General features: G+C 74.4%; 51 protein-coding genes (2 of these 51 only partly in view). 23 read left to right on the plus strand and 28 right to left on the minus strand.

The genetic code is table 11. The features are described 5' to 3' along the window. Window positions 1-131 carry the 3' end of a Na+/H+ antiporter gene (locus IF45_RS0106870; RefSeq protein WP_030306235.1) on the plus strand. The gene continues 1465 nt to the left of window position 1, outside the view, so the window shows 131 of its 1596 coding nt (coding positions 1466-1596); the start codon falls outside the window, past its left edge; its stop codon occupies window positions 129-131. 9 nt (window positions 132-140) lie between these two features. On the opposite strand, the gene IF45_RS0106875 is transcribed toward IF45_RS0106870, so the two are convergent. From IF45_RS0106875 to IF45_RS0106895, 5 genes are all read right to left on the minus strand, one after another. After that, on the minus strand, window positions 141-1121 hold the full coding sequence (locus IF45_RS0106875; protein WP_018893582.1) for a 1-aminocyclopropane-1-carboxylate deaminase/D-cysteine desulfhydrase: 981 nt from the start codon (window positions 1119-1121) through the stop codon (window positions 141-143). Between the two features lie 31 nt (window positions 1122-1152). Further along, entirely contained in the window at window positions 1153-1746 is a 594-nt protein-coding gene (locus tag IF45_RS0106880) for an N-acetylmuramoyl-L-alanine amidase (RefSeq protein ID WP_026282227.1), read from the minus strand. Between the two features lie 176 nt (window positions 1747-1922). Then, a complete protein-coding gene (locus tag IF45_RS0106885; RefSeq protein WP_003950786.1) occupies window positions 1923-2153 on the minus strand; it encodes a hypothetical protein in 231 nt (76 codons plus the stop codon). A 185-nt stretch (window positions 2154-2338) separates the two neighbouring features. After that, window positions 2339-3562, minus strand: coding sequence for a globin domain-containing protein (locus IF45_RS0106890; RefSeq protein WP_030306238.1), 1224 nt, complete (start codon window positions 3560-3562; stop codon window positions 2339-2341). Window positions 3563-3686: 124 nt separating this feature from the next. Further along, window positions 3687-4148, minus strand: a complete 462-nt coding sequence (locus tag IF45_RS0106895; protein ID WP_030306241.1) for an RrF2 family transcriptional regulator — start codon at window positions 4146-4148, stop codon at window positions 3687-3689. Between the two features lie 186 nt (window positions 4149-4334). On the opposite strand from IF45_RS0106895, the gene IF45_RS0106900 reads away from it, so the two are divergent. The 4 genes from IF45_RS0106900 to IF45_RS0106915 all read left to right on the plus strand — a co-directional run bounded on the left by IF45_RS0106900 (window position 4335) and on the right by IF45_RS0106915 (window position 8500). Continuing rightward, window positions 4335-5741 carry a family 2B encapsulin nanocompartment shell protein gene (locus IF45_RS0106900; protein ID WP_008414537.1) on the plus strand — a complete coding sequence of 469 codons (1407 nt, stop codon included), beginning with the start codon at window positions 4335-4337 and terminating at the stop codon, window positions 5739-5741. A gap of 10 nt (window positions 5742-5751) precedes the next feature. Then, window positions 5752-6156 carry a hypothetical protein gene (locus IF45_RS0106905; protein ID WP_030306243.1) on the plus strand — a complete coding sequence of 135 codons (405 nt, stop codon included), beginning with the start codon at window positions 5752-5754 and terminating at the stop codon, window positions 6154-6156. 491 nt (window positions 6157-6647) lie between these two features. Continuing rightward, window positions 6648-7691, plus strand: a complete 1044-nt coding sequence (locus tag IF45_RS0106910; protein ID WP_030306245.1) for a family 2 encapsulin nanocompartment cargo protein polyprenyl transferase — start codon at window positions 6648-6650, stop codon at window positions 7689-7691. A gap of 218 nt (window positions 7692-7909) precedes the next feature. After that, the gene (locus IF45_RS0106915; protein ID WP_370443943.1) at window positions 7910-8500 is read left to right on the plus strand and encodes a GNAT family N-acetyltransferase; all 591 of its coding nucleotides are present in this window, start codon (window positions 7910-7912) and stop codon (window positions 8498-8500) included. Between the two features lie 36 nt (window positions 8501-8536). On the opposite strand, the gene IF45_RS0106920 is transcribed toward IF45_RS0106915, so the two are convergent. Next, window positions 8537-8878 carry a DUF5713 family protein gene (locus tag IF45_RS0106920; protein WP_010642368.1) on the minus strand — a complete coding sequence of 114 codons (342 nt, stop codon included), beginning with the start codon at window positions 8876-8878 and terminating at the stop codon, window positions 8537-8539. Between the two features lie 211 nt (window positions 8879-9089). Between IF45_RS0106920 and IF45_RS0106925 the strand changes: the two genes are divergently transcribed. Both IF45_RS0106925 and IF45_RS0106930 read left to right on the plus strand, forming a co-directional pair. Continuing rightward, window positions 9090-10085 (plus strand): hypothetical protein, encoded by a 996-nt coding sequence (locus IF45_RS0106925; RefSeq protein WP_030306248.1) that lies wholly within the window; start codon window positions 9090-9092, stop codon window positions 10083-10085. A gap of 2 nt (window positions 10086-10087) precedes the next feature. Further along, window positions 10088-10453, plus strand: a complete 366-nt coding sequence (locus IF45_RS0106930) for a GntR family transcriptional regulator (RefSeq protein WP_030306250.1) — start codon at window positions 10088-10090, stop codon at window positions 10451-10453. A gap of 37 nt (window positions 10454-10490) precedes the next feature. Here IF45_RS0106930 and IF45_RS0106935 read toward each other — a convergent pair whose 3' ends face one another. From IF45_RS0106935 to sodN, 3 genes are all read right to left on the minus strand, one after another. After that, a complete protein-coding gene (locus tag IF45_RS0106935; protein WP_008415530.1) occupies window positions 10491-10829 on the minus strand; it encodes a hypothetical protein in 339 nt (112 codons plus the stop codon). A gap of 442 nt (window positions 10830-11271) precedes the next feature. After that, window positions 11272-11883 (minus strand): RNA polymerase sigma factor, encoded by a 612-nt coding sequence (locus tag IF45_RS0106940; protein WP_030306252.1) that lies wholly within the window; start codon window positions 11881-11883, stop codon window positions 11272-11274. A gap of 206 nt (window positions 11884-12089) precedes the next feature. Continuing rightward, the gene (gene sodN / locus IF45_RS0106945) at window positions 12090-12485 is read right to left on the minus strand and encodes a superoxide dismutase, Ni (RefSeq protein ID WP_003950798.1); all 396 of its coding nucleotides are present in this window, start codon (window positions 12483-12485) and stop codon (window positions 12090-12092) included. Window positions 12486-12668: 183 nt separating this feature from the next. On the opposite strand from sodN, the gene sodX reads away from it, so the two are divergent. After that, entirely contained in the window at window positions 12669-13133 is a 465-nt protein-coding gene (gene sodX / locus IF45_RS0106950; RefSeq protein WP_370443944.1) for a nickel-type superoxide dismutase maturation protease, read from the plus strand. Here the strand turns inward: sodX and IF45_RS0106955 are convergent. After that, window positions 13070-13666, minus strand: a complete 597-nt coding sequence (locus tag IF45_RS0106955; protein WP_003950800.1) for a CGNR zinc finger domain-containing protein — start codon at window positions 13664-13666, stop codon at window positions 13070-13072. The genes sodX and IF45_RS0106955 overlap by 64 nt on opposite strands. A 94-nt stretch (window positions 13667-13760) precedes the next feature. On the opposite strand from IF45_RS0106955, the gene IF45_RS0106960 reads away from it, so the two are divergent. After that, a complete protein-coding gene (locus IF45_RS0106960; RefSeq protein WP_003950801.1) occupies window positions 13761-14573 on the plus strand; it encodes a class I SAM-dependent methyltransferase in 813 nt (270 codons plus the stop codon). A 95-nt stretch (window positions 14574-14668) separates the two neighbouring features. Here the strand turns inward: IF45_RS0106960 and IF45_RS0106965 are convergent, their stop codons facing one another. Genes IF45_RS0106965 through IF45_RS0106975 form a run of 3 tightly spaced genes read right to left on the minus strand, consistent with a single transcriptional unit; the run spans window position 14669 to window position 17355 of the window. Next, a complete protein-coding gene (locus IF45_RS0106965) occupies window positions 14669-15430 on the minus strand; it encodes an amino acid ABC transporter ATP-binding protein (protein WP_003950802.1) in 762 nt (253 codons plus the stop codon). Next, the gene (locus IF45_RS0106970; RefSeq protein WP_030306253.1) at window positions 15427-16374 is read right to left on the minus strand and encodes an amino acid ABC transporter permease; all 948 of its coding nucleotides are present in this window, start codon (window positions 16372-16374) and stop codon (window positions 15427-15429) included. Before IF45_RS0106970 ends, IF45_RS0106965 begins: the two co-directional genes overlap by 4 nt. 30 nt (window positions 16375-16404) lie before the next feature. Further along, entirely contained in the window at window positions 16405-17355 is a 951-nt protein-coding gene (locus IF45_RS0106975; RefSeq protein WP_008415540.1) for an ABC transporter substrate-binding protein, read from the minus strand. A gap of 531 nt (window positions 17356-17886) precedes the next feature. On the opposite strand from IF45_RS0106975, the gene IF45_RS0106980 reads away from it, so the two are divergent. The 3 genes from IF45_RS0106980 (at window position 17887) to IF45_RS0106990 (ending at window position 21026) form a co-directional block, all read left to right on the plus strand. Next, a complete protein-coding gene (locus IF45_RS0106980) occupies window positions 17887-19110 on the plus strand; it encodes an NAD(P)-dependent malic enzyme (protein WP_003950805.1) in 1224 nt (407 codons plus the stop codon). A 306-nt stretch (window positions 19111-19416) separates the two neighbouring features. Then, entirely contained in the window at window positions 19417-20382 is a 966-nt protein-coding gene (locus tag IF45_RS0106985) for a zinc-binding dehydrogenase (RefSeq protein WP_003950806.1), read from the plus strand. Between the two features lie 20 nt (window positions 20383-20402). Then, entirely contained in the window at window positions 20403-21026 is a 624-nt protein-coding gene (locus IF45_RS0106990; protein ID WP_030306254.1) for a GNAT family N-acetyltransferase, read from the plus strand. Between the two features lie 404 nt (window positions 21027-21430). Here the strand turns inward: IF45_RS0106990 and IF45_RS33770 are convergent, their stop codons facing one another. The 3 genes from IF45_RS33770 to IF45_RS0107005 all read right to left on the minus strand — a co-directional run bounded on the left by IF45_RS33770 (window position 21431) and on the right by IF45_RS0107005 (window position 23681). Further along, window positions 21431-21583 (minus strand): DUF6221 family protein, encoded by a 153-nt coding sequence (locus IF45_RS33770; RefSeq protein ID WP_222106643.1) that lies wholly within the window; start codon window positions 21581-21583, stop codon window positions 21431-21433. 90 nt (window positions 21584-21673) lie between these two features. Beyond that, the gene (locus IF45_RS0107000) at window positions 21674-22729 is read right to left on the minus strand and encodes a PadR family transcriptional regulator (RefSeq protein ID WP_030306256.1); all 1056 of its coding nucleotides are present in this window, start codon (window positions 22727-22729) and stop codon (window positions 21674-21676) included. A 1-nt stretch (window position 22730) separates the two neighbouring features. Next, the gene (locus tag IF45_RS0107005; protein WP_030306261.1) at window positions 22731-23681 is read right to left on the minus strand and encodes a DUF4097 family beta strand repeat-containing protein; all 951 of its coding nucleotides are present in this window, start codon (window positions 23679-23681) and stop codon (window positions 22731-22733) included. Window positions 23682-23851: 170 nt separating this feature from the next. On the opposite strand from IF45_RS0107005, the gene IF45_RS0107010 reads away from it, so the two are divergent. Then, on the plus strand, window positions 23852-24706 hold the full coding sequence (locus tag IF45_RS0107010; RefSeq protein WP_015507114.1) for a hypothetical protein: 855 nt from the start codon (window positions 23852-23854) through the stop codon (window positions 24704-24706). Window positions 24707-24739: 33 nt separating this feature from the next. On the opposite strand, the gene IF45_RS0107015 is transcribed toward IF45_RS0107010, so the two are convergent. Further along, on the minus strand, window positions 24740-24922 hold the full coding sequence (locus IF45_RS0107015) for a DUF6104 family protein (RefSeq protein ID WP_003961784.1): 183 nt from the start codon (window positions 24920-24922) through the stop codon (window positions 24740-24742). Between the two features lie 282 nt (window positions 24923-25204). On the opposite strand from IF45_RS0107015, the gene IF45_RS0107020 reads away from it, so the two are divergent. The 8 genes from IF45_RS0107020 (at window position 25205) to fxsT (ending at window position 38780) form a co-directional block, all read left to right on the plus strand. Further along, a complete protein-coding gene (locus IF45_RS0107020) occupies window positions 25205-25726 on the plus strand; it encodes a CU044_2847 family protein (protein ID WP_030306267.1) in 522 nt (173 codons plus the stop codon). Beyond that, on the plus strand, window positions 25723-27987 hold the full coding sequence (locus tag IF45_RS34245) for a VMAP-C domain-containing protein (RefSeq protein WP_030306268.1): 2265 nt from the start codon (window positions 25723-25725) through the stop codon (window positions 27985-27987). The genes IF45_RS0107020 and IF45_RS34245 overlap by 4 nt, the downstream gene beginning before the upstream one ends. 120 nt (window positions 27988-28107) lie before the next feature. Continuing rightward, window positions 28108-29130, plus strand: a complete 1023-nt coding sequence (locus IF45_RS0107030) for an AAA family ATPase (RefSeq protein WP_030306270.1) — start codon at window positions 28108-28110, stop codon at window positions 29128-29130. 6 nt (window positions 29131-29136) lie between these two features. Further along, window positions 29137-32550 carry an SAV_2336 N-terminal domain-related protein gene (locus IF45_RS0107035; protein WP_030306272.1) on the plus strand — a complete coding sequence of 1138 codons (3414 nt, stop codon included), beginning with the start codon at window positions 29137-29139 and terminating at the stop codon, window positions 32548-32550. A gap of 39 nt (window positions 32551-32589) precedes the next feature. Beyond that, complete coding sequence (gene fxsA / locus IF45_RS0107040) at window positions 32590-32790, plus strand: FxSxx-COOH cyclophane-containing RiPP peptide (RefSeq protein WP_030306274.1); 201 nt, start codon at window positions 32590-32592, stop codon at window positions 32788-32790. Between the two features lie 223 nt (window positions 32791-33013). After that, the gene (locus IF45_RS0107045; RefSeq protein WP_051720674.1) at window positions 33014-34258 is read left to right on the plus strand and encodes an FxsB family cyclophane-forming radical SAM/SPASM peptide maturase; all 1245 of its coding nucleotides are present in this window, start codon (window positions 33014-33016) and stop codon (window positions 34256-34258) included. Further along, window positions 34255-35664: an aKG-HExxH-type peptide beta-hydroxylase gene (locus IF45_RS0107050; RefSeq protein ID WP_030306276.1), complete on the plus strand. Its 1410-nt coding sequence runs from the start codon at window positions 34255-34257 to the stop codon at window positions 35662-35664. The genes IF45_RS0107045 and IF45_RS0107050 overlap by 4 nt, the downstream gene beginning before the upstream one ends. Window positions 35665-35774: 110 nt before the next feature. Next, window positions 35775-38780 carry an FxSxx-COOH system tetratricopeptide repeat protein gene (gene fxsT, locus IF45_RS0107055; protein ID WP_030306277.1) on the plus strand — a complete coding sequence of 1002 codons (3006 nt, stop codon included), beginning with the start codon at window positions 35775-35777 and terminating at the stop codon, window positions 38778-38780. Between the two features lie 88 nt (window positions 38781-38868). Here the strand turns inward: fxsT and IF45_RS0107060 are convergent, their stop codons facing one another. From IF45_RS0107060 to IF45_RS0107105, 9 genes are all read right to left on the minus strand, one after another. Continuing rightward, window positions 38869-42648, minus strand: a complete 3780-nt coding sequence (locus IF45_RS0107060) for a multifunctional oxoglutarate decarboxylase/oxoglutarate dehydrogenase thiamine pyrophosphate-binding subunit/dihydrolipoyllysine-residue succinyltransferase subunit (RefSeq protein ID WP_003950819.1) — start codon at window positions 42646-42648, stop codon at window positions 38869-38871. Window positions 42649-42918: 270 nt separating this feature from the next. Next, window positions 42919-44004 (minus strand): HAMP domain-containing sensor histidine kinase, encoded by a 1086-nt coding sequence (locus tag IF45_RS0107065; RefSeq protein ID WP_030306278.1) that lies wholly within the window; start codon window positions 44002-44004, stop codon window positions 42919-42921. Then, complete coding sequence (locus IF45_RS0107070) at window positions 44001-44741, minus strand: response regulator transcription factor (RefSeq protein WP_003950821.1); 741 nt, start codon at window positions 44739-44741, stop codon at window positions 44001-44003. The genes IF45_RS0107065 and IF45_RS0107070 overlap by 4 nt, the downstream gene beginning before the upstream one ends. A 95-nt stretch (window positions 44742-44836) precedes the next feature. Then, on the minus strand, window positions 44837-45547 hold the full coding sequence (locus tag IF45_RS0107075; RefSeq protein WP_030306281.1) for a spermidine synthase family protein: 711 nt from the start codon (window positions 45545-45547) through the stop codon (window positions 44837-44839). A 110-nt stretch (window positions 45548-45657) separates the two neighbouring features. After that, entirely contained in the window at window positions 45658-46266 is a 609-nt protein-coding gene (locus tag IF45_RS0107085; protein ID WP_030306283.1) for a hypothetical protein, read from the minus strand. 111 nt (window positions 46267-46377) lie between these two features. Next, complete coding sequence (locus tag IF45_RS0107090; RefSeq protein ID WP_030306285.1) at window positions 46378-47754, minus strand: hypothetical protein; 1377 nt, start codon at window positions 47752-47754, stop codon at window positions 46378-46380. Then, window positions 47751-48533 (minus strand): ATP-binding cassette domain-containing protein, encoded by a 783-nt coding sequence (locus IF45_RS0107095; protein ID WP_003950824.1) that lies wholly within the window; start codon window positions 48531-48533, stop codon window positions 47751-47753. Before IF45_RS0107095 ends, IF45_RS0107090 begins: the two co-directional genes overlap by 4 nt. Further along, the gene (locus IF45_RS0107100; RefSeq protein WP_015507109.1) at window positions 48530-49420 is read right to left on the minus strand and encodes a zf-HC2 domain-containing protein; all 891 of its coding nucleotides are present in this window, start codon (window positions 49418-49420) and stop codon (window positions 48530-48532) included. The genes IF45_RS0107095 and IF45_RS0107100 overlap by 4 nt, the downstream gene beginning before the upstream one ends. Beyond that, window positions 49417-50064: an RNA polymerase sigma factor gene (locus IF45_RS0107105; protein WP_003950826.1), complete on the minus strand. Its 648-nt coding sequence runs from the start codon at window positions 50062-50064 to the stop codon at window positions 49417-49419. The genes IF45_RS0107100 and IF45_RS0107105 overlap by 4 nt, the downstream gene beginning before the upstream one ends. 135 nt (window positions 50065-50199) lie before the next feature. Here IF45_RS0107105 and argG point away from each other — a divergent pair, with 135 nt between their 5' ends. Then, window positions 50200-51645 carry an argininosuccinate synthase gene (gene argG / locus IF45_RS0107110; RefSeq protein WP_003950827.1) on the plus strand — a complete coding sequence of 482 codons (1446 nt, stop codon included), beginning with the start codon at window positions 50200-50202 and terminating at the stop codon, window positions 51643-51645. 60 nt (window positions 51646-51705) lie between these two features. Here the strand turns inward: argG and IF45_RS0107115 are convergent, their stop codons facing one another. Both IF45_RS0107115 and IF45_RS0107120 read right to left on the minus strand, forming a co-directional pair. Next, window positions 51706-52245, minus strand: a complete 540-nt coding sequence (locus tag IF45_RS0107115) for a TetR/AcrR family transcriptional regulator (RefSeq protein WP_003950828.1) — start codon at window positions 52243-52245, stop codon at window positions 51706-51708. Between the two features lie 30 nt (window positions 52246-52275). Next, window positions 52276-53781, minus strand: coding sequence for an MFS transporter (locus tag IF45_RS0107120; protein ID WP_030306289.1), 1506 nt, complete (start codon window positions 53779-53781; stop codon window positions 52276-52278). A 302-nt stretch (window positions 53782-54083) separates the two neighbouring features. Between IF45_RS0107120 and lon the strand changes: the two genes are divergently transcribed. Then, window positions 54084-55536 carry the 5' portion of an endopeptidase La gene (lon, locus tag IF45_RS0107125; protein WP_008416008.1) on the plus strand. Its footprint extends 959 nt past the window's final position, so the window shows 1453 of its 2412 coding nt (coding positions 1-1453); the start codon lies at window positions 54084-54086; its stop codon lies off the right edge, out of view.

Raw genomic sequence — 55536 nt, forward strand, 5'->3', positions numbered from 1 at the left:
CCATGATCGCCTCCGAACGGGAGGTCTTCGTCGCCCTGCGCGACCGTCGCCACATCGACGACGAGATGCTCCGCGACCTGCTGCGCCGCCTCGACCTGGAGGAGGCGGCGGCCTACCGGGAGGAAGGGTGACCTGACGCCCTACGCCTCGGGGAACGGGCGCCCGGTGACCACCGCCGCCAGCGCCGTGCCCCGGCGGAAACGGCCGTCCGCCGCCAGCGCGGCCAGGCCGTGCAGGAGTTTGGCGACGTAGACGCGTTCCACGCCGAGGCCGTGCCGCTGTTCGAAGGCGGTGGCGAACTCCTCCAGCTCCGGCGTGGTCCGCGCGTAGCCGCCGTGGTGGAAGCCGTCCTCGACGGTCCACCGGCCGCGCTCGCCGCCGAACGCCGCCCGCTGGTGCGCCGCCACGCCCGCGCCGAGGAAACCGCCCTTCAGCACGGCGACGCCCACCGCCTCCTGCTCCGGGGCGAGCCCCGCCGCGAGGCCGGCCAGAGTGCCCCCGGTGCCGCAGGCGACGGCGACCGCCGGGACACTCTCCCGCAGGACGGCCAGCTCCTCGCCGAGCACCGCGCAGGCCCGGACCGCCGCGGCGTCCGAACCGCCCTCGGGCACGACGCGCACCGGCCGCCCGGGACCGGCGGCCTCGGCCACCAGCGCGTCCCGGACGGCCGCGTCGCCCCTGAGCCGGTACCGGGACCGGCTGACGAAGGCCAGCCGCATGCCGTCGGCGCGGCACCGGGCGAGCGAGGGGTTGAGAGGGCGGCCGGCCAGCTCCTCGCCCCGGACGACGCCGACGGTCGGGAAGCCGAGGAGCCGCCCGGCCGCCGCCGTCGCCCGCAGGTGGTTGGACCAGGCCCCGCCGAAGGTCACCACCGTCCGGCCGTCGGCCTCCCGGAGAACCGGAGCCAGCTTGCGCCACTTGTTCCCCGGGATGTCCGGGTGGATGAGGTCGTCCCGCTTCAGCAGCAGCCGCACCCCGTACCGCTCGAAGGCCGGTTCGCGCAGCTCCTGCACCGGTGAGGGGAGGAGCGGACGCACCGGCTCGCGGCGCGCCCGGCCGTCCCGGGCACGGGGTACGGACGGCTCCGGGACGGGCGGTACGGGGTCGGGGTGGGCGCTCACCCCTCCATTGTCGGCCCGGCCGCCGCGCGCCTCACTTCAGGCGGCCCTTGATGCGCTCGCGCATCGACTTCATGGTGAAGCCACGGGGATCTATCTTGCCGGGCTGCCACTCCAGGTGGCCGATGACCGACTGCTGGTTCCAGCCGTGGACGCGGCAGATCGCGGCGGAGACCCGCTCGATCGCGTCGAGCTGGGCGCTGGTCCAGGGGTCCTTGCCGTCGCCCAGGTTCTCGCACTCGAAGCCGTAGAAGCGGGCGTTGCCGTCGGTGTTGGCCTCGTTGACCGGGGGGTAGCTGGCGCGCTCGGCGATGACCGCCGCGAGGACGTCGTCGTCGCCGAGCCCCGCGTGGTTGGCCCTGCCGTAGCCGACCAGGTGGACCCGGCCGTCCTTGGTGATCACGCCGTGGCAGAGCGGGCCGGGCAGCCCGGAATAACCGTTACGGCAGATGTCGACCGTGCGGGCACTGCCGGAGGTGACCGTGTGGTGGATCATCACGCCGTTCACGGGCCCCCAGGCGCCCTTGCTGTTGCGGTTGTGGCTGCGCCAGCTGCCCACCTCGACGACGGTGACCCCTTCGTCCTTGAGGGCCTTGAGGAATCTGTCCGCTGACATGGGTGGGGCCATGCCGCCTCCTTCGGGTGCGAAGCGGTGCCCGCCCGGTGCGGGGGCACCTCGTGTGGATCGCTTTGTACCCGCGATCCACCTCCGTCAAGACCGCGAAGTGCCCACAGGACGCGTGTACGACGTGATCCGGCCAACCGGTGGGCCCGCGAGCACGCGCGGACCCACCCGCCGGACCGTCAGCGCAGCCCCTGCTCCCCGTGGGTGGCGATGTGCTGCTCCAGGGCGCGCAGGGCGTCCTGGGTGGCACGCGGGTCGCCACCCCGCCGCTGCTCGGCGTAGTACGCGGAGCCCAGCTTCTTCAGCAGGTCGGCACCGGCCCGCTGCACCTGCACCTCGTCGATCTTCTGCTTGCCCTGGGCGAGGCCGCGCTGGGCCTGCTCCTTGGCGCGGTCGAGGAATCCAGCCATGGTCCGTGCTCCTTCTGTCCTGGGTGCCCCCGCTCGGGGCCCCGGTGTCCGCGAGGCGCGGGGCCGCCGCCCGGGCCCCGTGGACCGGTCGCGGCTTCCGTCGGGCTCAACGGGCCGCGCACACGGGTGGTTCCCGGTGGTTCGCCCGGCGTGTCCCGGGACGGCGCCCGGGCGGTGACGGGGGCTCAGGCGGCCGCGTCGGCCGAGGCGAGCCACAGATCGGGCCCGAACACCTCGTAGTGGATGTCGGCCGGGCCGACCCCCTGCTCCAGGAGCTGTTCGCGGACGGCGCGCATGAACGGCAGCGGGCCGCAGAGGTAGGCGCGGGTGCCGGGGGCCACCGGGACCGCCTTGAGGTCGACGCGGCCGGTGAGCGCGCCGGGGCCGGCCGTGGGCTCCTCGTACCAGAAGTGGGCCTCGGCGTCGGCGAGGCGGCCGGTCAGCTCGGTGTGGAGGGCGCGCAGCGGGTGCGTGGCCGGGGTGCGGTCGCCGTGCACGACGGTGACGTGGCCCTGGTAGGCGGTCTCGGCCAGTTCGCCGAGCATGGCGACGACCGGGGTGCAGCCGATTCCGGCCGAGGCGAGCAGGACCGGCGCCGGGCGGCCGTCGGCGCCGGGGGTGTGGTCGAGGACGAGGTCGCCGTAGGGCGCGGAGAGGTCCAGCAGGTCACCGGCGCGGGTGCGGGCGTGCAGGTGCCCGGAGACCTCGCCGTCCGGCCCCGGACCGCCGGGAACGCGCTTGACGGCGATGGTCCGCTCGTCCCCCTCGAAGGCGCCGGTCAGCGAGTACTGGCGGATCTGCCGTGCGCCGTCGGGCAGTTCGACCCGCACCGAGACGTACTGGCCCGCCCGGAAGGGGGCGGCGGGCCGGCCGTCGGCGGGGCGCAGCCGCAGGACGGCGACCTCCGGGGTGTCGTCGTGGCGGGTGACGACCTCCCAGGGGCGCCACGTTCCGGCCGCCAGGGCGTCCTGCTCGGCCGTGAGCCGTTCCTCCGTCGCGGCCAGGGCGTTGGCCATCAGCCAGTACACCTCCTCCCACGCCTCGGCGACCTGAGGGGTGACGGCCTCGCCGAGCACGTCCGCGATGGCGGCGAAGAGGTGCCGGTGGACCAGGGCGTACTGGTCGCGGGTGACGCCGAGGGAGGCGTGCTTGTGGGCGATCCGGGCGAGCATCGCGTCGGGGCGGCTGTCCGGGTGGTCGAGCAGATGGCCGGCGAAGGCGGCGATCGACCCGGCGAGCGCCTGCCGCTGGGTCCCGGCGGCCTGGTTGCCGCGGTTGAAGAGGTCCCGCAGCAGCTCCGGGCGGTCGGCGAAGAGCCGGTCGTAGAACTGCCCGGTGATCTCGCCGATCGCCGCGCCGACGGCGGGCAGGGTGGCGCGGACGGTGGCGGCCGATCGCTCGGTGAGCATGGGGACTCCTTGAGGGGTTGGGGCGAGGAGGTGGCGCCGTTTAATTGGTTTCTCAGATTCCAATTTTGCGGCGTGCGGAGGAGAGGGTGTGCGGACGGCCGGACGGCCGGTTGGCGGGTGGGCGTCAGAGCCCGTCAGGGGCCCGGCTGCGGGCGATGTCGAGCAGGACGGGGCCGGTCGGGGAGGCCGCGAGGCCGCCGACGGTCAGCGGGTCGAGGGCGGCGAAGAAGGCTTCCTGGGCCTGGCGGAGGGCGCCGCGCAGACGGCAGGCGGAGCGCAGCGGGCACGGCTCGGCGCCCTCGCACTCCACGACGTCGCCGGTGCCCTCCAGTTCGCGGACCAGGGCGCCGACGGAGGCGGAGCGGCCGGCCGCGGTCAGGGTGAGGCCGCCGCCGCGTCCCCGGCGGGCCTCGACGAGGCCGAGGTGCTGGAGCCGGGCGACCGCTTTGGCGGTGTGGGTGTACGGGACGCGCATACCCGCGGCGACCTCCCGGGTGGTGGGGAGGTCGTCGGTGGCCTTCGGGTCCTCGACGGCGAGCCGCATGAGGATGCGAAGTGCCAGGTCGGTGAAGCGCGTGAGCCGCATGGCCGCAGCCTAGAAAACTTGCACATGCGATGCAACTTAAGGCTCTCGTAGGGGGCTGTTCGAAAGAAACAGCAAGCTGCCCCGCCGGAGAGTCGATCATTCCCACTCGTTTGTGTAATGGCGTGACTCCACTGGGTGATGGAAGTCTGGGCGCCGAGTTCAGTGTTTGATCGGGAGGGCAATTTCATGTCGGTAGGCGAAGAGATCCGCGCGGAGCAGGCCACACCCCAGCAGAGTCTGGCCACATCCGCCGCGCGGAATCTGGCCACCACCACCAAGTCCGTGCCGCAGATGCAGGAGATCAGCTCGCGCTGGCTGCTGCGCACGCTGCCCTGGGTGGACGTGCAGGGCGGTACGTACCGGGTCAACCGCAGGCTCAGCTACTCGGTCGGTGACGGCCGGGTCACCTTCGTGAAGACCGGGGACCGCGTCCAGGTCATCCCCGCCGAGCTGGGCGAACTGCCCGCGCTGCGGGAGTTCCAGGAGCAGGACGTCCTCGGCGAACTGGCCTCGCGCTGCGAGCAGCGCGAGTTCGAGGCCGGTGAGACCCTCGCCTCCTTCGGCGGCCGCACCGACGCCGTCTTCCTCCTGGCCCACGGCCGCGTCGAGAAGATCGGCACCGGCCCCTACGGCGACGACTCCGTCCTCGGCGTCCTCGCCGACGGCGCGTACTTCGGCGAGCAGGCCCTCACCGACCCGGAGGCCATCTGGGAGTACACGGCGCGCGCCGCCACCCACTGCACCGTCCTGGTCCTCCCCGCCGACCAGGTCGCGCAGGTCGCCGAGCGCGCCGAGCCGCTCGCCGCCCACCTGCGGCAGCTCCGCTCCCTGCCGCAGCAGCGGACCAACAAGTACGGCGAGGCCCCCATCGACCTCTCCGCCGGCCACATCGGCGAGGCCGTCCTCCCCGGCACCTACGTCGACTACGAGGCATCGCCCCGCGAGTACGAGCTGAGCGTCGCCCAGACCGTCCTGCGCATCCACAGCCGCGTCGCCGACCTCTACAACCAGCCGATGAACCAGACGGAGCACCAGCTCCGCCTGACCGTCGAGGCGCTCAAGGAGCGCCAGGAGCACGAACTCATCAACAACCGCGAGTTCGGCCTGCTCAACAACTGCGAGTACGACCAGCGGATCCAGCCGCACGCCGGTGTGCCGGGCCCGGACGACATGGACGAACTCCTCAGCCGCCGCCGGGGGTCGAAGCTCTTCCTCGCCCACCCGCGCGCCATCGCCGCCTTCGGCCGGGAGTGCACCAGGCGCGGGATCTACCCGGAGTCGGTGGAGGTCGCCGGCAGCCGTGTCCCGGCCTGGCGCGGGGTCCCGATCTTCCCGAGCAACAAAATCCCGGTCACCGAGGCCCGCACCAGCTCCATCATCTGCATGCGTACGGGCGAGGAGGACCAGGGCGTCATCGGCCTGCGGCAGAGCGGCATCCCGGACGAGATCGAGCCCAGCCTCTCGGTCCGCTTCATGGGGATCAGCGAGCAGGCGATCATCTCCTACCTGGTGACGACCTACTACTCGGCGGCGGTCCTCGTCCCGGACGCCCTGGGGGTCCTGGAGAACGTCGAAATCGGCCGCTGGCACTGAGCGGTCGCCGATGAACCGCACCCACCACGGCCCGCCCGGCCGGCCGGCCGCCCAGGGCGGCGGGCCGGGGGCCACGGCCGAGCCCGCCGCCTCCGGCCAGGCCGGCGGCGGGCTCCGGGCCACCGTGCTGCGGGCCGGCCGGTGGGCGTTCACCGCACCGCTGCGCCTGCTCTGCACCACCCTCGCCCGTCTCCTGCCCGGCACCCGGCCGGGCGGGGGCGGGCCGCAGGACGGAGACGCGTTCCCCGGCGACCTCGCCACGCCCCGGGGGCCCGTTCCCGGGGCGTGGCGGCACCCCGCCCCGCCCCGGCGGAAGCACGCCCCGTCGCCCTACTGCGCCATGCCGCACGTGCCCCGGGTCGCCCGCTGCCCGCACCGCCCGTCACCGGCGCCCCGGCGGCTGGGGCGCAGGTGAGGCCTAGGGCAAGGCGGCCGTGCGGGCGACGTGGGGGAGTCGAGAAGGTCGCCGGGGGAAGACCGGAAGGGCGGGCGCGCCGGTCCGGGAGAGCGCAAGGTGAAAGCGGAACGAGGGGCGGACCGGCGGGCGCCTGACCGGAGTTCCGGTGGGGAGCCGGGGGACGAGGAGAGGCGAGGGGGTGTCCGGTGCCGGACGCAGGGGCCGGCCTGCGGTGTTCGGCGGGTCCCTCGCCGGGGAGTGGACGGCCTGTTGCCGGGACGCCGCAGCCCGATCGTCGTACGCGAGCGCGTTCATGGGAAGGAACGGAGCGTCGCCCGGATGAGCCGCCTCCGTGCTTCCGGACGGACGGGTGCCGTGTGCGCGGTGCGGGGAGCCGGGCGGTGAGGGGTGTGAGGCGGTCGCCCGTGGGCGGCCGGGGAGGGGACGGACAGCGGGACGGCAGGACAGCTGGACGGCGGGACCGGGGAAAAGGGGAGAAGGGAACACCGATGACGCACATCACGCAGAGCAGAACAGACAGCCAAGAGGCCGCGGAGATCCTGGACGAGGCGCGGGCGGTGGTCGGGCCCGAACTGCGCCGCGCGGTCGACACACTGCCGGCGCCGGTACGCCGCGTCGCCCGCTACCACTTCGGCTGGGAGGACGCCGCAGGGCTCCCCAGTGGCGCCAACGGCGGGAAGGCGGTGCGCCCGGCGCTGGTCCTCGCCGCCGTGCACGCCCTGGGCGGACGGCCCGAGCGCGCCCTGCGCAGCGCCGCCGCCGTCGAACTGACCCACAACTTCACCCTGCTCCACGACGACGTCATCGACCGCGACCGCACCCGGCGCCACCGGCCCACCGCCTGGACCGTCTTCGGCGACGCCGACGCGATCCTCGCCGGGGACGCGCTCCAGTCCCTCGCCCAGCAGTGGCTGGCCGAGGACCCGCACCCGCGGGCCGGGGCCGCCGTCGCCCGCCTCGCCCGCTGTGTGATCGAACTCTGCGCCGGCCAGCACACCGACTGCGCCCTGGAGGACCGCGCCCCCACCGAGGTCTCCCTGGACGAGTGCCTCACCATGGCGGAGTCCAAGACCGGCGCCCTGCTCGGCTGCGCCTGCGCGCTCGGCGCGCTCCACGCCGACGCCGAGCCGGACCAGGTCAACGCCCTCGACGCCTTCGGGCGCGAGGCCGGGCTCGCCTTCCAGCTCATCGACGACATCATCGGCATCTGGGGCGACCCCTCGCGCACGGGCAAGCCCGCGGGGGCGGACCTCACGGCGCGGAAGAAGTCGCTGCCGGTGGTCGCCGCCCTCACCTCCGGCACGGCGGCCGGGGCCGAGCTGGCGGAACGGTACGCCGGACCACCCGAGCCGGACGAACTGGCCCGTACCGTCGCGCTGGTGGAGGCGGCCGGCGGGCGGGACTGGGCGCAGGCCGAGGCGGCCGACCGGATGGGGCGCGCCGTGCAGCAGCTCTCCCTGGCCGTCCCCGATCCGGCGCGGGCCGGCGGTCTGCTCTCGCTGGCGGAGTTCGTCACGCGCCGCTCCTACTGACCCTCTCCCCACCCGGGACCGGCGGGAGCCCGATCCGCACCCGCCGGTTCCCTCGATGCCCTACCCTGCAACAGGCCCGCGGCGAAAGGGAGTTGACACCGTGCTCCTGGTGCGGGGCCGATGGGGAGTGACCGAGGTGCGCGCACCGGGCGGCAGTGGGCCGCACGGGCCGCGCCGGACCGCCCGCGCGGGCGGGGGAGAAGGGGGCGACTGTGGGAGTGGCGACGCGTACGGCGGGGGCCGCCGACCGGGACCAGGTGGCGGCCCTGCTCGACACCGCCTTCCACGACGACCCGGTGAGCGGCTGGGTCTTCCCCGAGGAGGAGCACCGTCGCGCTGTCCACGGCCTCTTCATGGGGTGCTTCCTCGACGCGGCGCTCGCCGGGGGGCGCGTCGACCTCCTGGAGGACGGCTCAGCCGCCGCCCTGTGGCTCTCCGTCCCGGCGGGGGAGCCGGAGGAGGAGGACGACATGCCCGCCCTGATGCGGCGCACCGCCGACCCCGACAACGAGCGCGCCGAACTCGTCGGCCGCCTCACCGGCGCGATCCACCCCACCGAGCGCGCCCACGCCTACCTGCTGCTGATCGCCGTCGCCCCGGACCGGCAGGGCGAGGGACTGGGCACCGCCCTGCTCATGCCCGTCCTGGAGCAGTGCGACCGGGACGGCCTCCCCGCCTACCTGGAGGCCAGCAGCGCCCGCAGCCGCGAGCTGTACCTCCGCCTCGGTTTCGCCGACCGGGGCGAGCCGCTGCGGCTCCCCGACGGTCCGCTGATGTGGCCCATGTGGCGGGAGCCCGCGACGGGGTGACGGACCGGGTCCCGGCCCGCCCCTTACGCCCGTACCTCACCAGTACCGCGCGCCCACCAGCCGCTCCGGGTCGGCGCCCGCGAAGCCGTACGCCGAGGCGATGACCCAGAACTCCTCGGCGATCTCCTCGCGGGCCACGGTCTCGATCTCGCTGCCCGCCGCCTCGAACGCGGCCTCCAGGGCGTTGAACTCCTCGGTGGCGGCGTCGGTGAGGACGTACAGGGCCGCGAGGTCCGCCGGCCGCTCGGCCTCGATCCGCTCGCACAGGGCGGTCAGGATGGCCACCCCCTGGTCCAGGACCTGGTCCGGGAAGTACGGGTCCTCGTAGAGCCCGCGCAGGAACTTCCGCTCCGCCACCCGCTGTTCAGCGACCGCCATGCCGCCCACCTCACCTCTCCGCTGCCAGTGCCACGACCTGTCCGACCCTGCACCACGGCACTGACAACCGGGCGCCGACGGGGCTGCCCTCCCTTGCCTCGCGCCGATTGTTCTAGTTGAATGCTAACAAGTGCACATGGCTGGGCCGTCCTGCCCCGGGACGGGACGTGTGCGCCCCAGGCCGTGCCCGTATCCAGCGGAGGAGTAGCCCATGACCGCCACCGGCCCCCCGTACCGTGTCCCGCGCCGACTGGTCGCCCTCGTCGCCCTGCCGTTCGTCGTCACGACGGCGGTCGTGGCGGCCGTCCAGGCGGGGATGCGTGACCGGCTCCCGGCTGAACTGGCCGTGCACTTCGGTCCCGGCGGTGCGGCGGACCGCTTCGAGACTCCCGGCCGGTTCCTGGTCACCATGGCCGCGATGCTGCTGCTCGGCGGCGCGGCCTGGACCGTGATGGCCGCCCGGAGCGGCCGGGGCGGCGGAAGCGGTACGGGCGTCGTGGCCGCGGTGGGCTGGGGCCTCGCGGCCTTCCTCGGCGCGATCGCCGTCCTGGTGCTCCACCTCAACGCCGGTACCGCCCGCGCCGACGGCCTCAGCCTGCCCCTGTGGCACCTGGGCGTCGCCTTCGCCGTGGGCCTCGCCGGCGGCCTCCTCGGGTACGCCCTGGTCAGGAAGACGGTCCCGGACTGGCCCCCGAGCCAGGACGTGACGGCCCCCGAGTGGCTGGACCTGCCCCGCCAGGGGCGTGCCGGATGGGCGCGGCGTACCCAGTCGGTGCCCATGCTGCTGGGCGGCTTCGTGATGATGGCCGGCGCTCTCGCTCCGCTGGTGGTCTCCACCATGCCGTGGTGGGCCGCGATCGTCCTGCTGCTGGGCGGCCTGCTGCTGGTCCTGATGGCCCAGGCCGACGTCGTCGTCGACCGGCGCGGCCTGACGGTACGTCTCTCCGGCCTGCCCTGGCCCCGGCTGAGCGTCCCCCTCGACCGGGTGGCCACGGCGCGCGCCCGGCCGGTCAACCCGCTGGGGGAGTTCGGCGGGTGGGGGTACCGGGTGATGCCGAAGCGGTCCGGGCTCATCTACCGTTCGGGGGAGGCGCTCGTGGTGCGCAGGACTGGGGACGGGCGGGAGTTCGCCGTCACCGTGGACGACGCGGGCACGGCCGCCGCCCTCCTCAACACGCTGGCCGAACGCCGCCCGGAGACCCGCTGACCATGTTGCTCCACATCGACCCCGGCTCCCCGGTGCCGCTCGGCGACCAGGTCGCGGCCGCCGCCCGCGCCGCCATCGCCTCGGGCGGCTTCGCCCCCGGCGACCGGCTCCCCGCCGCCCGCACCCTCGCCGACTCCCTGGGCGTCAACGTCCACACCGTGCTCCGCGGCTACCAGCGACTGCGCGACGAGGGATTGATCGAACTCCGGCGCGGCCGGGGCGCGGTGGTCGCCCGCACCGACACGGTCAGCAGCCGCGCCGCCCTCCTCCCGCACGCCCGCGCCCTGGTCGCCGAGGCCCGCTCGCACGGACTCGACGAGCAGGAGATCCTGGCCCTGGTCCGGGAGGCGCTGGCGGAACCGGTCTGACCCGGCCGAGGGGGCGTGCTCAGGCCCGCCGGGGTGGTCAACGGGATTCGGAGAGTGCCGCCGCGAGGGACCAGGCGGCGGCGGACACGCCGAGCAGCTCGGGGCCGCCGGGCTCGCCGAGGGCCAGCAGGGCCGACCCGGCGAGGAGCGAGACCAGGCCGCACAGCACGAACGCGGCGCCGAGGGCGGGCCGACCCCTGCGTACCAGGCCGGTGAGGCCGCGGAAGCGGGCGGCCACACGCAGACGGCGCACATGGCGCCGCTCCGCCTTGGCGGCCCCGTAGGCGGCCCGTCGGTCGACGACGTTGCGTTCGGTGGCGTCGAGCAGCCGGTCGAGCCGGGCGAGCGTCCGGGCGGGGTGGGGACGGAGGGTCATCATGGGCTCCCGCAGGAATGGTCGTGGTGGTGGCCTTCACCGGGTACGACGAGGACCGGGCCCCGCGGTGGGAACGTCCACCACGGGGCCCGGCCCCTGAGGTCAGTACCTGTCAGGGCGTCCCCCGATCGCCCTGACAGCCACTCCTAGGCACCTCGTGCCCGCAGATTCTCCCTGGGGGCGGACCGCAGTCCCGCGGTCACCTCCGCGGGGGCGGTGCTTCGGGCGGCGAAGACGGAGAAGTCCGGCTTCGGTGTCCTCCATCGGTCGATGCGGAAGAGCAACGCATTGATCAAGGCTGTGATCGATGCGGTCAGGCGTCGGGAAGGCTGTGGCACGTAAGGGTCCTTTCCGGGTGTGAGGTGGCGGGGATGATTAGCCCCTCCCTTGGGCGTGCGATCCGACGGCCGGAGCCGACGCGATCGCACACCCTGGGCAGCGGCTACCTCAGGTGCCCGAGGGAGGACTGACGCCTCGCCACCTTCCCCCGCGCCCGCCGCACAGCCTTGCGGACAGAGCTGGGTGAGGTGTTCATGAGTTCCGCGGCCCGCTCCGAGGTGAAGTCGAGCACCGAGGTGAGGAAGACCGCCTGGTGCTCCATCGACGTCAGCAGGGCCTTGAGTTCGTCACGGATGTCGGCGTAGTACACGCCGGAGGCGTCCAGCTCGGCGTTCTCCCGCTCCTCCAGTACGGCGGTGTCGTCGCCGACGAGGACCTCGGAGCGCCGCCGGATGAGCCGGAGCTCGTCGATGGCGCTGTTGACGCACGTCTGGCGCATGTAGGCGCGGAGATTGTCCACGGGCTCCGCGCCCTCGCGCAGCCGCTTGGTCACCTTGGCGAAGGCGTTCTGCCAGACGTCCTCGACCAGCTGGGAACGGTTGTGCTGCCCGAGCCGGCGCGCGATCGCCGGGAAGTGGATCGCCGACGTCCGCGCGAGCTCTTCCAGCTGCTCGTCGACGGTGAGGGGCGGCTTCCTGCCGATGCGCAACAACTCCGGGAGCCGCCGCTGCTTCTGCGCCGGGATCACCTGCGGCGGTACGGATTCGGATGTCAAGGGGGCTTACCTCGGTTCCGGTCGGGGGCTGGAGCCCTTTCACCCGAAGGACGCTCGCGGGGGCGCCTTCTGGGAACCACGAGGCAGACATTTCTTCCGGCCGGCCCACGAAGAACCGCACCCGCCCCCCGGACGCCCTCTCGGCGTCCCGTGGAGCGGGTGCGGTCGGTCCTGCCGGGCCCGGCCTGTGGGGCCGGGGTGGCGGGTCACGCCTTCTTGGTCTCCCAGAAGATGCGGTCGATCTCGGCGATGAGGTCCAGGGCCTTCTGGCCGGTGGCCGGGTCCGAGGAGCCCTTGGCGGCCGAGAGGGCCTTCAGGGTGTCGTTGACCAGCTGGTGGAGCTGGGGGTAGCTCTCGAAGTGCGGGGGCTTGAAGTAGTCGCTCCACAGCACCGAGACGTGGTGCTTGGCCAGCTCGGCGCGCTGCTCCTTGATGACGATGGCGCGCGTCTGGAACTGCGGGTCGTCGTTGGCCTGCATCTTGTCCTGGACGGCCTTGACGGACTCCGCCTCGATGCGGGCCTGGGCCGGGTCGTACACGCCGCAGGGCAGGTCGCAGTGGGCGCTGACCTTGACCTTGGGGGCAAACAGGCGGGAAAGCATGAGGTGCGGTCCTTCCTCGTGATCGTCTTCTCGCAGGTGACACTACTCCGTGTGAGGCGCGTTTTCTCGGTCGCCCCCGGGGGCCTAGGGCGAAAGGAGGGGGCGGGACCGGGACCGGGGACGTGGCCTTGGGTGTGCGGACGGGCAGGCGAGTGAGGCGAACGGAAGGGCGAGCAGGTGGCGATCAGACGAGGTGCGGCGGGGGCTGACGACCCGGCGCACGAGCGGCGCGGCACGGGGCGGTTCGGCGTGGTCGAGGTGGACGGGCCGTCCATGGTGCCGACGCTGGAGCACGGTGACTGGCTCCTGGTCCGGTACGGCGCCCGCGTCCGCCCGGGTGACGTGGTCGTCCTGCGCCACCCCTTCCAGCAGGACCTCCTGGTGGTCAAGCGCGCCGTGGAGCGCCGGGAGGGCGGCTGGTGGGTGCTGGGGGACAACGCCTTCGCGGGCGGCGACAGCACGGTCTACGGCGTGGTGCCGCCCGCCATGGTGCTGGCCCGGGTCACCGCCCGGCTGCGGCCGCGCCAGGCGGCGGGCCCCGGGCGCGAGCCGGTGCGCGGGGTGCGGGCGACGCTCGGCTGGGCCTACTCGGCGGTGCGCCCGGTCCGTTCGGACGTGTCGCTCTCGCGGCGCTTGCGGGCCCGGTAGGCGGCGACGTTGGCGCGGGTCGCGCACCGGTCCGAGCAGTAGCGGCGGGAGCGGTTGGTGGAGGTGTCGAGGTAGGCGTTGCGGCAGGGGGACGCCTCGCAGAGGCCGAGGCGGTCGGCGCCGAACTCGGTGAGGTGGAAGGCGAGCCCCATCGCGGCGATGGCCGCGTACCCGCTGGTGGCGTTGGACGGATGGTCGGCGAGGTGCATGTGCCAGTCGGGGCGGCCCTCGGCGTCGAGTTCGCCGTGCCCGGAGATCTGCGGGCTCACCGGGAACTCCAGGAGCAGGGCGTTGAGCAGGTGGACCGCCTGCTGCTGGTCGTCCTCGGCCGCCGCCTCGAAGACCGCGCGGAGCCGGCCGCGTACCGAGCGGAAACGGGTGACATCCGCCTCGGTGGCCCGGCGGGCAGCCTGGGTACTCGTTCCGAAGAGGGCGCGGACCGCGTCCACGGAGGTGAGCGTGTCGGTGCCCCGTGCCGGTTCCTCGCTGTTGACCAGACGCAGGGCGTAATCCGAGTAAGAGGCGAGTTCCACTTGTAGTCCTTACGGGCTCGGTCTAGGGTCGGTCGGACAGGCGGGTGTAATGGCTAGCTCCGCCTTTAGGGTATTACGCTACGGAGGAGTTCGGATGACGGACGCAGAGACCGCGCCGGCCGGTACCACCGACGCGGGTGCGGTGCAGACCGGCGCCACCCCGGGGGCCGACTGGGCCGCCTGGCAGATCAGCTGGGACCAGCAGCAGGAGTGGTACCTCCCCGACCGTGAGGAACGCTTCCGCGTCATGCTCGACATGGTCGAGGCGGTGGCCGGCTCCGAACCGCGCGTGCTCGACCTCGCCTGCGGTACGGGAAGTATCACGGACCGGCTCCTCAAGAGGTTCCCGAAGGCGCAGAGTACCGGCGTCGATCTGGACCCGGCGCTGCTCACCATCGCCGAGGGCACCTTCGCCGGGGACGACCGGGTCACCTTCGTCACCGCCGACCTCAAGGACCCCGACTGGCCGGCGCTGCTCCCGCACGACAGCTACGACGCGGTCCTCACCGCCACCGCCCTGCACTGGCTGCACAGCGAACCGCTCGCCGCGCTCTACGGCCAGATCGCCGGGATCGTCCGCGACGGCGGCGTCTTCCTCAACGCCGACCACATGCCCGACCCCGCCACCCCGCGGATCAACGCCGCCGACCGCGAGCAGCGCCACCGCAGGATGGACGAGGCCAAGGCCGAGGGCGCCGTCGACTGGGCCTCCTGGTGGCAGCTGGCCGCCGCCGACCCGGTCCTGGCCGGGCCGACCGCCCGCCGCTTCGAGATCTACGGGGAGCACGCCGACGGCGACACGCCCCCCGCCGAGTGGCACGCCCGCACCCTGCGCGAGGCCGGTTTCACCGAGGCCCGCACGGTCTGGCAGTCGCCCTCGGACGCCATGGTGCTCGGGCTGAAGTAACCGCGAAGGCGGCCGGGAACGCCGCGGGGGCGGTACGGAACACCAGGTTCCGTACCGCCCCCGTGCGTGTGCCGGGCCCGGCGGCCTCGCGGGACTCAGAGCACCTTCGACAGGAACGACTGGGTCCGCTCGTGCCGCGGGCTGGTCAGGACCTCGCGCGGGTCGCCGGCCTCCACGACCACGCCGCCGTCCATGAAGACCAGCGAGTCGCCGACCTCCCGGGCGAAGCCCATCTCGTGGGTGACGACGATCATCGTCATGCCCTCCTCGGCGAGCTGGCGCATGACGTCCAGCACCTCGCCGACCAGCTCCGGGTCGAGCGCGGAGGTCGGCTCGTCGAAGAGCATCAGCTTCGGGTCCATCGCCAGCGCGCGGGCGATCGCCACGCGCTGCTGCTGGCCGCCGGAGAGCTGCGAGGGGTAGTTGCCCGCCTTGTCGGAGAGGCCCACCCGCTCCAGGAGCTGGCCGGCCCGCTCGCGGGCCGCCGCCTTCGAGACGCCCCGGACCTGGACGGGCGCCTCCATCACGTTCTCCAGCGCCGTCTTGTGCGGGAAGAGGTTGAAGCGCTGGAAGACCATGCCGATGTCCCGGCGCTTCAGGGCGACCTCGGCGTCCTTCAGCTCGTAGAGCTTGTCGCCCTTCTGCCGGTAGCCGACCAGGTCGCCGTCGACGTAGAGCCGGCCGGCGTTGATCTTCTCCAGGTGGTTGATGCAGCGCAGGAAGGTCGACTTGCCGGAGCCCGAGGGGCCGATGAGGCAGAACACCTCGCCGGTGGCGACCTCCAGGTCGATGCCCTTGAGCACCTCGACCTGGCCGAAGGACTTGTGGACGCCCTCGGCCTTCACCATGGCGGTCATCGGGTCACCTCCGAGCGGCTGGAGAGCGAGGTCAGGTGCGCGCGCACCTTCTGCCAGGGGGTCTGCGGCAGCTGCCGCAGCGAACCGCGGGCGTAGTACCGCTCGATGTAGTACTGGCCGACGCTGAGGATCGAGGTGAGGATCAGGTACCAGGTGGCGGCCAGGAACAGGGCCTCCACGGTGGCACCGGAGGTCATGCCGATGTCCTGCGCGTGCTTGAACAACTCGTAGTACTGGACGGCCGCCACCAGGGAGGTCGTCTTCAGCATGTTGATGACCTCGTTGCCGGTGGGCGGCACGATGACGCGCATCGCCTGCGGCAGCACGATGCGGCGCAGGGTCTTGCCCTGGCTCATGCCGAGCGCGTGGGCCGCCTCGGTCTGGCCCTCGTCGACCGAGAGCAGACCGGCCCGGCAGATCTCCGCCATGTACGCGGCCTCGTTGAGGCCGAGGCCGAGCAGCGCCGTCAGGAACGGCGTCATGAAGTCCGACCACTCGTCCTTGTAGAACGGGCCGAGGTTCATGTACTCGAAGACGAAGCCGAGGTTGAACCAGACGAAGAGCTGGACCAGGACCGGGGTGCCCCGGAAGAACCAGATGTAGAACCAGGCGATCGAGGAGACCACCGGGTTCTTCGACAGCCGCATCACCGCCAGCAGCACACCGCCGACCACGCCGATGACCATCGACAGGACGGTGAGGATCAGCGTCTCGCGGACGCCGCTGAGGATGCGGTCGTTGAAGAAGTAGTCCGGGATGAAGCCCCAGTTGATGTCGCCCTGGGAGAACGCGTACACGACCGAGCCGAGCGCCGCGAGCGCGATCAGCGCCGAGACGTAGCGGCCGTAGTGGCGCACCGGGACGGCCTTGATGGGTGCCGCCCGCGTGGGGGCCGGACCCGGAGGGGTGGCCTCCGGGTCCTTCTTGGTGATGTCAGCAGACACAGGTGTTGCCTTTCAGCGACGCCGGAGGGGTCACTTGCCGCCGTTGACGACCGCCTCGGTGACCGCGCCGTCCTCGACGCCCCACTTCTTGATGATCTTGTCGTACTCGCCGCTCTCGATGATCGCGTCCAGCGCGGCCTTGATCGCGTCGCGCAGTTCCGGGTTGGACTTGGAGATCGCGATGCCGTACGGCGCCGCCTCGACCTGCTCCCCGACCAGCTCGAAGTGGTCGCCGCCGCCCGAGGTCTTCACCGCGTACGCGGCCACCGGGAAGTCGGAGGAACCGGCGTCGGCACCGCCCGAGCGCAGCCGCGTCTGGGCCTGCTGGTCGTTGTCGAAGGTCTCCATCTTGATCTCGCCCTTCTCGCACTTCTTCGACTCGGCCTTGGCCAGGTCGTGCGAGACGGTGCCGCGCTGGACGACGATCTTCTTGCCACAGAGGTCCTGCCAGGTCTTGATCCCCTGGTCCTTGCCCTTGTTGGTGTAGATGGAGACGCCGGCGGTGAAGTAGTCGACGAAGTCGACGCCCTCGCCGACCTTCTTGCCGGTCTCGGAGTCCAGGCCCTCCTGGCGCGCCTTGGTGTCGGTCATCGCCGACATCGCCACGTCGTACCGCTTGGAGCGCAGGCCGCCCAGGAGCGTGTCGAAGGTGCCGTTCTCGAACTTCAGCTCCACCCCGAGCTGCTCCCCGAGCGCGGCGGCGAGGTCCACGTCCAGACCGACGGTCTTGCCGTCCTTGTCCTTGAACTCCACCGGCGGGTACGCGATGTCCGAGCCGACCTTGACGACACCGCTGTCCTGGTACTTCTTCGGCAGCTTGTCGGCGAGCGGGGCAGCCGTCTCCTTCTCCCCGCCCTTGTCGGCGCCCGCGGTCTGGTCGCCGCAGCCGGTGAGGAGGAGGGCGCCCGCGGCCGTGATCGCGCCGGCCGTGGCGAGACGGGAGCGAAGGGGCCGGGGGCGACGCGTGATGCTGGCGGTCATGAGGGTTTCCTCCGACAGGTGAGCGGATGGCGAGGGTGCCGGACGGGTCGTTGGCACACACCTTCGGGTGTCGCGACCTCGTGCGATGGGTGGCATCTTGCCATTCGGACCGCGGAGAACGAGGCGCCGCCCATGTCAAAATCGGATAACGGGTCCTTCGCGGGTCCCAACGACCCTGCGCGGAAAGGGCATCGGCCATGCCGCCGGAGTCCGTTACTTAAGTCACGCACATACCGCACATCTCGCCATGTGGGACAGAGAAGCGGCACCGGGGGAGGTTCCCGGGAAGTCGGACATGTGAGCGGGCCGTGTGGCCAATTCGGCTCGGCACGGGCACGCGCGATCAGGTAGAAAAGACGGTTACACCCCTCATCCGGGGCTCAGGACGCGTGTGCGGCGCGTCCGCGCGTGCGACCTCCCCCGTGTGGAGGCGGGCCCATCCGCCCGGACACGGAACGCACGCGGTGCCCGCCCACCCCCCATCCCGGGGGTGGCCAACCCTCGAACGCTCATGACTTAAGGGGTCACCAAGTGGCAGCGGAGATCGTCAATCCTCGCAGCGACAGCGCGCCGGAACCGGACGGGGAGAACTCTCCCCTCGACTCGTTCGACCCGGCCTTCGCGCTCCATCGCGGCGGCAAGATGGCCGTCCAGGCGACCGTCCCGATCCGGGACCGGGACGACCTGTCCCTCGCCTACACGCCCGGCGTCGCCAAGGTGTGCAGCGCCATCGCCGAGCAGCCCGAGCTCGTCCACGACTACACCTGGAAGTCCCAGGTCGTCGCCGTCGTCACCGACGGCACCGCGGTCCTGGGCCTCGGTGACATCGGGCCCGAGGCCTCCCTCCCGGTGATGGAGGGCAAGGCCATCCTCTTCAAGCAGTTCGGCGGGGTCGACGCGGTCCCGATCGCGCTGGCCACCACCGACGCCGACGAGATCGTCGACACCGTGGTCCGGCTCGCCCCGTCCTTCGGCGGCGTCAACCTGGAGGACATCTCGGCGCCCCGCTGCTTCGAGATCGAGCGCAAGCTCCAGGAGCGCCTCGACATCCCCGTCTTCCACGACGACCAGCACGGCACGGCCATCGTCACCCTCGCCGCCCTGCGCAACGCCGCCAAGCTGACCGGCCGCGAGCTGGGCGACCTGCGGGCCGTCATCTCCGGCGCCGGGGCCGCGGGCGTGGCCATCGCCAAGTTCCTCCTGGAGGCCGGGATCGGTGACGTCACCGTCACCGACCGCAAGGGCATCGTCAGCCGCGACCGCGACGACCTCACCGAGGTCAAGCGTGAACTGGCCGAGATCACCAACCGCGCGGGCCTCGCCGGCTCCCTCGACCACGCCCTCGACGGCGCCGACGTTTTTATCGGCGTCTCCGGCGGTACGGTCCCCGAGCCGGCCGTCGCCTCGATGGCACCGGGCGCCTTCGTCTTCGCGATGGCCAACCCGAACCCCGAGGTCCACCCCGACATCGCCCACAAGTACGCGGCGGTCGTCGCCACCGGGCGCAGCGACTTCCCCAACCAGATCAACAACGTCCTCGCCTTCCCGGGGATCTTCGCCGGCGCCCTCCAGGTGCGGGCCTCCCGGATCACCGAGTCGATGAAGATCGCCGCCGCCGAGGCGCTGGCCGGGGTCGTCGGTGACGAACTCTCCGCCGACTACGTCATCCCGTCCCCCTTCGACGAGCGCGTGGCCCCCGCCGTCACCGCCGCCGTCGCCGAAGCGGCCCGCGCCGCCGGAGTCGCCCGCCGCTGACCCGGCCCTCCCCGGGCCGTTCCGACGTCGAGCACCACGCCGGAAGCCGGGGACGCGTCTCAATCGCCGGCCGGGCTCACTCACCTTGAGCCCGGCCGGTTTCCTTGAGCCCGGCCGGCTCCCTTGAGCCCGGCCGGCGATTGAGGCCATCGGTGACAGCAACCACCGCCCCCGGAGCCCGGGGGACCAGGAACGGCCGAGCCCGACAGCACGCACCCCAAGATCCCGGCGCCTCCGGCGCCGATGAGCGGCGGGTCACACCCCGTGGTGGTTCCGTCGCAGGGCCCCCCGCCCTAGGGTCAGGGCATGTTCGCCGCCTACGCCGCACGCATCGACCGCGACCACCCCCTCGACGGCCTCGAATTGGGCGACCGCCCCACCCCCACGGCCCGCCCGGGCTGGACGACGGTCCAGGTCAAGGCGGCCTCGCTCAACCACCACGACCTCTGGTCCCTGCGTGGAGTGGGCCTCGCCGAGGACAAGCTGCCGATGATCCTCGGCTGCGACGCGGCCGGCATCGACGAGGAGGGCAACGAGGTCGTTCTCCACTCGGTCATCGGCCAGAGCGGCCACGGCGTCGGCCCCCGCGAACAGCGCTCGATCCTCACCGAGAAGTACCAGGGCACCTTCGCCGAGCAGGTCACCGTCCCCACCTGGAACGTCCTGCCCAAGCCGAAGGAACTCTCCTTCGCCGAGGCCGCCTGCCTCCCCACCGCCTGGCTGACCGCCTACCGGATGCTCTTCACCAACGCCGGTGTACGCCCCGGCGACTCCGTCCTCGTCCAGGGCGCGGGCGGCGGCGTGGCCACCGCCGCGATCGTCCTCGGCCGCGCGGCGGGGCTGCGCGTGTACGCCGTCAGCCGCGACGAGGCGAAGCGGAAGCGGGCCGTCGAACTGGGCGCGGTCGAGGCCGTCGAGCCGGGCGCCCGGCTGCCGCACAAGGTCGACGCGGTCATCGAGACGGTCGGCGCCGCCACCTGGTCCCACTCGGTCAAGTCCCTGCGGCCCGGCGGCTCGCTGGTCATCAGCGGCGCCACCAGCGGCGACCGGCCCTCCCACGCCGAGCTGACCCGCATCTTCTTCCTGGAACTGAAGGTGGTCGGCTCCACCATGGGTTCCAAGGACGAGCTGGAGGACCTGCTCAGCTTCTGCGCCACCACCGGCGTCCGCCCGGTGATCGACCAGGTGCTGCCGCTGGACCGGGCCCGCGACGCCTTCACCCGGCTCGCCGCCGGCGACCAGTTCGGCAAAATCGTCCTCAGCACGGAGTGAGCCGGGGGAAGGCGACGGGGATGACGACCACGGGGCGGGCGACCACGGGGCAGGCGACGACGGAGGCGGACGGAACGGCACCGCTTCCTCCGCCCGAGGCACCCGGCCTGCTCCTCCGCTACTGGGAGTCCTCCGACGCCCCCGCCGTGCTGGGTGCCTTCGCCACCCCCGAGATGGCCCGGCAGAGCGGCCGCCCCGTCACCACCCTCGCCGAGGCCGCTACCTGGATCACCGACCGCCGGGCAGCCCGGGAGGCGGGCCGCGAGCACTCCTTCGCGGTACTGGCGCCCGGCACCGGCGACCAGGCCTCCGGGGGCCGCCTGCTCGGCAGCGTCACCCTCGGCGCCGTCGACCCCGTCCACCAGACGGGCTGGATCTCCTACTGGACCCTGGCCTCCGCCCGCGGCCGAGGCGTCGCCACCACCGCCCTGCGCGCCCTCGCCGGCTGGTCCTTCGCCGAACTGTCCCTCTTCCGCCTCGAACTGGGCCACCGCACCAACAACCCCGCCTCCTGCGCTGTCGCCCACCGCGCCGGCTTCGCCGTGGAGGGCCTGGAACGCGCCCGCCTCCGCTACGGCGACCAGCGGTACGACGTGGAGCGACACGCACGGCTGGCCACGGACGAGGTGGGTGCGGCGGGCTGAGCGGCGGGCGTCGCCTCCCCCTCCCTAAGCGGCGGCAAGCAGGGCCGTGAGGTGGTGGTCGGCGGTCATGAGCGCAGAGTCGGGGGCCTTGCCGGGGGTGTGCCGCCCGTAGGTTGGGGCGATGGACGAAGCTGTGGCGAGCGGTCAGGTGTGGAGGGACGAGGTCCGTGCGCGGCCTACAGCCGTGCAGGACCGGGACGCCCTGGCGCGGCTTGTCGAGGAGGACGCGGATTCCTTCGAGGTCGCGTTGTACGAGCGTGCGGCGGACCCTCAAGTGCTGTCGGTCGATCGCGCCCAGAGGTCGCGGGCCGGGCAGTACGCCAGGCGCGTGCGGCGACTCCGGGAGCGCCGACGGCGCGAGGGAGGCTGAGCGTGCGCCTTGCGGGTGTGGCGGTCCCGCCTGTCTACGGACGCCACTCCTCGCGGTGGGCCGGGTGCCCGGCGTACGACTGGGCGAGGACTCGGAGCGCGTGGGCCAGGCCCGCCGGGCGGGGGCCCGAGGGAGCCATGGTCCGGACCGAGAAGGGCGCCCCGTTCGCGATGCTCGTCCGCCGCATGCCCGGAGCCCCGGGACGACCCCCTTGCGTCAGGGGTGTCCCGGGTGAGGCTTCCCGTGGCTGCCGCGCAGCCGAGGAGCCCCGCTCCTGTCAGCTCTGCCCGCTGTCCTGTCCGCCGCCTCCGCTCTGTTCCCGCTGTCCGTCCGTCCCCCGCAGCGTCGCCGCGATGTGGGCCGCGGCGGTGGAGAGGTGGCGGCGGGTCTCGCGGAGTTGGTGTTCGGTGACGCCGTGGTCGCGGGCGGTGTCGCGGATGTCGTCGCGGAAGCGGTCCAGGAGGCGGTCGAGGTCGCGGGACGGGTGGCCGGAGGAGGGTTCGGTGGACCACTCCGGGATGTAGGTGAAGAGGTCGCTCTCCGGACCCGGGTTCTCGAAGACGGGCTCCTCGGCGGGGGACGCCGGGCGCTCCTGCTTCTCGGTGCCCCAGCCGAAGCGGGCGAACTCCTTGCCCAGTTCGGAGAGGCCCTCGCGGACGCCGGAGGGCCAGTCGCCCCGGGCGAAGTGGTCCTGGACCTGGTCCTGGACGCGCTTGGCCATGCGGCGCACCTCCTCCTGGGCCTGGCTGGCCTGCTCGCGGGCCCGGTCCTGGGCCTCGCGGGCCTGGGTGCGGGCGCGCTCCGCCTCCTCGCGGGCGCGGCGGCTCTCGTCCTTGGCGCGGCGGGCCTGCTCCTTCCACTCCTGCTTGGCGCGGCGCAGCTCCTCCTTGGCCAGGCGCCAGGACTCGCGCTCCGTGTCGTCGGGGGCGGAGGCGGCGGCGCTGTCGCGGGTCTGCGAGGCGGCCGCGCGCAGTTCGCGCCGCAGGTCGCCGGCGGCGCCCCGGACGTCGTCGCGGATCTCCGCCGCCAGCTCGGCGACCGAGTCGCGGATCTCGATCTCCAGGTCGGCCAGCTCGCCCTGGCGGTCGGCCAGTTCGGCGCGGCCCGCGTCGGTGATGGCGTAGACCTTGCGGCCGCCCTCGGTGGTGTGGCGGACCAGGCCCTCGGCCTCCAGTTTGGCCAGGCGCGGGTAGACCGTGCCGGCCGAGGGGGCGTAGAGGCCCTGGAAGCGCTCTTCGAGGAGGCGGATCACCTCGTAGCCGTGGCGGGGGGCCTCGTCGAGGAGATTGAGGAGGTAGAGGCGGAGGCGGCCATGGGCGAAGACGGGGGGCATGTCAGAGCACCTTCTTGTCGTTCGGTGCGGCGTCGGAGGCGGGGCGCCGCAGCAGGGCGATCGAGCCGGAGACGGTGCTCGCCTTCAGGCGCCCGCTGCCCTCGCCCAGTTTGCCGGTGATCTTCTTCATGCCGAACTGGCCGGAGACCCGCAGGTCCTCGAAGGCGTGGGAGAGGGAGCCGCTGGTGGTGTTGGCCTCGACGCGGGCGTCCGCCGGGTGCGGGAGGCGGACGGCGATCTCGCCGGAGACGCTGGACAGCTCGATGTCGGCGGGGGAGTCGGCCTGGTCGATGTCGACGATCATGTCGCCGTTGACCGAGTCGGCGTGGAGGCTGGGGCTCGTGCCGTCCACCACCGTGAGGTCGCCGGAGACGGAGGCGACGGTGAGGGGGCCGGTCACCGACTGGGCCTCGACACGGCCGGTGACGGTGTCCGCCCGCACCGCGCCGGAGAGGCCGACCAGGGTGGTCTCGCCCGAGACGGCCTTGACGTTGGCCGGGCCCGCGAGGCTGGAGACGACGGTGTCCGCGCCGACCGCGCGGACCTCCAGCCGGGCGGAGTCCGGCACCGCGACGGAGACGACGGCGCGATGGTCCAGGGTGCGCGGGTCGGGGAGCTTGCCGCGCTCGATCAGGCGGCGCAGGCCCTGCCAGCTGAACTCCTCGTACTCGACCGTGAGGGTGGAGCCCTCGCGCCGCACCGTGAGCGGGCGGCCGGACAGCTCGGAGATGTCCAGGTGGGTGGTGGGGTCGGGGGAACCCACGACGTTCACCGCGCCGTTGACCACGCGGACGCGGAGGGTCGTCACGGGGCCGTCGAAGGACATCCGGCGCGGGGCGTCCACGGACCAGGTGCCGTCGTCCGTCCCGCCGTCCGCGCCCTGATGGGATTCCGCTTCCGCCCCGGGCACGGGGGGTGCGGCGTGTGGGGACTCGGATTCGGACTCGGACATGGTGCTGACCTCCTCGGCCTGGCGCACGGCAACGCGTCATATCGCATCACCTGGGACACACGATATATCGCGGTCGGCGGAAGTCAAGGGCTCGGGAGGGGGAGGGGTGGCCGAGGAGGGGAAAGTGGCCGAAAAGGCACGATGGTTCGTTCTGTCCTAGCGTGTGCACCATGCCGACGGACGCCGCGCGGAACCTCGAACAGCCCCTGCGGGGCACCGGCGGGCTGCTGCTCTGCCGGGCCGCCCCCGACGCCGTGGCCCCGGCGGCCGTCCTGCTCAGGCGCCCCATGCTGCTCGCCCCCGCCGGTGGCGGGTGGAGCGTGCTGGTGCCCGCGGACCTGTCCTGGCAGGGCGAGGAGGAACCGGTCGACCTCGTGCTCGACGGCTGGGCGGCGGCGCTCGCCGTGGGGGCACCCTGGCCGGTTCTCGCTCTCTGGTGGGACGCGGGCCGCGCCGGCTTCAGCCTCGCCTCCGGCGTCCGGCGGCCCGTCGGGTACGTGTGGCTGGCGGACGGCACCCCGGCGGGGGAGGACGAGGCGATGCGTACCTTCGCCGGGCGGCTCGGGCTCGACCCGGTCTTCGCCGTTGAGGCGCTGGACGCGCTGACCCGGCCGGACTCCGAGGCGGACGGGGCCGCGCGGCTGCGGGGCGTCCTCGCGGTGCTGGCGCACGCCGGGCTCGCGCTGCCGGCCGGGCTGGTGCCGGTCCGCCCGGCCGACGCGCTGGCCGAGGCGGCGGGGATGGCACCCGGCGTGCGGCGGACGGACCGGGCCGGCTGGCGGGAGGTCGTCCGGCCCGAGCTGGTCGAGGCGAGCGTCGTCGGGCCGCTGATGCGGGGGCGCCGGGCCCGGCTGCTGGCGGCGGCGCACCTGGTGGCGGGCAGCGCCCTCGGGCTCTGGGGGCTCGGGCGGCGCAGCGGCGGCTGGGCGGCGGCGGGCGGGCTGCTGGTGGCCCAGGGGATCGCGGGGCTCGCCTACGACCGGTTCAGGAGCGACCGGGCGCGTCTCCCGGTGCCGCCGGACTGAGGGAGCCCGGGCCCGCGACGGGGCCCGGTGCCGTTACTCGTCCTCGTCCTCGTCGTCGAGGCGGGCCAGCCAGGTGGCGAGGCGCTCGACCGGGACCTCGAAGTCGGGGTTGAGGTCGACGAAGGTGCGCAGCTGCTCGGCGAGCCACTCGAAGGTGACCTCCTCCTCGCCGCGCCGCTTCTCCAGCTCCTCGATGCCGCGGTCGGTGAAGTACATGGGGTGCTCCGTCACAGGTCGCAAGGGGTACGGGCGGCCGCCGCGGGCCGCCGACCCATGATAGGCGGGCCCCCGCGCGGGCCGCCGGGCCCTCGCCACCCCCGGCCGCCGGGGTCTACCCTGCACCCCCCACGGGCAGGTACAGGGGAGACGTGGGAGACGGGGGGACCCCAGCATGACCGCGGAAGCAACGGCAACCCCGCGCACGGCGCGCACCGCTCGCCCGTGCGCGCCCCGGCGCGAGGCCCGGGTACGCGCTCCCGGCCCCGGGCGGTGCGCCCGGTGACCGCCGAGGAGGCGGACCGGCCCCGGGTCGCGTACGTCGAACTGCCCGACGGCACGCCCGTCTGGGCCCGGATCTCGCAGGCCGACGAGCTGGAACTGCCGGACGGGGCGCCGCTCTACACCGACGCCGGGTTCGCCGGGCGGGCCGGGGAGCGGGTCCAGGCGCAGGTGGCCGGGCTCGGCGGGCTGATCACCGGGGTGGCCAGGTCGGTCGCCCAGGGGCTGCGGGCGGTCCGGCCCGACGAGGTCAGCGTCGAGTTCGGGATCGAACTGACCGGCAAGGCGGGCAAGGTCGTCGGACTGCTCGCCGACGGCGAGGCCAAGGCGGCCCTCACCGTGACGCTGACCTGGCAGAACGGCGGACCGCCGGAGCTCGACGAGGCGCCGGCCGAGGAGGACGGCGCCGGGCCCGGCGCCCCGGAGGCCGACGGGCCGCCGGGCCGGGACCGAGGGGGCGCACCCTCCCGCGCACCGGGGCGGCCAGGGCACGGGGGGAGCGGCGCCGGAGCCGTCCCGTGACGGGGGAGGGCGCCACCGGCGCGAGGGGCGCGGCGGCGGGGGACGAACCGCCCCTGGAACACCTCATCGCGGCGGCCACCGTACGCATCCATGGACGGCGGCCCGGGTATGACCCCAGCGGGCCGGACGAGGGCGTCCGGACCTTTCTCGGGAGCGGCTTCTTCGTCGCGCCGAACTGGGTGCTGACCTGTGCCCATGTGGCGCTGGCGGAGGGAGGGGGCCTTGTGGACGTCGTCCATGAGCCGGAGCCAGGCGGTCCGCCCGCTGTGGTGCCCGGCGAGGTCGCCGTCGCGCTGCCCGAGACCCCGCCCCGGCCGGGCGAGGGATGGGCCGCGCCCGACCTCGCGCTGATCCGCCTCCAGAAGCCGGCCGACCACGCCTGCGTCCACCTCGCCGAGCAGCCGCTGACCGACCACGGCCGCCAGGCCGGCGGCCGCTCCGGGCTGCTCCTCGGCTTCGCCGGCTGGTTCCGCTCCGGACACCGCCTCAGCAGGTACGACGGGACCGTCACCGTCCTCGGCCGGATCGGCTGGGGCGCCGACGAGGAGCTGCGGCTCGGCGACGACGACCTGCCCGACGGCGTCTCCGGCGGCCCGGTCTTCGACCCGCACCGCGGCGAGGTGGTCGCCCTGGTCAAGTCCCGCCGCACCCGCGAACAGGGCGGCACCGCCGTCCGCACCGGGCAGCTCCGCCACCTCCCCGTCGCCACCGCCCCCCCGCCCGCCGCCGCGCCCGCCCCCGCCGGCTCCGGCGCGCACTCCCGGGCGTACGCCCCCGAGGACCACGGCCCCGGCCACCCGGCGGGAGCGGCCTGGCCGCCGCCGGACCCGGCGCCCGACCCCGGCGACCTCTACCAGGAGGTTCTGCGCGGTCACGACCGCTTCCACCGCGACCGGCTGCGCCACGCCGACCGGGACGGTGCGCCGCCCGCCTGGGCCGACACCCAGGCCGTCCTGGACGGCGCCCGCACCGTCCCCTTCGGCCCCCGCGAGCGGACCCTGCTCCTCGGCGCCCTCGGCGAACTCCCGCCGCCGCCCTCCACCGCCGGGCTCACCGCGCTGCTCCGCTCCGTCCCCGGCTGCGCCTCCGCCGCGCGCACCGTCCCGCCGCCCCGCGCCTGGCGCGACGGACTCGGCGGGCTCTACGAGAGCCACGCCACCGACGAGGGCCGTCGCCTAGCCGTCCTCCGCTACGTGGTCGCGGTGCTGCACACCCCGCGCTCCCACCACGACCCCGGCACCGCCGAGGCCGAGGCCGCCCTGCGCACCTGGCTGCACCGGACCACCGCCGCCCTCGACCGGCCGGTGCGCGGCGAGATCACCGCCGAACTGCGCCGCCACGCCGCCGCCCCCGCGCCCCCGCCGCCCCAGGACCCCGCCCGGGGCACCCGCCACAGCGTCCTGCTCGAACTGACCCGCCGCCCCTGGGAACAGGACAGCTTCGACTGGCGGATCGGCCTGCTCCCCGCGCCCGGCCCGCCCCGCCCCGCCGGAGCCCCGGCCGAGGGCCCGCCCGACCCGCCGGAGCCCGAGCCGCTCCACGACGACCACACCGGAACCCCGCTCGCCGAGCTGCCCGCGCGCCTCGCCGGACCCCTCGCCCGCGCCTTCACCCTCGCCGACGAGCCCGGCACGCCCGCCCTGCTCCAGGTCGCCCTGGAGCGGGACGTGCTCGGCCTGCCCGTCGACACCTGGCCGGCCGGCCCGGGCGGGCCGCCGCTCGGCCGGCTCCGCCCGGTCGTCGTCCGGCCCGCCGAACCACCCGGCGGCGCCGGCGGGCCCGACCCCGTCGCCGACCGGTACCACCGCTGGCGCTGGACCCACGACGACGCCCCGCTCGCCCCCGGCATCCGCGGCAGGGTCCTGGACTGCGAGGCGGGTACGCGGGTACCCGTACCGTCGACGGACCAGCTGCGTTCGCTCGCCCACGCGTCGGTGCCGGTGCTCTGCCACTACCGGGGGTACGGGCACGCCGGCTCCGCCGAGGCGCTCGCCCGGCTCGTCGACGGCGGCTTCGGCGTCGCGCTGTGGCGCCGGGGCACGGGCGGACCGGAGCGGATGTGCGCCGAGTTCCACCGGCGCGCCGAGGCCGAACTGGCCCGCGCCCGTACCGCCCAGCGGCTCCCCGGCCTGGTCCACGCCCTGCGCGCCGCCCTCGCCGAGGGGCGCACCGACAGCTTCTGGGCCGACGGTGTGGCCCTGCTGTACGACGATCCGCACCAGCCGCTGCCCGGCTCCGACGACCTGTTCGCCCCACTCTGAACAACCACCTGACGACCCGCCGTGCGGCTCGCTACCGTGAGCCGCGAACCGGCGCCGACCGGCCGGCCCCCGGGCCCGGCCGCCCGAGACCTGTGCGACCCAGCGACCACGAGGATTGCTATGAGCGCGACCGACGAGTCCGGCGAGTGGCTCATCTACCGAGGCGCCGGCGAACCCCACGACGGCATCCTCCGGCTGCCCGACCCGCCGCCCTGGCGGGACTTCCGCCGCCGCGAGGGAGCGGGCACCACCGAGACGCGCCGCCTGGGCGCCTACCGCGACCAGGCCGTCTCGCTGCGCCCCGAGGCCGAGGAGCTGGAGGTCATCAATGCCGCGCTCTACCTGCGCCGGCCCCTCCTCGTCACCGGCGGCCCCGGCGTCGGCAAGAGCAGCCTCGCGCACTCGGTCGCCGACGAACTGGGCCTCGGCGACGTGCTGCGCTGGCCCGTCGTCAGCCGCTCCACCCTCCAGGACGGCCTGTACCACTACGACGCGATAGCCCGCCTCCAGGACGTCCAGATCGCCGCCCACAGCGGCACCGCCACCGAACCCGGAGCCCCAGGCTCCGTCGAGTCCATCGGCGACTACCTGCGGCTCGGCCCGCTCGGCACCGCCCTGCTCCCCGGCGAACTGCCCCGCGTCCTGCTCATCGACGAACTCGACAAGAGCGACATCGACCTCCCCAACGACCTCCTGAACGTGCTGGAGGAGGGCGAGTTCACCATCCCCGAACTCCAGCGGATCGCCGACCGGCTGCCCGACCGGACCGCCCACGTCCTCACCCACGACGGGCGCCGCGTCCCCGTGAAGGACGGGCGCGTCCAGTGCACCGCCTTCCCCTTCACCGTGCTGACCAGCAACGAGGAACGCGACTTCCCCGCCCCGCTGATGCGCCGCTGCATCCACCTGGAGCTGGGCCGCCCCGACCACGCCCGGCTCGCCAGCTTCGTCCGCGCCCACCTGGGCCACGACCGCGAACGCGGCGGCGGCGACCTGATCGTCCGGTTCCTGGAGCGCTCCCGCAGCGAACTCCTCGCCGCCGACCAGCTCCTCAACGCCATCCACCTCACCCAGACCGCCCCCGACCTGGACCGGGAGCGCCTCGCCGACCTGCTCATCCAGCGACTCGACCGGCCGAGGTGAGCGAGGATGACCGGAGCCACGGCCCGCCACGGCCCGGACGGCCACCCTGACCGGCCCCCCGTCCCGCCCCAGCGGCGAACGCCCCGCGACCCGTTGCCCGAGCTGGTGGCCCGGCTGCGCGACGCAGGGCTCGACGTCGACGCCGAACACCTCCTCGACGCCCTCTGGCTCGCCGCCCGCACCGGCGCCCCCGCCCCCGCCCCGGCCGACCCCCCGGCCGCCGGGACGGAGCGGGAGACCCCGCCCGAGGCCGCCGCCCAGGACCGGCCGGGCCCCGCCACACCGAGCACCGGACCGGCCGTGGAGCCGCTTCCCGGCCGCCCGGTGGCACCGCCCGGGCCTGCGAGCGAGCCCGGCGCCGAGCCCCGCGTACCCCTGCACACCCGGCCGTTCGCCGTCGCCGACGACGGCCCGGCCACCGGCGCGCTGCCGGTCGGGGTGCCCGCCGCCGCGGTGCTCGCCTCCCCGCTCGGACTTCAGCGTGCGCTCCGCCCGCTCCAGGCGTACCGGACCGGCGCCGCCTCCCGGCGGCAGGTGCTGGACGAGGGCGCCACCGCCGAACTCACCGCCCGTGCCGGGGGGTTGGTGCTGCCCGTCTTCCGGCCCGTCAACCGCCGTGAGGCCCTGCTCCAGCTGGTCCTCGACGCCTCCGGCTCGATGCGGGTCTGGCAGCGGCTCTTCGACGAGTTGCGGGAGGTCTTCGGCGGCCTCGGCGCCTTCCGCGACCTGCACGTCCGCTACCTCCACCCCACCGACGACGGCCGGGCCGCCGTCAGCCGCAGCCCGCGCCGCGACGGCGCGCCCCTGCACTCCACCGACCGCCTCGTCGACGCCACCGGACGCCGCGTCACCCTCCTGGTCAGCGACTGCGCCGGGCCCCTCTGGCACAGCGGCGCCGCCCACCGCACCCTGCACCGGCTCGCCGGACAGGGCCCCGTCGCCGTCCTCCAGCCCCTGCCGCAACGCCTGTGGCCCCGCACCCGGCTCCAGGTCACCTTCGGCGACCTGCGGCGCGGACAGGGCGTCAGCGGGGCCGGACTGCTCAAGGTCGTCTCCGAGGGGCCGCCGCCCCCGCCCGGCGCCCGCCCCGTCCCGGTCCTGCCGCCCACCGCCGCCGCCCTCGGCTCCTGGGCCCGGCTGCTCTCCGGCACCGGACCCGCCCGCACCCCCGGCGCGGTCGGCTGGGTCAGCGCCGCCCAGGAACCGGCCCGGCCGGTCCGGGCCCGCCGTACCCTCACCCCGCTCCAGCTGGTCAGCCGGTTCCGCTCCACCGCCTCACCGGCCGCCGGACGGCTCGCCGTCTGCCTCGCCGCCGCCCCGCTCAACCTCCCCGTCATGCAACTGGTCCAGCGCACGATGCTGCCCGACTCCGGCCCCGCCGAACTCGCCGAGGTCCTCCTCAGCGGCCTCCTGGTCCGCACCGACGAACCGGGCACCGGCGACGGCGAGCAGGAGCAGTGGTACGACTTCGCGCCCGGCGTCCGGCAGGCACTGCTCGGCCCGCTCGGCCGCGACGAGGCGATGCTCGTCCTCAAACACTGCTCCGAGTACATCGAGCAGCGCTTCGGCAAGGGCGGCCCCAACTTCCCCGCCCTCGCCTACGCCCAGCTCGGCCGCTCCACCGCCACCGGCCCGCTCCCCGCCACCGGCCGCTCCGCCCGGCCCGGCCGCGCCCCCGGCACCGAGGCCGGCGAGGCGGGGGAGGAGCACGCCCCCACCGTCCCGCAGCCCTTCGCCGAGGTCGCCGCCGACGTGCTGGAGCGCTTCATGACCGTCCCCCTGCACCACACCGACCCCGCGCCCGCCCCCGACGGCGCCGACCACCCCGTCCTCGCGGCCGCGGCCACCCTCACCCGGCGGTACGAGGAGGAGGGCATGGTCCAGTACCTGATGGACGCCGTCCAGCTCCTGCGCGGCGCCGCCGAGAACAGCCAGGGACCGGCCCGGTCCGCCCTCTGGGCCCGGTACGCCCGCGAGGTGCTGCGGCTCTGGCGCGTCCAGGGCGGCCGGGACCTGCTCACCGCCGCCCGCGAGGCCGCCGAACGCGCCACCGCCGACGACGCCGGCGGCCGCACCGGCCACCGCGACATCCTCGCCGCCACCCTGCACGCCACCGCCGAGGACCGGCGCCGCCGCGGCGACCGCCACGAGGCCCTCGACCTGCTGCGCCGCGCCGACCGGGAGTACGCCGTCGCCTGCGCCGCCCCCGGCCTCGGCCCCGACCAGGCGCTCCGCCTCACCCTGGCGCGGGTCCGCGCCCTGGAGACCCAGTGGCGGCTGGGCGGCGACAGCTCCCTGCTCCAGGCCGCCGTCGGCATGCTGGAGGCCTTCACCGACATCTGGCCCGACCAGCACCGCCGCCCCGCCGTCCTCGCCCTCGCCCACGGCCGCACCCTGCTCCGCCTGTCCGGCACCGGGACCCCCGGCGACCAGGCCCGCGCCCACGCCCGGCAGGCGGCCCGCGCCCTGCGCACCGTCGTCGAGGGCGAGGCGGCCGACACCGACGCCGGGGCGCTGGAGCCCGCCGAGCGCGAGGCGGCCCTCCTCGACCTCGCCGACGCCCTGCTGCGCGCCGGACCCGAGTACCACCAGGAGGCCGCCGACCGCGTCGAAGCGGCCCTCGGCGCCACCCCGCCCCCCTCCGCCCGCCGCCGCTCGGCCCTGCTCACCCGGGCCGGCCGCGTCCACACCGCCCGGTACGAGGAGAGCGGCGACCCGGCCGAACTGGTCCGCGCCGCAGCCCGGTTCGAGCAGGCCGCCCCCGGAATCCCGCGTGACGCCCCCGCCCACGCCGCCCTGCTCGCCGAATGGGGCGAGGCGCGTCTGCGGCGCGCCCTGCTCGGCGACGGGACCCGCGAGGAGCGGCTGGAGCGGGTGGTGGCGGCGGTCCGGGTGCTGCGCGGCTGCCGTGCCGAGACCCCGCGCGGCGACCGGGCCTTCGCCCACCGGCTGGTGCTGCTGGGACGCGGCCTGATGGCCCGCCACCGGCTCACCGGCGACCGGGTCGACCTGCGCGAGGGCGAACACCTGCTGGGCCTCGCCGCCCAGGAGGCCGCCGGGCCGCTGGAGAGCGCCCGCTGCCTGCTGGAGTTGGGCCAGGCCCGGTTCGAGGCGGCCCAGACCCTCGGCCGCCCGGCCCGCCTGGACGAGGCCGCCGACGCCTTCCGGGCCGCCGCCGACGCCGCCCGGCGCGCCCGCGAGGCGGCCGATTCCGAACGGGCCGCCGCGGAATCCGCGACGCTGGGCGCTCAGGCGGAGCACTGGCGGGGTATGACCTATGAGGCCGCGGGGCGCCCGCGTGCGGCGCGCGAGGCGTACGGGGCCGCCCACCGGGCCTGGGGCCTGCTCCCGCCCGGTACGCGCCCCACCGTCGAGCCGACACCCCGGCAGACGGCGCAACGCCTGGCCGAACTCGCCTGAGCGGCGGAACCGGCCGCCTCCGGGAAAGGAAGGACCGCCATGTCCGACTCCGTCCACCAGGCCCCGCCCGCCCGTCCGCCCGCGCCGGAGGCGGCCGCCGTCCTGCCCGACCTCCTCGACCTCGACCTGGAGTCCCTGCGGACCCTGGACCACCCCGTCCTGACCGCCCTCCTCGACGACCTCCGGGGCCGCGGCTCCGCCCCGCGCGAGATGCTCTGGAACTTCAACAGCTCGTTCTGAGCGCTCAGTTCCGGCCTTGCCCCGGCCCCGGCAACTCCGGGGAGTACGGCTCCACAGCCGCCTCTTTCGGCCACCTTTCCCCGTGCGGGCCGGGCCAACAGGCCAGCGGGGGCGCGGCCGGTTTCGTCGCCGTGGGGGACCGGGCACCATCCGGGTCGGGCCGGCCGGGGGCGCGGGGAACGGCCCGTGCCCGGGACGGGCGGCGGACGACACGGGGGTGCCGATGCCACGATCAGCGTGCCCGTCGAGCCCGCCCACGGACGCCGGACCCCCGTACCCCTTCCGCCAGTTCATCGTGAAGGTGCACGGGCGGTGCAACCTGGCCTGCCGCTACTGCTACCTCTACGAGGGCCCCGACACCGGCTGGCGCGACCGCCCGGCCGCCGCCTCCGACGCGGTGCTCGCGCTGACCGCCGACCGGATCGCCGAACACGCCGCCGCCCACCGGCTGCCCGCCGTCTCCCTCGTCCTGCACGGCGGGGAACCCCTGCTGGCCGGCACCGACCGCCTCGCCGCCTTCGCCGCCCTGGTCCGCCGCCGCGTCCCCGCCCCCACCCGGGTGCGCGTCACCCTCCAGACCAACGCCACCCTGCTCACCGCCGCCCGCGTCCGCGACCTGGCCCGGGCCCGCATCGCCGTCGGCGTCAGCCTCGACGGGGGCCGGGCCCGCCACAACACCGCCCGCGTCGACCACGCCGGGCGCCCCTCCTGGCCCGCCGCCCTTCGCGGCACCCGCCTCCTCGCCGAGCACGCCCCCGAGGCGTACGCGGGCATCCTGCTCGTCGTCGACCCGGAACAGGACCCCGCCGAGGTGTACACCTCGCTGCTGCGGCTGCGGCCCCCCGCCGTCGACCTGCTGCTGCCGCACGGCAACTGGAGCGCCCCGCCCCCCGGACTCCGCCCGCCGCCGGGCCCGCCCGCCCGCGCCCGGGCCGGCGCCCCCGCTCCCTACGGCGACTGGCTCGCCGCCGTCTTCGACCTCTGGTGGGAGGCCGGGCGCCGGCAGACCCGGGTGCGGCTCTTCGAGGAGGCGGTCGCCGCCCTGCTCGGCCTGCCGACCGGTACCGAGTCGCTCGGCCTCGACCCGTTCACCGCCGTGGTCGTCGAGACCGACGGCTCCCTCGAACAGGTCGACTCGCTCAAGTCGGCCTACCCCGGCGCCGCCGCCACCGGCCTCACCCTCGCGGAGCACCCCTTCGACGACGCCCTCACCCACCCCGGGATCGCCGCCCGCCAGTCGGGCCCCGCCGCCCTCGCCGCCGACTGCCGGGCCTGCCCCCTCCTGCACGCCTGCGGCGGCGGCCACTACGCCCACCGCCACCGCGCCGGGGCGGGCTTCGGCCACCCCAGCGTCTACTGCGCCGACCAGCAGCGGTTCCTCCACCACGTGGCCGCAGCCCTGGCCCGCGCCACCGGCACCGGACCGGCCCGTGACCCCACCACGGCCGGGGAAGGAGGAACGCGGTGACCCAGCCGATCCCCCACCACGTCCTGTACGAACTGGGGTGCACCGAAGGCTCCCCGGCCACCCTCCGGCTCCTCGCCCGCGACCAGGACCGGCGCCGGCTCCTGCTGCTGCGCGCCGTCCTGGACGCCGCCGACGCGGCCGGCGCCGACCGCTGCCCGCCCGCCGCCCGGCGCGGCCTCGCCGAGAGCTGGGCCCTGCTGGAGGCCGCCGAACGCGCCACACCCGACCGGGGTGCCACCGTCCGCTCCCTGCTGCTCGCCCCCCTCGTCGGCCCCTGGGCCGAACGCGCCCTGGCCCTGCTCACCGGCGCCGGCCCGTCCGACCCCGCCGCCGCCGCACACGCCCTGGCCCACCTCGCCCCGCTCGCCGCCGCCGCGGCCGTCCTCGCCGGGGTGCCGTTCCGGCTGAGGCTCACCGCCACCGGCGGCACCCTCGCCCTGCCCACCCTCGGCGCCCTGCGCACCGGGCCCGGCACCGTCCCGGTCGACGCCCACCACAGCGGCGGCCGCCTCGTCCTGCGCGCCGACGGTCCCCGGGCCGTCACCGTCCGCCCGCAGCGCGGCCACGGTGCCTGGGCGGCGTCCCCCGCCTGGCGCGCCGCCCACGCCCTGCCGCCGCTCGTGCCCGGCGGCCACCCCGTGCCCCTGGACGACCTCGACCCGTACCGCGTCCCGCACCACCCGGACCAGCCCGGGTTCACCGGCATCACCGACCTCGACGACCTGGCCCGCAAACGCTGGGGCGCGTCCTGGTCCGGCACCGCCGCCGCGCTCGGCCACGGCGGGCCGCACCGGATCGGCGAGGCCGTCACCCTGCTGCGCTGCCTGGTGCCGCTGGCGCCGCCGGGCGGGGAGACGGCGGGGGAGCCGCCGCCGGGCAGTTGCAGCGGGACGCGGCGGGAGGCGTTCGGCGCCGTGCTGAGCAGCGAACCGCCCGACGCGGCCGGCTTCGCCGAGACCCTCGTCCACGAGACGCAGCACATCAAGCTCGCCGCCCTCGCCGCCCTCACCCCGCTCCACCACGCCGGCCCGGCCCCGCGCCACTTCGCGCCCTGGCGGCCCGACCCGCGCCCCTTCGACGGGCTCTGGCACGGCGTCTACAGCCACCTTGCCCTCGCCGACTGGTGGCTCCGCCACGCCCGCGCCCTGCCCCCGGGCCCCGGGCGCGAACGGGCCTGGGCCGAACACGCCCGCCGCCGCGAGCAGGTCGGCGCCGCCCTGCCGGTCCTCGTCGGCTCCGACGCGCTCACCCCCGCCGGGCGCACCGTCGCCGAGGGCATGGTGACGGCGTACACCCGGCTCACCCACGCCGAGGTGCCCGCCGACCACCTGGCCCGCGCCGTCGCCTACGTCGCCACCACCCGGGCGCTCTGGCTCCAGCGCCAGGGCGGAACGCACCCTTCCTGATCTTCTTCCGTGAATCACCCGTGTGGGGCCGTGAACACTGCTCCAATTGTGGGAAGTTGAACGGAGGATGTCCGGCCCGTCGACCCACCCAGAGGAGCAGGAGAGGCCCCATGAGTCAGTTCCTCACGCCGGAGGCGGCGTCTCCCGGGGGCGGTGTCCCGCAGCCCGTGACCATCAGCTTCGCCGGATTCGACCGCGCCTGGGCCGCCTGGATCGGCGGCCTGCTGGAGCGCCGCGGCCACGGCGTCGTCCTCCAGCGCTGGGACCCCTCCGTCCGCGAGCCGCTCGCCGACTCGCTCCGCGACCTCACCCTCGCCCCGGGCCCCGTCCTGATCGTCCTCTCCCGCTGGTACGTCCAGCTCGGCCCCCGCACCCACGAGGAGTGGAACGCCGCGCTGCGCGAGGTCGCCGCCACCCACCCCGGCCGCTTCGCCGCCGTCTCGGTCACCACCGGCTCCCTGCCCACCGCCACCTCCGCCCTCGCCGCCGTCAACCTCACCGGCATCGGCGCCGACGAGGCCGAACGCCGGGTCCTGGCCCGCCTCGGCCTGCCCGACACCCCGGTACAGGCACCGAGCCCCGAGGGCGCCCCCCGCTTCCCCCTCGACACCTCCGAGGTCTGGGGCGGCGTACCGCGCCGCAACACCCGCTTCACCGGACGCGAGCGCATCCTCACCGACGCCCACCAGATCCTCCAGGACGCCGCCCGCGGCACCGGCGTCGTCACCCTCCACGGCATGCCCGGCGTCGGCAAGACCCAGCTCGCCGCCGAGTACGTCTACCGCTTCGGCTCCGAGTACGACGTCGTCTGGTGGGTCGACGCCGAGAGCCGCGCCTCCTTCCGGCTGCGCGTCGCCGAACTCGCCACCGCGCTGCGGCTGGACACCGGCCCCGAGTACGGCGAACGGCTCCGCGCCGTCCGCGACGCCCTGCGCCGGGGCCGCCCGTACGGCCGCTGGCTCCTCGTCCTCGACGGCGCCGACGAGCCGCACCAGATCTCCGACCTCGTCCCCACCGGCCCCGGCCACGTCCTCATCACCTCCCGGAACCCCGAATGGGGCGAGCACAACAGCCGGATGCTGGAGATCGGCGTCTACGACCGCGCCGAGTCGGTGGCCTTCGTCCGGCGCCGCGCGCCCCGGCTCGGCGGCCCCGACGCCCAGCAGCTCGCCGAGGCCCTCGGCGACCTGCCGCTCCTCCTCGACCAGACGGCCGGCTGGCTCAAGGACTCCGACCTCTCCGTCGAGGAGTACATCGCCCTCCTCGAAGGCGGCATCGACCAGGACATCGTCAAGGTCTCCCAGGACTTCCCGCTCGCCTTCCAGACCGCCTGGTCGATACTGCTCAACAAGCTCCGCGAGACCGTCCCGGAGTCCGTCGCCCTGCTCGGCCTGTGCACCTTCTTCGCCCCCGGCACCATCCCGGTCCGCATCCTGCGCGACCTCGACCACCAGGCGGCCCCCGAACCGGTCGCCGGGCTGCTCCGCGACCCCCTGCTGTGGAACCGCGCCGTCAACCAGCTCCGCCAGTACTCCGTGGTCAGCCTCGACTCCCACGAGTTCTCCGGCGACGACGCCGCCCTGCCCGGTGAGGCGTTCTACCTCCACCGCATGGTCCACCAGATCGTCCACCGCGACCTGCCCGAGGCCGACCGCGCCCCCTTCGCCCAGGTCGTCCGCGCCGCCCTGGCCGCCGCCGACCCCGGCCGCCCCACCGACACCCGCCTGTGGCCCCGGTACGCCGAGATCGTCCCCCACCTCGAACACGCCCAGGCCCTGGAGTCGACCGACCCGGCCGTGCAGAACCTCGTCCTCAACTGTCTGCGCTACCTCTACCTCTCCGGCGAGTACAAGACCGGCGTCGCCCTCGGCGAGCGCACCCTGGAGATCTGGCGGCGCCTCGTCGGCGACGAGCACCCCCGCATCTGGGACCTCGTCCACCACTACGCCAACCTCCTGCGCGCCGGCGGCGACTTCGCCGGCACCGAGGCGATCGAGCGCGCCGCCACCGAACGGCTCCGCGCCCTGGACGGCCCCCGCGACCTCGCCTATCTGCGCTCCTCCAGCGGCCTCGCCGCCGACCTGCGGGGCCTGGGCCGCTACGAGGAGGCGTACCAGCTCTCCACCGAGATCATGGACGCCTACGGCGAACTCCTCGGCGACCAGGACTCCCGCACCCTCAGCGCCCGCAACAACGTCGCCGTCTCGCTCCGCCTGCTCGGCCACTACCAACGGGCGCTCGTCCTCGACAAGGACACGATGGAGCGCCGCCGCGAACTCCTGCGCCCCCGCCACAACTGGACGCTCTCCTCCGAGCACTCCTACGCCCTGGACCTGCGCCTGGTCGGCCGCTACAAGGACGCCGAGTCCCTCCAGGCCAGGAACGTCCGCGAACAGCGCCTCGTGATGGGCCGCGACAACCCGGTCACCCTCGACGCCGAGCACAACCTCGCCCTGTGCCACTACCGCCTCGGCGACCGCGAGGCGGCCGGACTGCGCCTCGCCGACCTCCTCGACCGCTGCGAGCGCACCGTCGGCGAGAACCACCCGCTCACCCTGCGCCTGACCGTCTCCCAGAGCTGCCACGCCCGCGAGCACGGCGACGTCGACCAGGCCCGCGAACTGAGCGAGTCCGTCCTGCACCGCTACACCACCCTGCTCGGCCCCGGCCACCCCTTCGTCGCCGGCGTCCGCGCCAACCACGCCCTGGTCCTGCGGAACGTCGGCGAGCGCCGCGACTACGCCCGCTACGCCGAGCAGGCCTACACCGACATGGCCCGTGCCGTCGGCGAACTCCACCCCTGGACGCTGGGCTGCGCCCTCAACGTCTCCGCCGTCCGCAATGTCGTCGGCGACCCCGAGGCCGCCGCCGAACTCTCCCGCGCCACCGTCGACCGGGCCACCGAGGCGCTGGGCCGCACCCACCCGCTGACCCTCTCCGCCCGTATCGCGAACGCCGCCGACCTGCGCGGACTGCGCCGCCGCAAGGACGCCGAGAAGATCGAGGACGAGGCGCTCCAGGACTTCGCCGCCGTCCTCGGCGCCCAGCACGTCCACACCATCTCGGCCCGCTCCCGCAACCGCCCGTACTGGGACTTCGAGCCGTACTCCACCTGAGCCCGGCCCGGCGCCCCGTCCCCGGGAAAGCCCTGAGGCCCGCCCCCGCGTGTGCGGGAGCGGGCCTCAGGCCGGTACAGGGCCGGGATCAGGCGTCGAAGACCTCGGCGACCAGCTGGGCCTGCTCGGCCTGGTGGCGCTTGGCCGAACCGACCGCCGGGGACGAGGAGTGCGGACGCGAGATGCGCCGCAGCCGCTCGGCCGCCGGGAGGTCCGCGCCGACACCCAGGTCCAGGTGGTCGATCAGGTTGAGCGCGATGAACGGCCAGAAGCCCTGGTTCGCCGGCTCCTCCTGGGCCCACAGGAACTTCTCGGCGTTCGGGTACTTGGCGATCTCCGCCTGGAGCTCGGCACCCGGCAGCGGGTACAGGCGCTCGACGCGGATGATCGCGGTGTCCGTGACGCCGCGCTTCTGCCGCTCTGCCTCCAGGTCGTAGTAGACCTTGCCGGCGCAGAGGACGACCTTGCGGACCTGCGAGGCGTCCACCGAGTCGTCGCCGATGACCGGGCGGAAGCCGCCCGTCGTGAACTCCTCCGCCTTCGACGCGGCGGCCTTCAGGCGCAGCATCGACTTCGGCGTGAAGACCACCAGCGGCTTGTGGTGCGGGTTGTGCACCTGCCACCGCAGGAGGTGGAAGTAGTTCGACGGGAGGGTCGGCATGGCGACCGTCATGTTGTTCTGCGCGCAGAGCTGGAGGAACCGCTCCGGGCGGGCCGAGGAGTGGTCCGGGCCCTGGCCCTCGTAGCCGTGCGGCAGCAGCAGCGTCACACCGGAGTGCTGGCTCCACTTCTGCTCGGCCGAGGAGATGAACTCGTCGACGACGGTCTGCGCGCCGTTGACGAAGTCACCGAACTGGGCCTCCCACAGCACCAGCGACTCCGGACGGGCCAGCGAGTAGCCGTACTCGAAGCCCATCGCCGCGTACTCGGAGAGCAGCGAGTCGTAGATGTTGTAGCGGGCCTGGTTGTCCGAGAGGTACAGCAGCGGCGTGTAGTCGTCGCCGGTCTCCCGGTCGATGAGGACCGCGTGGCGCTGGCCGAAGGTGCCGCGGCGCGAGTCCTGGCCGGAGAGGCGCACCGGGGTGCCCTCCATCAGCAGCGAGCCGATGGCCAGGGTCTCGCCCATGCCCCAGTCGATCGTGCCGTCCTCGACCATCGCCGCGCGGCGCTGGAGCTGCGGCAGCAGACGGGGGTGGACGGTGACCCGCTCGGGGATGTTGACCTGCGACTCGGCGATCCGCTTGACGACCTCCGGGGAGACCGCGGTGTTGACCGTGACCGGGAACTCCGCCTCGGGGCCCTCCGGCTCGTGCTCCACCGGGTGCGAGGTGGCCTCGCGGACCTCGGTGAAGACCTTCTCCAGCTGGCCCTGGAAGTCCTGGAGCGCCTGCTCCGCCTCTTCGAGGGTGATGTCGCCCCGGCCGATCAGCGACTCGGTGTAGAGCTTGCGCACCGAGCGCTTCTTGTCGATCAGGTCGTACATCAGCGGCTGGGTGAAGGCCGGGTTGTCCGACTCGTTGTGGCCGCGGCGGCGGTAGCAGATCAGGTCGATGACGACGTCCTTGTTGAACGCCTGGCGGAACTCGAAGGCGAGCCGTCCGACGCGGACGACGGCCTCCGGGTCGTCACCGTTCACGTGGAAGATCGGCGCCTCGATCATGCGCGCCACGTCGGTGGCGTACATCGAGGAGCGCGAGGACTCCGGCGCGGCGGTGAAGCCGACCTGGTTGTTGATGACGATGTGGACCGTGCCGCCGGTGCGGTAGCCGCGCAGCTGCGACATGTTGAGCGTCTCGGCCACCACGCCCTGGCCCGCGAAGGCCGCGTCACCGTGGAGGGCGACGGGCAGGACGGTGAAGTCCGTGCCGCCCTTGTTGATGATGTCCTGCTTGGCGCGGACCACGCCCTCCATGACCGGGTCGACCGCCTCCAGGTGGGAGGGGTTGGCGGTGAGCGAGACCTTGATCTGCTCGCCGTCCAGGCCGGTGAAGGTGCCCTCGGCGCCCAGGTGGTACTTGACGTCGCCGGAGCCGTGCATCGACTTCGGGTCGAGGTTGCCCTCGAACTCCCGGAAGATCTGCGCGTACGACTTGCCGACGATGTTGGCGAGGACGTTGAGGCGGCCGCGGTGGGCCATGCCGACGACGACCTCGTCCAGCCGCGCCTCGGCCGCCGAGTCCAGGACCGCGTCGAGCAGCGGGATGACGGACTCGCCGCCCTCCAGCGAGAACCGCTTCTGGCCGACGTACTTGGTCTGCAGGAAGGTCTCGAACGCCTCGGCGCTGTTGAGCCGCCGCAGGATGCGCAGCTGCTCCTCGCGCTCGGGCTTGCCCGGACCGCGCTCCACCCGGTCCTGGATCCACTTGCGCTGCTTCGGGTCCTGGATGTGCATGAACTCGATGCCGGTGGTGCGGCAGTACGAGTCGCGCAGGACGCCGAGGATGTCGCGGAGCTTCATCATCGACTTGCCGGCGAAGCCGCCGACGGCGAAGGTGCGCTCCAGGTCCCACAGCGTGAGCCCGTGCTCGTTGATGTCGAGGTCGGGGTGCTTGCGCTGGTGGTACTCGAGCGGGTCGGTGTCGGCCATGACGTGGCCGCGGACCCGGTAGGAGTGGATCAGCTCGAAGACGCGGGCGGCCTTGGTGACGTCGTCGTCGTGCGAGGCGTCGATGTCCTTGAGCCAGCGGACCGGCTCGTAGGGGATGCGCAGCGCCTTGAAGATGTCGTCGTAGAACTCGTTCTCGCCGAGCAGCAGGTTGGCGACGATCCGCAGGAACTCGCCGGAGGCGGCGCCCTGGATGACCCGGTGGTCGTAGGTCGACGTCAGGGTCATGACCTTCGAGATGCCGAGCTTGTTCAGGGTGTCCTGCGAGGTGCCCTGGAACTCCGCCGGGTACTCCATCGCGCCCACGCCGAGGATCACCGACTGGCCGGGCATCAGACGCGGCACCGAGTGGACGGTGCCGATGCCGCCGGGGTTGGTCAGCGAGACGGTGACGCCCGAGAAGTCGTCCATCGTCAGCTTGTTGTCCCGGGCCCGGCGGACGATGTCCTCGTACGCCTGCCAGAACTCGAAGAAGTTGAGGGTCTCGGCCTTCTTGATGGCCGCGACGACGAGCTGGCGGTCGCCGTTGGGCTTGACCAGGTCGATGGCGAGCCCGAGGTTGATGTGCTCGGGCTTGACCAGCGTCGGCTTGCCGTCCTTCTGCGCGAAGGAGTTGTTCATCGACGGCATGGCCTTGATGGCCTGCACCATGGCGTAGCCGATCAGGTGCGTGAAGGAGATCTTCCCGCCCCGGGCGCGCTTCAGGTGGTTGTTGATGACGATGCGGTTGTCGAAGAGGAGCTTGACCGGCACCGCGCGCACGGACGTGGCCGTGGGCAGCTCCAGCGAGGCGCTCATGTTCTTCGCGACCGCGGCCGAGGGGCCACGCAGCGTGACGAACTCCGGGCCTTCCGCGGGCGCGGCAGGCTCGGCGGCCTTCGCGGCGGGCTTGGCCGGAGCGGCCTTGGCGGGGGCCGTCTTCGCGGGGGCGGCCTTGGCGGCCGGCGCCTGCTCGGCGGGCTTGGCCGGCGCGGCAGCCGGCTTCGCCTCGGGGGCCTTGGCCGCCGGAGCGGGCTTGGCCGGCGCGACCGGGGTCGCGGCCGAGGGGGCTGCGGTCTCCACGGGAGCCGTGCCACCCCCGCCGGGCTTGTAGTCGGCGAAGAAGTCCCACCAGGCTCGGTCTACCGAGTTCGGGTCCTGGAGGTACTGCTGGTAGATCTCGTCGACGAGCCACTCGTTCGACCCGAACGCGGCGGCAGGACTCTTGCCCTGCCCCGCTTGGTCGGTCGAGACGCTCGAATTACTGGGGGACTGTGGCGACACGGCGGCAACCGCCCTCTTCCGCTTCACAAGGTGGTGGACAGCGGGAATAAAGGCTACGCCTTCGTCACCGAGAGGTGCAGGCCGGGCCGGGCATCCGTCGTGAAAGTCACACCAGATCCCGTGTTTCGGGTCTCTGATTGGCGGGAAACAAGCGGGATTTCCCTCCAGCCCGGACGCCTCCGTGCACGGCCGCGGTCCCTCGGGCCCGCATCCCTGTCAGTTGGCACGTCGTTACTGCGTTACCGCTATGAACAGTACGCCACTCGGGGGTCAACCGTGTGCTTCGGGCAGCCCCGGCAGGCTGACGCGAATACGGCAGCCACGTGCGGATTCGGCGACCCCGATGCGCCCGCCGTGCAGATCCACCGCCCACCGCGCGATGGCCAGGCCGAGCCCCGTCCCGCCGTCCGCGCCGGGCTCGTGCGGCTTGGCCGCGCTGCCCCGGTTGAACCGCTCGAAGACCCGGTGCCACTCCGACTCGGGGATGCCCGGCCCCTCGTCCAGCACCTCCAGCTCCAGCGACTGGGCGCCCTGGCCCGGGCGGGCACGGACAGTGACGGCGCCGCTCGGCGGGGAGTGCTTGACGGCGTTGTCGATGAGGTTGGCGACCACCTGGTGGAGCCGCTCCACGTCCGCGTAGGCCGTCAGGTCCAGCGGCTCGACGTCCAGGATGAGGTGGACGTCGGTACGGCTGTGGTTGCCCGAGCCGGAGGTGGTCCGGCGCTGCGAGGCGACCAGGTTGGCCTCCTTCAGCACCCCGGAGAGGTAGGGCCAGACCTCGAAGCGGTGGGCCTTCAGCGGGACGACACCGTTGTCGAGGCGGGAGAGGTCGAGCAGGGTGTCGACCAGCCGGCCCAGCCGCTCGGTCTGCTTCAGCGCGGTGCGCATCGTCTCCGGGTCGGCCGCCGAGACGCCGTCCACGACGTTCTCCAGCACCGCGCGGAGCGCCGCGATGGGGGTGCGCAGCTCGTGCGAGACGTTGGCGACCAGCTCCTTGCGGTGCAGGTCCTGCGACTCCAGCTCGTCGGCCATCCGGTTGATGGTGTGCGCGAGGTCGCCCAGTTCGTCGCGGCGGTCCGCCCCGCGCGCCCGGCGCGTGTAGTCGCCGTGCGACACGGAGCGGGCCACGGAGTTCATCTCGTCCAGCGGCGCCGTCAGGCCGTGCGCCACGAACTGCGTGATCAGCAGTGTGGCGATCATGGAGAAGACGGTGATGAAGCGGAGTTCGGTGTCGGTGCGGACCGCCACCATCAGCAGCCCGGTGGTGATCAGCACGGAGATGACGACCAGCGCGCCGAGCTTCGTCTTCACGGAGAAGGGCCGGTACCCGCCCTGGGGGGCCGCTGGGCCGGTCATGGCGTCGGCGTCTCCAGGGCGTAGCCGACACCGTGGACGGTGCGGATCCGCTCCGCGCCGATCTTCCGCCGCAGCGCCTTGATGTGGCTGTCGACCGTCCGCGTGCCGGAGGCGTCGGCCCAGTCCCACACCTCGGCGAGCAGCTGCTCGCGGGAGAGGACGGCGCGCGGGGTGTTGGCCAGGCAGACCAGCAGGTCGAACTCGGTGGGCGTCAGGTGGACGTCCTCCGCGTGGACCCGGACCCGGCGCTGGGCGTGGTCGATCTCCAGTTCGCCGAGGCGGAGGATGCCGCTGCGGGGGGTGGCCGCCGCGAGCGCCGCCCGCTCGACGCGGCGCAGCAGGACGTGTACGCGCGCCGCCAGCTCCCGCATGGAGAACGGCTTGGTCATGTAGTCGTCCGCGCCGACGCCGAGCCCGACCAGCATGTCGGTCTCGTCGTCACGTGCCGTGAGCATCATCACCGGCACCGGGCGCTGCGCCTGGACTCTGCGGCAGACCTCCAGGCCGTCGAAGCCGGGCAGCATGATGTCGAGGATCAGCAGATCGGGCTGCCAGGCCTCGGCGGTGTCGACCGCCGCGGGCCCGTCCGTCGCCGTCTGCACGAGGAAGCCCTCGGCCCGCAGCCGGGCGGAAATGGCTTCGACGATCGTGGTGTCGTCCTCGACCACCAGCACCCGGCGCTGTGCACCCGGCGTCGCCGCCGAATTGCCGTTGTGGGAGGTCTGTGTGTGCTCCATCGCCCGCCCCTGGAAGTGCGCCTGGTTGGTATGCCGGACCTCGTGGGGAGATCCGGGGGATGGTGAGCAGCGTAAGGGCTGGACAGGGCTCGGGGCTACGCGGCCTTGACAGCGAGGTGCACGACGTCCGGGACGCCCCGGGCAACGGGGATCTCTTCGGTACGGACCGCCCGGAATCCGCATTTACGCAATGTTCTTTCGAAAACGGCGGACGGCTGTGCCGACCAGACCGCGAGCACCCCGCCGTCGGTCAGCCGCGCGGCGCAGGCGGCGAGGCCGGCCGGCGCGTACAGCCCGTCGTTGTCCTCGGTCACCGTCCAGTCGGGCCCGTTGTCGATGTCGAGGCAGAGCGCGTCGTAGGTGGCGGTGGTGGTGCGCAGGTGCTCCAGCAGGTCGGCGCGGACCACCTCGGTACGCGGGTCGGCCAGCGCGGCGCCGGAGATCCGGGCCAGCGGGGGCGCCTCGCCCGCGGTGTGCCAGTCGATGACGGCGGGCTCCCGCTCCACCACGGTGATCCGCCCCCACCCCGGCCCGGCCGCCGCGTGCGCGAGCGAGAAGCCGACCCCCAGCCCGCCGATGAGCACCCGGGGCGCCTCCCGCCCGCCGAGCGCCTCCAGGGCCGCGTCGACCAGCAGCCGCTCGGACCGCCCGTCGGAGGTGTCCATCAGGAACGTCCCGTTGGCGATGATCTGGAGCAGCCCCCCGTGCCGCCGCAGCACCACCTCGCCGTACGGGCCCTCCCGCCGGTCCAGCACCTCGGGGACGGTCTCCTCGGGGGCGAAGGGGGCGGGGTGCGGGGCGGGCATGGCGGCGACCTCCGGGTGACGCGGTGTGCGGGGGTGGCACCATCCTGGCCGGGGCCGACGGCGGCGACAAGCGGTTTCGGCAGGGGCCACCCGGCCGGGTACGGGCCGGCTCACCCCACGGCGGCCCGCACCGTACGAGGCCCCCGCGCCAGCCACAGCCCGACCCCGGCGGCGCCCACGGCCGAGGCGACCGCCCAGGCCAGGGGAGCCCCGGCCCCGGCGGCGGGCCAGGCGATCACCTCGTACCGGCGGCCGTGGACGGGCGGCGCCGCCAGCCACACCGCCGCCGCGTGGAGCGGGCCGAGCAGCGCGCCGAGCGGGGCGCCGGCCAGTACCGAGGCGCCGGCGCTGAGCCCGGCCGCGCCGACCGCGTTCCGCACGGTCGCGGCGGCGTCGGCGCCGGGGGCGAGGGCCACCAGGGCGGCGGCCGGCACGGTCAGAGCCAGCAGCGGCCAGAGCCGCAGCCACCAGCGGGCCCGCACCGTCCCCGCCTCGACCTCCGGCCCGTACGAGGCCGAGGCGCCGACGGCCAGGGCAGCGGCCAGCGCCGGGGCGAGGGCGGCGAGCGGGGCCGGCTCCTGACCGCCGGAGCCCGCCGACGCGTCGCCGCTCCACCAGGCGGCGGCGAGGAGCAGGGCGAGGCAGGCGGCGGCGGGGGCGAGGCGGTTCAGGCGGGCGTGGAGCACGGGCGGTGGGGCAGTGGTCGCGACGATGGCCATCAGAGGTCTGGTCCAATCCGGTTCAGGGTGGCTCCGGGCGGGGTGCAGGGGCGGTGCGGCAGGGTGCGCGGGGCGCCGCCCTTCCCTCGTGGGGCGGCGTCCCGCGCACGGTCAGAGGGCCGGCTGGGCCGCGGAGTCGCAGCGCCGGGCGGCGGCGAGGTACGCCCCGAGCCAGGCGGCGCGTTCGGTCTCGGGCAGGGCGCGGAGGCGGTCGAGCTTGTTGAGGGCGGCGCGGGTCTCGGCGACACCTTCGGCACCCCGGTACCGCTCGGCCCGCTTCAGGGCGTCCGCCGGATCGCTGAGGTTCCGCCGGTGGGCCGGGGCGAGGTAGGTCCACACCACGTCCTCCAGCGCTCCGCCGGAGGGGTCCGGGCAGTCCGGGGAGATCAGGCCCGCCACCGTCTCCCACGTGAACACCGCCTCGTCGGCCACCTCCCCGCGCACCACGGTGCGGCCGAGCGGGGTGAAGGAGGGGAGCGGCACCTCCCCCGAGTCCCGGCGCACGCGGTGCCCGCGCCGCTCCTCCACGAACCGCTCGGGCAGTCCCGGCGCTCCCGCCAGCCGCTCCCGCAGCCCCGACAGCGCCTCCCCTGTGGGGGCGAGCAGGTTCCGGTGGCGCTCGGTCACGCAGATCCGGGGCGTCCCGTCGTCGCAGACCAGGCGCTGGGCACGGGGGTCCGTCCGCCAGGCGTCGTCACCGGTCTGGACCAGTACGGTTCCGGCGAGCGCGGCGGCCAGCAACGGAACCAGGGCGAGCAGTCTCCGCCGGGCGAGGTGGCCCACCAGTGCGGCCAGCGCGAGGCCGCCGACCCACACCGCGATCACCGGCGCCAGCCAGAGCGCCGGTATCCCCTCGCTCACCCCCGGCTCCTGCGCGGGGGCCAGCCGGCCCAAGGGCGTGTCGACGTACGCGGAGACCCCGAGCAGCAGGTAGCACCCGAGTGCCAGGACCAGCGCGATCCCCCGCCAGGTCACCACCCGCCCCACCACGAAGCCGACCGCCGTCAGCCCCGCCACCAGCACCGCGTCGGCCACGTGCAGCAGCCCGTGCCCCCAGGTGAGCCCGCCGCCCAGGGAGTACGGCCAGGTCGCCAGATACACCCCGGCCGTGCCGAGGAGCTGGGCCGCCACCACGCAGGCCACCAGCGGGGCCAGTGCCGTGAGCGCCCGCTCCCGGCGTCCGCGTACCGCCTGGCGCAGCAGGTCGCCGGTGCCCCGGCGGTGCTCCCGGCCGCCCTGCCGGCAGCCGGCGGCGGCCACCAGAGGGCCGAGGAGGAGCATGGTCGTCGTGCGCAGCAGGCCGTGCGTCCGGGCCCAGTCGCCCTGCCACTCGGCCGCCTTGGTCCCCATCGTCACGGCGAGCGTCAGCAGCACGGCCGCCCCGGCCCAGGGGGCGAGCCCGCGCCGGAGTTCGCTGCGCCAGGGGCTTGGCGCGGCAACGGGGTTCGGGGGAGCGGGTGCGGTCCGGGTCGCGGTGGGCGCGCTCATCGCGTACCTCCGCCGGCCGGGGCCGAGCGGTGGTCGCGCAGGGCGAGGGTGTAGCCGCGCTCCAGGGCGTTGCCGCCCAACTCCTCCGGCGCCTCGGTGCCCTTGCGGGCCAGGCCCGCGGGGGTGTCGCGCAGGGCGACGCGGCCCGCGTCGAGCAGGGTCACGGTCGAGCAGGCGTCGGCCACGTCCTCCACCAGGTGGGTGGAGACGAGCACGGTCGTCTCCTCGGCGAGGGCGCGCAGCAGCGCCCGGAAGTCGAGCCGCTGCTCGGGGTCGAGCCCGGCGGTCGGCTCGTCGAGCAGCAGCACCGCCGGTTCGTTGACCAGGGCCTGGGCGATCCCGGCCCGGCGCACCAGGCCGCCGGAGAGCCGCTTGAGCGGGGTGCCGGCGTCGGCCGTGAGCCCCGCCCGGTCCAGGGCGCGTTCCACCGCCCCGGGGGCGAGCGCCGCCGGAACCTCCTTGAGCCAGGCCATGTAGGAGACGAACTCCCGCACGGTGAAGCCGGGGTAGTGGCCGAAGTGCTGCGGCAGGTAGCCCAGCCGGCGCCGCACCTCGGTGCGTCCGGCGCGGTCCGCCAGGTCGTGGCCGAGGATCCGCACCCGGCCCGCCGTGGGACCGGCGGCGGTCGCCAGCACCCGGATCAGGGAGGTCTTCCCGGCGCCGTTGGGCCCGAGCAGCCCGTGCACGCCGGTGGAGAACTCCAGGTCCACCCCGTCCAGGGCGGTGGTCCGGCGGTGGCGGACGTGCAGCCCGTCCACCCGGATCGTGGTCGTGGTCACGGGAACTCCGGTCGGTCGTAGGCGTCGAAGGAATGGCGGCGCACGGCGAGCAGGGCGGCGCAGCACACGGCCGCCCCCGCCCACCCGGCCTGCGCGGCGGGGGAGGAGAACCAGGGGGTGAGGGCCTGGGCGAGGAGTTCCGCGGGGAGGGCGCCGTACCGGACCGTCACCGGGGCGAGCACCCCGAGCGACCAGAGGCCGCCGACCACCGCCACCGCGTTCCGGCACCCCAGGTACGAGCCGAGGGCCAGCGCGCCGAGGGTGAGCGCCAGCGCCGGGAGCAGCCACGCCGCCGGCCCGGGCCCGCCCGCCACCTCGGGCAGCAGCGCCCCGGCCACCGTCAGCGCCGGTACGCAGACCGCCAGTACGGCCGCGCCGCGCACCAGCAGCAGCCGCAGCCCGCCGCCCGGCGTGGTCGCCGTCAGCTCGTGCAGCGGATCGGTGTGCGGGCCGTACGACAGGGCCACCCCGGCGAGCGGCAGCAGCGGCGCCAGCAGCAGCAGGGCGGTGCGCGCCTGGGGGAACGCCCCGCCGTGCGCCAGGACCAGCGCCACCAGGCAGACCCCGGCGACCGCCGGCGGCCAGGGGCCGCGCAGGGCGGGCCCGGCGGCCCAGCGCAGCCGGGCCCGGCGGCTGGGTGCCCGGACGGGAGCGGGGGGCGCCTCCGGCGTGGGCGCGAGCCCCGCCACCTCGGCCAGCACCGCCGAGCGCACCGCCGCCAGCGTGGGCCCCGCGGCCGTGGCGTGGGCGGCGGCGGAGACCCGGGCGGCGCAGGCGCCGCAGCCCTCCAGGTGGCGTTCGACCTGCCAGGAGGCGGGTTCGGGGAGTTCCCCGGAGGCGTAACGGGTGGCCGCCGCGGCGTCGAGGTGGTGGCGGTGCGCGGTCATGCGGTCCCTCCCAGGGGCCGGCGCGGAGAAGAAGGGGGAGTGGCGAGGGGGCGGGGCGGGCCGCCCCGTTCCCCGGCGAGGCGGGCGAGCGCCGCCCGCAGCTCCCTGCGGGCGCGCAGGGCACGGGACTTGACGGTGCCCTCGGGGATGCCGAGCAGGGTGGCGGCCTCCCGGGTGGTCAGCCCGTCGACCACGGTGGCGCGCAGCACCTCCCGCAGTTCGGGGCCGAGCCGGCCGAGGGCGGTGCCGACGTCGCCGAACTCCAGGCCGTCCACGCCGCCCGGTCCGTCCAGTCCGTCCAGTCCGTCCAGGACACAGTCCTCGGCCGAGGGGGCGGGCGGCGCGGGGACCGGCGCGTACCGTTCGGCGCGCTCGCGTGCCCGCAGGGCGTCGACGAGCCGCCGGGCGGCGATGGTCCACAGCCAGCCGCCGGCCTCGCCGCCCCGGTGGGCGCCGGCCGAGCGCCAGACGGTGACGAAGGTGTCCTGGAGGACCTCCCGGACCGTCTCCGGGTCGGGGCAGCGGCGCGTCAGACGGACCTGGAGCCAGCCGGCGTGCCGGTCGTAGAGGCGGGCCAGGGCCGCCTGGTCGCCCGCGGCGACGGCGCGCAGCAGCGCCGCGTCGTTCTCCTCCGGTGCCCCCACGGGGCGGAACAGTCTCACGTCCCCTCTATCGACGGGCGGGGCGCGGACGGTTCACGATGATGCGGACGGAGGGCCGCCGTGAGGCTCCGACCTGGAGACGTTGCATGAGCATGCGTTCCGTTGCATACTCTTGCTATGTCCAAAGTCCTGACCTCCCTCCCCACCGGCGAGCGCGTCGGCATCGCCTTCTCCGGCGGGCTCGACACCTCGGTCGCCGTCGCCTGGATGCGTGACAAGGGCGCGGTCCCCTGCACGTACACCGCCGACATCGGCCAGTACGACGAGCCCGACATCGCCTCCGTGCCCGGCCGTGCCACCGCCTACGGCGCCGAGATCACCCGTCTCGTCGACTGCCGTGCCGCGCTGGTCGAGGAAGGGCTGGCGGCGCTGGCCTGCGGCGCGTTCCACATCCGCTCCGGTGGACGCCCGTACTTCAACACCACGCCGCTGGGCCGCGCCGTCACCGGCACGCTGCTGGTGCGGGCGATGCTGGAGGACGGGGTGCAGATCTGGGGCGACGGCTCCACCTTCAAGGGCAACGACATCGAGCGGTTCTACCGCTACGGCCTGCTCGCCAACCCCCACCTGCGGATCTACAAGCCGTGGCTGGACGCGGACTTCGTCTCCGAGCTGGGCGGCCGCAAGGAGATGTCCGAGTGGCTGCTCGCCCACGGGCTGCCCTACCGGGACTCCACCGAGAAGGCGTACTCCACCGACGCCAACATCTGGGGCGCCACCCACGAGGCGAAGACCCTGGAGCACCTGGACACCGGCCTGGAGACGGTCGACCCCATCATGGGCGTCAAGTTCTGGGACCCGTCGGTGCAGATCGACACCGAGGACGTGACCATCGGCTTCGAGCAGGGCCGCCCGGTCACCATCAACGGCAAGGAGTTCTCCTCCTCCGTCGACCTCGTCATGGAGGCCAACGCGATCGGCGGCCGCCACGGACTCGGCATGTCCGACCAGATCGAGAACCGCGTCATCGAGGCCAAGAGCCGCGGCATCTACGAGGCCCCCGCCATGGCGCTGCTCCACCTCGCCTACGAGCGCCTGGTCAACGCCATCCACAACGAGGACACGGTCGCCGCCTACCACAACGAGGGCCGCCGCCTGGGCCGGCTGCTCTACGAGGGCCGCTGGCTGGACCCGCAGGCGCTGATGATCCGCGAGTCGCTCCAGCGCTGGGTCGGCTCCGCGATCACCGGCGAGGTCACCGTGCGGCTGCGGCGCGGCGAGGACTACTCGGTCCTCGACACCCAGGGCCCCGCCCTCAGCTACCACCCGGACAAGCTCTCCATGGAGCGCACCGAGGACTCCGCCTTCGGCCCCGTCGACCGCATCGGCCAGCTGACCATGCGCAACCTCGACATCGCCGACTCCCGCGCCCGCCTGGAGCAGTACGCGGGCATCGGCATCGTCGGCACCGAGCACCCGACGATCGGCGCCGCCCAGGCGGCCTCGACCGGCCTGATCGGCGCCATGGACCAGGGCGGCGCCGAGGCCATCGCCTCGCGCGGCGAGACCTCCGAGGAGGAGACGGCGCTCGACCGCGCCGCCATCGAGTCCGGCACGGACTGACTCCGCCCGCACGCCCCGCACGGCGGGCCCGGCCACCACGGCCGGGCCCGCCGTCGTTTCTCAGCCCCTCTCGCGCCCCGAGGCGATCCGCTCCGCCAGGGCCCGACGCAGCCCCGCGTCGAGCCGCTGCCCGGTCACCGACTCGTAGAGCCACAGCCCGTCGGCGGCGAGCCGGGTGACGAACCGGTCCAGCGCCTCCGGATCGCTCGCGGCACCCGCGGCCGGCGGCGCCCACCGCTCCATCACCGCGTCCCACGGCGCGGCGTGCTCGGGCGTGGTCGACCCCTCCACCATGAAGAGCAGCTCGGCGCGGGTCGCGCTCTGCGTGGTGACCCGGGCGTACGCGGCCAGCCGCTCGGCGGGGCTCGCCTCGGCGGCCGGTTTCCCCGCCGCCGCCACCAGGTCGGCCTCCCAGCGGTCGGCCAGGTGCTGGTGGATCGCGCGGACCAGCTCCTCGCGGCTGGCGAAGTGGTAGAGCAGCCCGCCCTTGGTCAGCCCCGCCTCGGCCGCCACCGCGTCGAAGGTGACGCTCTTGACCCCCTCGCGCTGCACGAGACGGGCCGCCGCGTCGAGGATCTGGGTCCGCTTGCTGGTACGCATGGTGCTCCTGGGCCGTGGTGGAGGACGGGGTCAGTGGGAGGCGGGGCCGGACAGCGCGGAGCCGGGACCGTGGCGGCGCAGCAGCACCCCGGTGGCGACCGTACCGACCGCCAGCACCCCGGCCACCACCAGCACCACCGCCCCGTACGCCCCGTCGAACGCCTCCGAGGCCGCCGCCACCAGCGCGTCGCCCTCCGCGCCCTGCCCGGCCAGCGCCAGCGCCGCGTCCAGGCTGTCCCGCGCCTCCTCGGGCGTGCCGGGCGGCAGCCGGACCGTCGCCGAGTAGACGGCCGACAGCAGACTCCCGAGCAGCGCCACCGCGATCAGGCTGCCGAACTCGTACGACACCTCCTCGACCGAGGAGGCCATCCCGGCCCGGCGGACCGGCACGTTCCCCATGATCGCGCTGGAGGCCACCGACATGGCCGCGCCCAGCCCGGCGCCCGCGATCAGCAGCCCGGTCACCAGCAGCGGCATGCTGGTGTCGAAGTGGAGCAGGACCAGCACGGTGCCGACGGTGCTCAGGGCGAGCCCGCCCGCGACGATCGGCAGCAGCCCGATCCGGTGCAGGGTCGCGCCCCCGGCCACCGCGGTCGGCAGCGCGCCCAGCGCGACAGCGGCCACCAGCACCCCGGCCCGCAGCGGCGTGAACCCCTCCACCAGCTGGAAGCGCTGGGTGGTGACCAGCTGGAGCCCGGCCACGGCGAACATGGAGAACCCCGCGGCCAGCACCCCGGACAGGAACGCCGGGTTCCGGAAGATCGCGAAGTCGAGCAGCGGGTCCGGCAGCCGACGCTGGCGCCGGGCGAAGGCCCACCCGCCGGCCGCCGCCGCCACCAGCGCCACGCCCGCCGCCACCGGGGACGGGGTGGCCTTGGCGGTCTCCTTGATCGCGAAGACCAGGCCGACCAGGGCCACCAGCGCCAGCAACGAGGAGACCAGGTCCCAGTGCTTGCCCGGGTCCGCGCCGCCGCCCGGGGCCAGGACCAGGGTGGCCACCACCGCCACCACGACCACGGGCACGTTGACCAGGAAGACCGACCCCCACCAGAAGCTCTGGAGCAGCAGCCCGCTGACGATCGGCCCGAGCGCGCTGCCGACGATCGCCAGGCTTCCCCAGACGGCGATGGCGACGTTCCGCTCCCGCTCGTCGGCGAAGGTGACCCGGATCAGGGCGAGCGTGGCCGGCATCATCGCCGCCGCCCCGACCGCGAGGAAGGCCCGCGCCGCGATCAGCGCCTCCGGCGTCGGCGAGAGCGCCGCCGCCAGCGAGGCCGCCCCGAAGACCACCAGCCCGGTCAGGAACATCCGCCGGTGCCCCACCCGGTCGCCCAGCGTCCCGCTGCCCAGCAGCAGCCCCGCCATGACCACCGGATAGGCGTTGATGATCCACAGGCTCTGCGCGCTGCTCGCCCCCAGCTCCTCCACCAGCGTCGGCAGCGCCGCGTACAGGATCGAGTTGTCCAGCGTGATGAGGAGCAGCCCCGCGCTCAGTACCGCCAGCAGCAGCCACCGCCGCCGCGCACTCTCCGCCATCCCGCCCCGCCCTGCCTTCCACCGGTCCGTCACGAGCACCGTAACTGTACCTTACGGAAGGTACAGTTACGGGCCCCCGCCCGCCGCCCGGAACACCTCCGGCCTGGCATTTCGCGCGCTGCCGCCCGGCAGGAATCCGCGGAGTCGCGGCGGTGTTGCCCAGGGCGAGGGCGGAGGTCCGTCCGGGCGGTCCCGCGCGGCCCCGGAGTCGGTTCGCTCACAGCGAACAGCTCCTGGGGAACACCTGGCGGCGCAGAAGCATTGAGCCGGTATAGCTCAACTTGACTGCCGAAGGGGAGATCATGGCTGCTGAGTCCCAGGCCAACACACCGCTGACTCTTCCGGTGCTGCCGCTCGACGATGAAGTGGTGCTGCCCGGGATGGTCGTGCCACTGGACCTCAACGAAACCGATGTACGGGCCGCCGTCGAAGCCGCGCAGGCCGCGGCCGGGCCCGGCGGGGGCAAGCCGCAGGTGCTGCTCGTCCCGAGGGTCGACGGCACCTACGCCGCGGTCGGCGTCCTCGCCACCGTGGAACAGGTCGGACGGCTGTCCGACGGCGACCCCGGCGCGCTGGTGCGCGGCCGCAGCCGCGTGCGGATCGGGGCCGGAACCACCGGGCCCGGGGCCGCGCTCTGGGTCGAGGGGACGCCCGTCGAGGAGACGGTGCCCTCGCCGCTGCCCGGCTCGGTGACCGAGCTGATGACGGCGTACAAGGCGCTGGCCGCCTCCTGGCTGCAGAAGCGCGGCGCCTGGCAGGTGGTCGACCGCATCCAGCAGATCGACACCCCCGGCGCCCTCGCGGACAACGCCGGGTACTCGCCCTTCCTGACCACCGCGCAGAAGGTGGCCCTGCTGGAGACCGGCGACCCGGTCGCCCGCCTCAAGCTCGCCACCGAGCACCTCAGCGAGCACCTCGCCGAGCAGGACGTCGCCGAGACCATCGCCAAGGACGTCCAGGAGGGCGTCGACAAGCAGCAGCGCGAGTTCCTGCTCCGCCGCCAGCTCGACGCCGTCCGCAAGGAGCTCCGTGAGCTGAACGGCGAGGGCGAGGAGGACGAGAGCGACGACTACCGCGCCCGCGTCGAGGCCGCCGACCTCCCCGAGAAGGTCCGCGAGGCCGCCCTCAAGGAGGTCGAGAAGCTGGAGCGGGCCTCCGACCAGAGCCCCGAGGGCTCCTGGATACGGACCTGGCTCGACACCGTCCTGGAACTCCCCTGGACCGAGCGGACCGAGGACGCCTACGACATTCCCGGCGCCCAGGCCGTGCTCGACGCCGAGCACGCGGGTCTGGAGGACGTGAAGGAGCGGATCACCGAGTACCTCGCGGTGCGCAAGCGCCGCGCCGACCGGGGCCTCGGCGTCGTCGGCGGACGGCGCGGCGGTGCCGTGCTGGCCCTCGTCGGCCCGCCCGGCGTCGGCAAGACCTCGCTCGGCGAGAGCGTCGCCCACGCCATGGGCCGCAAGTTCGTCCGCGTCGCCCTCGGCGGCGTCCGCGACGAGGCGGAGATCCGGGGCCACCGGCGCACCTACGTCGGCGCCCTGCCCGGCCGCATCGTGCGGGCGATCAAGGAGGCCGGCTCGATGAACCCGGTGGTCCTGCTCGACGAGATCGACAAGGTCGGCTCCGACTTCCGGGGCGACCCGGCGGCGGCGCTGCTCGAAGTCCTCGACCCGGCGCAGAACCACACCTTCCGGGACCACTACCTGGAGGTCGAACTCGACCTCAGCGACGTGGTCTTCCTCGCCACCGCCA

The sequence above is a fragment of the Streptomyces albidoflavus genome (assembly GCF_000719955.1).
Taxonomy (GTDB): Bacteria; Actinomycetota; Actinomycetes; order Streptomycetales; family Streptomycetaceae; genus Streptomyces; species Streptomyces albidoflavus.

What these genes read in the sequence shown, in the direction of transcription:
- IF45_RS0106880 (WP_026282227.1), bottom strand. Translation starts at nt 1,746, where the DNA reads ATGGCCCCACCCATGTCAGCGGACAGATTCCTCAAGGCCCTCAAGGAC.
- IF45_RS0106975 (WP_008415540.1), bottom strand. Translation starts at nt 17,355, where the DNA reads ATGACCGCCAGCATCACGCGTCGCCCCCGGCCCCTTCGCTCCCGTCTC.
- IF45_RS0106895 (WP_030306241.1), bottom strand. Translation starts at nt 4,148, where the DNA reads ATGCGGCTCACGCGCTTCACCGACCTGGCACTTCGCATCCTCATGCGG.
- fxsT (WP_030306277.1), top strand. Translation starts at nt 35,775, where the DNA reads ATGAGTCAGTTCCTCACGCCGGAGGCGGCGTCTCCCGGGGGCGGTGTC.
- IF45_RS0107090 (WP_030306285.1), bottom strand. Translation starts at nt 47,754, where the DNA reads ATGAGCGCGCCCACCGCGACCCGGACCGCACCCGCTCCCCCGAACCCC.
- IF45_RS0106905 (WP_030306243.1), top strand. Translation starts at nt 5,752, where the DNA reads ATGAACCGCACCCACCACGGCCCGCCCGGCCGGCCGGCCGCCCAGGGC.
- IF45_RS0107010 (WP_015507114.1), top strand. Translation starts at nt 23,852, where the DNA reads ATGCCGACGGACGCCGCGCGGAACCTCGAACAGCCCCTGCGGGGCACC.
- IF45_RS0106985 (WP_003950806.1), top strand. Translation starts at nt 19,417, where the DNA reads ATGTTCGCCGCCTACGCCGCACGCATCGACCGCGACCACCCCCTCGAC.
- IF45_RS0107100 (WP_015507109.1), bottom strand. Translation starts at nt 49,420, where the DNA reads ATGACCGCGCACCGCCACCACCTCGACGCCGCGGCGGCCACCCGTTAC.
- IF45_RS0107035 (WP_030306272.1), top strand. Translation starts at nt 29,137, where the DNA reads ATGACCGGAGCCACGGCCCGCCACGGCCCGGACGGCCACCCTGACCGG.
- IF45_RS0106960 (WP_003950801.1), top strand. Translation starts at nt 13,761, where the DNA reads ATGACGGACGCAGAGACCGCGCCGGCCGGTACCACCGACGCGGGTGCG.
- IF45_RS0107030 (WP_030306270.1), top strand. Translation starts at nt 28,108, where the DNA reads ATGAGCGCGACCGACGAGTCCGGCGAGTGGCTCATCTACCGAGGCGCC.
- argG (WP_003950827.1), top strand. Translation starts at nt 50,200, where the DNA reads ATGTCCAAAGTCCTGACCTCCCTCCCCACCGGCGAGCGCGTCGGCATC.
- IF45_RS0106990 (WP_030306254.1), top strand. Translation starts at nt 20,403, where the DNA reads ATGACGACCACGGGGCGGGCGACCACGGGGCAGGCGACGACGGAGGCG.
- IF45_RS0106925 (WP_030306248.1), top strand. Translation starts at nt 9,090, where the DNA reads ATGACCGCCACCGGCCCCCCGTACCGTGTCCCGCGCCGACTGGTCGCC.
- IF45_RS0107075 (WP_030306281.1), bottom strand. Translation starts at nt 45,547, where the DNA reads ATGCCCGCCCCGCACCCCGCCCCCTTCGCCCCCGAGGAGACCGTCCCC.
- IF45_RS0107045 (WP_051720674.1), top strand. Translation starts at nt 33,014, where the DNA reads ATGCCACGATCAGCGTGCCCGTCGAGCCCGCCCACGGACGCCGGACCC.
- IF45_RS0107120 (WP_030306289.1), bottom strand. Translation starts at nt 53,781, where the DNA reads ATGGCGGAGAGTGCGCGGCGGCGGTGGCTGCTGCTGGCGGTACTGAGC.
- fxsA (WP_030306274.1), top strand. Translation starts at nt 32,590, where the DNA reads ATGTCCGACTCCGTCCACCAGGCCCCGCCCGCCCGTCCGCCCGCGCCG.
- IF45_RS0107005 (WP_030306261.1), bottom strand. Translation starts at nt 23,681, where the DNA reads ATGTCCGAGTCCGAATCCGAGTCCCCACACGCCGCACCCCCCGTGCCC.
- IF45_RS0107085 (WP_030306283.1), bottom strand. Translation starts at nt 46,266, where the DNA reads ATGGCCATCGTCGCGACCACTGCCCCACCGCCCGTGCTCCACGCCCGC.
- IF45_RS0106910 (WP_030306245.1), top strand. Translation starts at nt 6,648, where the DNA reads ATGACGCACATCACGCAGAGCAGAACAGACAGCCAAGAGGCCGCGGAG.
- IF45_RS0107000 (WP_030306256.1), bottom strand. Translation starts at nt 22,729, where the DNA reads ATGCCCCCCGTCTTCGCCCATGGCCGCCTCCGCCTCTACCTCCTCAAT.
- IF45_RS0107015 (WP_003961784.1), bottom strand. Translation starts at nt 24,922, where the DNA reads ATGTACTTCACCGACCGCGGCATCGAGGAGCTGGAGAAGCGGCGCGGC.
- IF45_RS0106965 (WP_003950802.1), bottom strand. Translation starts at nt 15,430, where the DNA reads ATGACCGCCATGGTGAAGGCCGAGGGCGTCCACAAGTCCTTCGGCCAG.
- IF45_RS33770 (WP_222106643.1), bottom strand. Translation starts at nt 21,583, where the DNA reads ATGCGGCGGACGAGCATCGCGAACGGGGCGCCCTTCTCGGTCCGGACC.
- IF45_RS0106900 (WP_008414537.1), top strand. Translation starts at nt 4,335, where the DNA reads ATGTCGGTAGGCGAAGAGATCCGCGCGGAGCAGGCCACACCCCAGCAG.
- IF45_RS0106935 (WP_008415530.1), bottom strand. Translation starts at nt 10,829, where the DNA reads ATGACCCTCCGTCCCCACCCCGCCCGGACGCTCGCCCGGCTCGACCGG.
- IF45_RS0107070 (WP_003950821.1), bottom strand. Translation starts at nt 44,741, where the DNA reads ATGGAGCACACACAGACCTCCCACAACGGCAATTCGGCGGCGACGCCG.
- IF45_RS0106920 (WP_010642368.1), bottom strand. Translation starts at nt 8,878, where the DNA reads ATGGCGGTCGCTGAACAGCGGGTGGCGGAGCGGAAGTTCCTGCGCGGG.
- IF45_RS0106890 (WP_030306238.1), bottom strand. Translation starts at nt 3,562, where the DNA reads ATGCTCACCGAGCGATCGGCCGCCACCGTCCGCGCCACCCTGCCCGCC.
- IF45_RS0106885 (WP_003950786.1), bottom strand. Translation starts at nt 2,153, where the DNA reads ATGGCTGGATTCCTCGACCGCGCCAAGGAGCAGGCCCAGCGCGGCCTC.
- IF45_RS0106930 (WP_030306250.1), top strand. Translation starts at nt 10,088, where the DNA reads ATGTTGCTCCACATCGACCCCGGCTCCCCGGTGCCGCTCGGCGACCAG.
- IF45_RS0107065 (WP_030306278.1), bottom strand. Translation starts at nt 44,004, where the DNA reads ATGACCGGCCCAGCGGCCCCCCAGGGCGGGTACCGGCCCTTCTCCGTG.
- IF45_RS0107115 (WP_003950828.1), bottom strand. Translation starts at nt 52,245, where the DNA reads ATGCGTACCAGCAAGCGGACCCAGATCCTCGACGCGGCGGCCCGTCTC.
- sodN (WP_003950798.1), bottom strand. Translation starts at nt 12,485, where the DNA reads ATGCTTTCCCGCCTGTTTGCCCCCAAGGTCAAGGTCAGCGCCCACTGC.